Annotated in this window: 50 protein-coding genes (2 of these 50 cut by a window edge); 30 read left to right on the top strand and 20 right to left on the bottom strand. The window is 60.4% G+C overall.

All coding sequences use genetic code 11. The features are described 5' to 3' along the window. From HHJ18_RS18925 to ilvA, 6 genes are all read right to left on the bottom strand, one after another. On the bottom strand, window positions 1–1,037 hold the 5' portion of the coding sequence (locus tag HHJ18_RS18925; protein WP_296917757.1) for an ABC transporter ATP-binding protein/permease. It extends 829 nt beyond the left edge of the window; 1,037 of the gene's 1,866 nt are visible here — the first part of the coding sequence; it begins with the start codon at window positions 1,035–1,037; its stop codon lies beyond the left edge, outside the window. Between the two features lie 25 nt (window positions 1,038–1,062). Continuing rightward, complete coding sequence (locus tag HHJ18_RS18920) at window positions 1,063–2,034, bottom strand: 5'-nucleotidase (RefSeq protein WP_296917755.1); 972 nt, start codon at window positions 2,032–2,034, stop codon at window positions 1,063–1,065. Between the two features lie 26 nt (window positions 2,035–2,060). Then, on the bottom strand, window positions 2,061–2,621 hold the full coding sequence (locus HHJ18_RS18915; protein WP_296917753.1) for a histidine phosphatase family protein: 561 nt from the start codon (window positions 2,619–2,621) through the stop codon (window positions 2,061–2,063). A 10-nt stretch (window positions 2,622–2,631) separates the two neighbouring features. After that, window positions 2,632–3,474 (bottom strand): adenosylcobinamide-GDP ribazoletransferase, encoded by an 843-nt coding sequence (locus HHJ18_RS18910; RefSeq protein ID WP_296917751.1) that lies wholly within the window; start codon window positions 3,472–3,474, stop codon window positions 2,632–2,634. Between the two features lie 87 nt (window positions 3,475–3,561). Continuing rightward, complete coding sequence (gene cobT, locus HHJ18_RS18905) at window positions 3,562–4,611, bottom strand: nicotinate-nucleotide--dimethylbenzimidazole phosphoribosyltransferase (RefSeq protein ID WP_296917856.1); 1,050 nt, start codon at window positions 4,609–4,611, stop codon at window positions 3,562–3,564. A 324-nt stretch (window positions 4,612–4,935) separates the two neighbouring features. Then, window positions 4,936–6,582 carry a threonine ammonia-lyase, biosynthetic gene (gene ilvA, locus HHJ18_RS18900; RefSeq protein ID WP_296917749.1) on the bottom strand — a complete coding sequence of 549 codons (1,647 nt, stop codon included), beginning with the start codon at window positions 6,580–6,582 and terminating at the stop codon, window positions 4,936–4,938. Between the two features lie 268 nt (window positions 6,583–6,850). On the opposite strand from ilvA, the gene HHJ18_RS18895 reads away from it, so the two are divergent. Next, window positions 6,851–7,309: an OsmC family protein gene (locus HHJ18_RS18895; RefSeq protein WP_296917746.1), complete on the top strand. Its 459-nt coding sequence runs from the start codon at window positions 6,851–6,853 to the stop codon at window positions 7,307–7,309. Window positions 7,310–7,432: 123 nt separating this feature from the next. Here HHJ18_RS18895 and coq7 read toward each other — a convergent pair whose 3' ends face one another. Further along, complete coding sequence (gene coq7, locus HHJ18_RS18890; protein ID WP_296917744.1) at window positions 7,433–8,062, bottom strand: 2-polyprenyl-3-methyl-6-methoxy-1,4-benzoquinone monooxygenase; 630 nt, start codon at window positions 8,060–8,062, stop codon at window positions 7,433–7,435. Between the two features lie 244 nt (window positions 8,063–8,306). Then, entirely contained in the window at window positions 8,307–9,548 is a 1,242-nt protein-coding gene (locus tag HHJ18_RS18885; protein WP_296917743.1) for a porin, read from the bottom strand. A 648-nt stretch (window positions 9,549–10,196) separates the two neighbouring features. On the opposite strand from HHJ18_RS18885, the gene HHJ18_RS18880 reads away from it, so the two are divergent. From HHJ18_RS18880 to HHJ18_RS18870, 3 genes are all read left to right on the top strand, one after another. Beyond that, window positions 10,197–11,270 (top strand): porin, encoded by a 1,074-nt coding sequence (locus tag HHJ18_RS18880; RefSeq protein WP_296917741.1) that lies wholly within the window; start codon window positions 10,197–10,199, stop codon window positions 11,268–11,270. A 379-nt stretch (window positions 11,271–11,649) separates the two neighbouring features. After that, window positions 11,650–12,825, top strand: coding sequence for a porin (locus HHJ18_RS18875; protein WP_296917739.1), 1,176 nt, complete (start codon window positions 11,650–11,652; stop codon window positions 12,823–12,825). Between the two features lie 442 nt (window positions 12,826–13,267). Further along, the gene (locus tag HHJ18_RS18870; RefSeq protein ID WP_296917854.1) at window positions 13,268–14,503 is read left to right on the top strand and encodes a M20 aminoacylase family protein; all 1,236 of its coding nucleotides are present in this window, start codon (window positions 13,268–13,270) and stop codon (window positions 14,501–14,503) included. A gap of 149 nt (window positions 14,504–14,652) precedes the next feature. Here HHJ18_RS18870 and HHJ18_RS18865 read toward each other — a convergent pair whose 3' ends face one another. Beyond that, window positions 14,653–15,498: an SIS domain-containing protein gene (locus HHJ18_RS18865; protein WP_296917852.1), complete on the bottom strand. Its 846-nt coding sequence runs from the start codon at window positions 15,496–15,498 to the stop codon at window positions 14,653–14,655. 258 nt (window positions 15,499–15,756) lie between these two features. Beyond that, window positions 15,757–17,232, bottom strand: a complete 1,476-nt coding sequence (zwf, locus tag HHJ18_RS18860; RefSeq protein WP_296917737.1) for a glucose-6-phosphate dehydrogenase — start codon at window positions 17,230–17,232, stop codon at window positions 15,757–15,759. 164 nt (window positions 17,233–17,396) lie between these two features. Between zwf and tal the strand changes: the two genes are divergently transcribed. Then, on the top strand, window positions 17,397–18,344 hold the full coding sequence (tal, locus tag HHJ18_RS18855) for a transaldolase (RefSeq protein WP_296917735.1): 948 nt from the start codon (window positions 17,397–17,399) through the stop codon (window positions 18,342–18,344). A gap of 17 nt (window positions 18,345–18,361) precedes the next feature. Further along, window positions 18,362–19,948 (top strand): glucose-6-phosphate isomerase, encoded by a 1,587-nt coding sequence (pgi, locus tag HHJ18_RS18850; RefSeq protein WP_296917733.1) that lies wholly within the window; start codon window positions 18,362–18,364, stop codon window positions 19,946–19,948. 90 nt (window positions 19,949–20,038) lie between these two features. Here pgi and HHJ18_RS18845 read toward each other — a convergent pair whose 3' ends face one another. The 4 genes from HHJ18_RS18845 to HHJ18_RS18830 all read right to left on the bottom strand — a co-directional run bounded on the left by HHJ18_RS18845 (window position 20,039) and on the right by HHJ18_RS18830 (window position 24,201). Next, window positions 20,039–20,719: an OmpW family outer membrane protein gene (locus HHJ18_RS18845; RefSeq protein ID WP_296917731.1), complete on the bottom strand. Its 681-nt coding sequence runs from the start codon at window positions 20,717–20,719 to the stop codon at window positions 20,039–20,041. A gap of 22 nt (window positions 20,720–20,741) precedes the next feature. Further along, entirely contained in the window at window positions 20,742–21,911 is a 1,170-nt protein-coding gene (locus HHJ18_RS18840; RefSeq protein ID WP_296917729.1) for an SGNH/GDSL hydrolase family protein, read from the bottom strand. A 248-nt stretch (window positions 21,912–22,159) separates the two neighbouring features. Further along, window positions 22,160–23,812, bottom strand: coding sequence for a chaperonin GroEL (gene groL / locus HHJ18_RS18835; protein ID WP_296917727.1), 1,653 nt, complete (start codon window positions 23,810–23,812; stop codon window positions 22,160–22,162). A gap of 98 nt (window positions 23,813–23,910) precedes the next feature. Next, window positions 23,911–24,201, bottom strand: coding sequence for a co-chaperone GroES (locus tag HHJ18_RS18830; protein WP_296917725.1), 291 nt, complete (start codon window positions 24,199–24,201; stop codon window positions 23,911–23,913). Between the two features lie 300 nt (window positions 24,202–24,501). Here HHJ18_RS18830 and HHJ18_RS18825 point away from each other — a divergent pair, with 300 nt between their 5' ends. From HHJ18_RS18825 to HHJ18_RS18790, 8 genes are all read left to right on the top strand, one after another. Then, complete coding sequence (locus tag HHJ18_RS18825) at window positions 24,502–24,939, top strand: universal stress protein (protein ID WP_296917723.1); 438 nt, start codon at window positions 24,502–24,504, stop codon at window positions 24,937–24,939. A gap of 380 nt (window positions 24,940–25,319) precedes the next feature. After that, window positions 25,320–25,499: a hypothetical protein gene (locus tag HHJ18_RS18820; protein ID WP_296917722.1), complete on the top strand. Its 180-nt coding sequence runs from the start codon at window positions 25,320–25,322 to the stop codon at window positions 25,497–25,499. A 247-nt stretch (window positions 25,500–25,746) separates the two neighbouring features. Next, window positions 25,747–25,884: a hypothetical protein gene (locus HHJ18_RS18815; protein ID WP_296917720.1), complete on the top strand. Its 138-nt coding sequence runs from the start codon at window positions 25,747–25,749 to the stop codon at window positions 25,882–25,884. A 36-nt stretch (window positions 25,885–25,920) separates the two neighbouring features. After that, the gene (locus tag HHJ18_RS18810) at window positions 25,921–26,628 is read left to right on the top strand and encodes a biliverdin-producing heme oxygenase (RefSeq protein WP_296917719.1); all 708 of its coding nucleotides are present in this window, start codon (window positions 25,921–25,923) and stop codon (window positions 26,626–26,628) included. Further along, window positions 26,625–28,982, top strand: coding sequence for an ATP-binding protein (locus HHJ18_RS18805; RefSeq protein ID WP_296917718.1), 2,358 nt, complete (start codon window positions 26,625–26,627; stop codon window positions 28,980–28,982). The genes HHJ18_RS18810 and HHJ18_RS18805 overlap by 4 nt, the downstream gene beginning before the upstream one ends. Further along, complete coding sequence (locus tag HHJ18_RS18800) at window positions 28,979–29,425, top strand: hypothetical protein (RefSeq protein ID WP_296917716.1); 447 nt, start codon at window positions 28,979–28,981, stop codon at window positions 29,423–29,425. Before HHJ18_RS18805 ends, HHJ18_RS18800 begins: the two co-directional genes overlap by 4 nt. Beyond that, complete coding sequence (locus HHJ18_RS18795; protein ID WP_296917714.1) at window positions 29,422–32,280, top strand: response regulator; 2,859 nt, start codon at window positions 29,422–29,424, stop codon at window positions 32,278–32,280. Before HHJ18_RS18800 ends, HHJ18_RS18795 begins: the two co-directional genes overlap by 4 nt. Before the next feature lie 135 nt (window positions 32,281–32,415). Further along, window positions 32,416–33,141: a hypothetical protein gene (locus tag HHJ18_RS18790; RefSeq protein WP_296917712.1), complete on the top strand. Its 726-nt coding sequence runs from the start codon at window positions 32,416–32,418 to the stop codon at window positions 33,139–33,141. Between the two features lie 71 nt (window positions 33,142–33,212). Here HHJ18_RS18790 and metK read toward each other — a convergent pair whose 3' ends face one another. Further along, the gene (gene metK, locus HHJ18_RS18785; protein WP_296917711.1) at window positions 33,213–34,394 is read right to left on the bottom strand and encodes a methionine adenosyltransferase; all 1,182 of its coding nucleotides are present in this window, start codon (window positions 34,392–34,394) and stop codon (window positions 33,213–33,215) included. Between the two features lie 168 nt (window positions 34,395–34,562). Here metK and HHJ18_RS18780 point away from each other — a divergent pair, with 168 nt between their 5' ends. After that, window positions 34,563–35,426 (top strand): lysophospholipid acyltransferase family protein, encoded by an 864-nt coding sequence (locus tag HHJ18_RS18780; RefSeq protein WP_296917709.1) that lies wholly within the window; start codon window positions 34,563–34,565, stop codon window positions 35,424–35,426. Next, window positions 35,423–36,319, top strand: a complete 897-nt coding sequence (locus tag HHJ18_RS18775; protein WP_296917707.1) for a lipid A biosynthesis acyltransferase — start codon at window positions 35,423–35,425, stop codon at window positions 36,317–36,319. The genes HHJ18_RS18780 and HHJ18_RS18775 overlap by 4 nt, the downstream gene beginning before the upstream one ends. 124 nt (window positions 36,320–36,443) lie before the next feature. On the opposite strand, the gene HHJ18_RS18770 is transcribed toward HHJ18_RS18775, so the two are convergent. Beyond that, window positions 36,444–37,457, bottom strand: coding sequence for an alpha/beta fold hydrolase (locus tag HHJ18_RS18770; RefSeq protein WP_296917705.1), 1,014 nt, complete (start codon window positions 37,455–37,457; stop codon window positions 36,444–36,446). A gap of 95 nt (window positions 37,458–37,552) precedes the next feature. Continuing rightward, window positions 37,553–38,257 carry a ribosome biogenesis GTP-binding protein YihA/YsxC gene (gene yihA, locus HHJ18_RS18765; protein ID WP_296917850.1) on the bottom strand — a complete coding sequence of 235 codons (705 nt, stop codon included), beginning with the start codon at window positions 38,255–38,257 and terminating at the stop codon, window positions 37,553–37,555. 330 nt (window positions 38,258–38,587) lie between these two features. Between yihA and HHJ18_RS18760 the strand changes: the two genes are divergently transcribed. From HHJ18_RS18760 to HHJ18_RS18740, 5 genes are all read left to right on the top strand, one after another. Continuing rightward, on the top strand, window positions 38,588–39,268 hold the full coding sequence (locus tag HHJ18_RS18760; RefSeq protein WP_296917703.1) for a c-type cytochrome: 681 nt from the start codon (window positions 38,588–38,590) through the stop codon (window positions 39,266–39,268). Window positions 39,269–39,432: 164 nt separating this feature from the next. Then, a complete protein-coding gene (locus HHJ18_RS18755; RefSeq protein ID WP_296917701.1) occupies window positions 39,433–41,679 on the top strand; it encodes a cytochrome c biogenesis protein ResB in 2,247 nt (748 codons plus the stop codon). Further along, complete coding sequence (ccsB, locus tag HHJ18_RS18750; RefSeq protein WP_296917699.1) at window positions 41,676–43,079, top strand: c-type cytochrome biogenesis protein CcsB; 1,404 nt, start codon at window positions 41,676–41,678, stop codon at window positions 43,077–43,079. Before HHJ18_RS18755 ends, ccsB begins: the two co-directional genes overlap by 4 nt. 137 nt (window positions 43,080–43,216) lie before the next feature. Then, complete coding sequence (gene msrP / locus HHJ18_RS18745; protein ID WP_296917697.1) at window positions 43,217–44,215, top strand: protein-methionine-sulfoxide reductase catalytic subunit MsrP; 999 nt, start codon at window positions 43,217–43,219, stop codon at window positions 44,213–44,215. A gap of 11 nt (window positions 44,216–44,226) precedes the next feature. Beyond that, window positions 44,227–44,874 carry a protein-methionine-sulfoxide reductase heme-binding subunit MsrQ gene (locus HHJ18_RS18740; protein WP_296917696.1) on the top strand — a complete coding sequence of 216 codons (648 nt, stop codon included), beginning with the start codon at window positions 44,227–44,229 and terminating at the stop codon, window positions 44,872–44,874. Here HHJ18_RS18740 and lysA read toward each other — a convergent pair. Together lysA and HHJ18_RS18730 are read right to left on the bottom strand one after the other, a co-directional pair. Continuing rightward, window positions 44,866–46,254: a diaminopimelate decarboxylase gene (lysA, locus tag HHJ18_RS18735; RefSeq protein ID WP_296917695.1), complete on the bottom strand. Its 1,389-nt coding sequence runs from the start codon at window positions 46,252–46,254 to the stop codon at window positions 44,866–44,868. The genes HHJ18_RS18740 and lysA overlap by 9 nt on opposite strands. Then, window positions 46,251–46,475 carry a lipoprotein gene (locus HHJ18_RS18730; protein WP_296917693.1) on the bottom strand — a complete coding sequence of 75 codons (225 nt, stop codon included), beginning with the start codon at window positions 46,473–46,475 and terminating at the stop codon, window positions 46,251–46,253. Before HHJ18_RS18730 ends, lysA begins: the two co-directional genes overlap by 4 nt. A 12-nt stretch (window positions 46,476–46,487) precedes the next feature. Here HHJ18_RS18730 and cyaY point away from each other — a divergent pair, with 12 nt between their 5' ends. After that, the gene (gene cyaY, locus HHJ18_RS18725; protein WP_296917691.1) at window positions 46,488–46,823 is read left to right on the top strand and encodes an iron donor protein CyaY; all 336 of its coding nucleotides are present in this window, start codon (window positions 46,488–46,490) and stop codon (window positions 46,821–46,823) included. Between the two features lie 73 nt (window positions 46,824–46,896). Here cyaY and HHJ18_RS18720 read toward each other — a convergent pair whose 3' ends face one another. After that, on the bottom strand, window positions 46,897–49,311 hold the full coding sequence (locus HHJ18_RS18720; RefSeq protein ID WP_296917688.1) for a penicillin-binding protein 1A: 2,415 nt from the start codon (window positions 49,309–49,311) through the stop codon (window positions 46,897–46,899). Window positions 49,312–49,599: 288 nt separating this feature from the next. Here HHJ18_RS18720 and HHJ18_RS18715 point away from each other — a divergent pair, with 288 nt between their 5' ends. From HHJ18_RS18715 to aroB, 8 genes are all read left to right on the top strand, one after another. Further along, window positions 49,600–50,679 (top strand): pilus assembly protein PilM, encoded by a 1,080-nt coding sequence (locus HHJ18_RS18715; protein ID WP_296917687.1) that lies wholly within the window; start codon window positions 49,600–49,602, stop codon window positions 50,677–50,679. Beyond that, entirely contained in the window at window positions 50,676–51,368 is a 693-nt protein-coding gene (locus HHJ18_RS18710; protein WP_296917685.1) for a PilN domain-containing protein, read from the top strand. The genes HHJ18_RS18715 and HHJ18_RS18710 overlap by 4 nt, the downstream gene beginning before the upstream one ends. Window positions 51,369–51,390: 22 nt before the next feature. Beyond that, a complete protein-coding gene (locus HHJ18_RS18705) occupies window positions 51,391–52,065 on the top strand; it encodes a type 4a pilus biogenesis protein PilO (protein ID WP_296917683.1) in 675 nt (224 codons plus the stop codon). After that, entirely contained in the window at window positions 52,062–52,613 is a 552-nt protein-coding gene (locus tag HHJ18_RS18700) for a pilus assembly protein PilP (protein WP_296917681.1), read from the top strand. Before HHJ18_RS18705 ends, HHJ18_RS18700 begins: the two co-directional genes overlap by 4 nt. After that, window positions 52,610–54,781, top strand: a complete 2,172-nt coding sequence (locus tag HHJ18_RS18695) for a type IV pilus secretin PilQ (protein ID WP_296917680.1) — start codon at window positions 52,610–52,612, stop codon at window positions 54,779–54,781. The genes HHJ18_RS18700 and HHJ18_RS18695 overlap by 4 nt, the downstream gene beginning before the upstream one ends. A 46-nt stretch (window positions 54,782–54,827) precedes the next feature. Beyond that, entirely contained in the window at window positions 54,828–56,459 is a 1,632-nt protein-coding gene (locus HHJ18_RS18690) for an Ig-like domain-containing protein (protein WP_296917678.1), read from the top strand. 15 nt (window positions 56,460–56,474) lie between these two features. Next, window positions 56,475–57,059 (top strand): shikimate kinase, encoded by a 585-nt coding sequence (locus HHJ18_RS18685; protein ID WP_296917676.1) that lies wholly within the window; start codon window positions 56,475–56,477, stop codon window positions 57,057–57,059. Window positions 57,060–57,152: 93 nt separating this feature from the next. Next, window positions 57,153–57,671 carry the start of a 3-dehydroquinate synthase gene (gene aroB, locus HHJ18_RS18680; protein WP_296917674.1) on the top strand. The gene runs 591 nt beyond the window's last position, so the window shows 519 of its 1,110 coding nt (coding positions 1–519); its start codon is at window positions 57,153–57,155; its stop codon lies off the right edge, out of view.

Genomic DNA, 57,671 nt, shown 5'->3' with positions numbered 1-57,671 from the left:
ACCAGCCAGCTCAGCGAGTCCTGCACGCGGCCAAAGGCGGAAGAAATCTGCATCAGCTCGCCGAGCTGGATGGCGCCGCTGAAAAAGCGCGGCGCCGCGACGATAAAGGGAAACACCACGGCGGCCTGGCCAAAAAAGTTGGTAAACCAGACCAGGTTCTTCTGCGCCTTGATCAGCTTGAGGTAGTTGGCCAGCACGGCGGAAAAGCGTGTGTCCAGGTGGGCGCGCTCGACCGCTTCGCCTTTGTCCAACGCAATCGATTCGCTGTATTCGCGCACCCGCACCATGTGGTGGCGAAAGTCAGCTTCCACCTGCTGCTGCTGGAAATTGAGCCTGATTTGCGGGCGGCCGATGTAGTGGGTGATGACGCTGCCGACCACGCAATAAAGCACCGCCATCCAGACCATGAAGCCCGGAATGCTGTAGCTGGCGCCGCCCAGCGTGAAGGCGAAAGCGCCCGACAGCGACCACAGGATGCCGACAAAACTCACCAGCGTGACGACGGCGTTCAAGAGGCCCATGCTGAGCGAAATGCTGTAGCTGGTAAATAGGTTGATGTCTTCCTGAATGCGCTGGTCCGGGTTGTCGGGCGTCTGGGCTTGTGTTTTTTGGGCTTCTTTTCCATCACCGGTAAAGCGCGCCAGCTCCAGCTGGTAGAAGGCGTGGTCGGCCAGCCAGCGCTGCAGGTAATGCGTCGTCATCCAGGCGCGCCAGCGCACTTCCAGCAGTTGCGTCAGGTAAAAGCGGTAGACCGCGATGATGATGAAGCCGAAGGCCAGGTAGGTGAAGCGCCCCAGCTGCGTCCAGAACACCGCCGCATCCTTGTTTTGCAGCGCGTCGTAAAACACCCGGTTCCAGTCGTTGATCAGCACCAGCATGTAGACCGCGCCCAGGTTTAGCGCCACGATGGCCAGCAGCAGGCCGCGCGCCTTCCATTTGTCTTCTGACCGGAAGTAGGGCGCCGACAGGGCCCAGACACGGGCGCTGAACTGCCTGAAGGCTGCGAATTTGTGGGCGGTGCGTAAAGCGAGGGTCATTCAGGGCTCTTTTGGAAAATTCAGATCAGCGGATCAGCGGGTTGGACACGCCGCTGGCGACATGGCCAGAGGGGACATGGCGGGCCGCCGAATCGACATGACCGGTCTGGTCGTCGAAGAAAAAATCGGGCTCGAATTCACGCAAAAACTCGCCCTTGGCCAGGCCGCCCAAAAACATCGCCTCATCGACCTCGATGTTCCAGTCCATCAGCGTGCGGATGGCGCGCTCGTGCGCCGGCGCGCTGCGCGCGGTAACCAGCGCGGTGCGAATGCGCATGCGCGAGGTGCCGGCTTGCTGCAGCCGCTGCAGGGCTTCGAGCAGCGGCTTGAACGGGCCGGCCAGCAGCGGCTGCGCTGCCTTGTCGCTTTCGTGCTGCTGAAAGGCGCTCAGGCCCTGCAACTGGAAGACGCGCTCGGCCTCGTCTGAAAACAGCACGGCATCGCCGTCAAACGCAATGCGCACTTCGTGCGGGTGCGCGTCGCTGGCGCGCATCGAATGCGGGTAAACCTGCGCGGCCGGAACGCCGGCGGCCAGGGCCTCGCGCACGTCGCTCAGGTGCGTCGATAAAAACAGGTTAGCGTGCAGCGGTTTCAGGTAGCGCCAAGGCGCCTCGCCGCGGTTGAAGGTGCCACGCTCTATCTTTAGGCCGTAGTGCTTGGCTGAGCGAAAAACCCGCATGCCCGAGACCGGGTCGTTGCGCGACAGGATCACCACTTCGACGCGCTGACTGGGCGCGGCCGGGCTGGTGCTCTGGTCCAGCGCTTCGGGCGCGTCATTGAAGGCCAGCAATTTCTTGATCAATGAAAACGCCACGCCAGGCTTGGCCGGCACGTCCAGCCGGTCGAGCTGCAGCTTCATGTAAGCCGCATCCTTTTTGGCGCCAGGCACGGGGGCTTGCGCCAGCCCGGCCTCGAACACCAGGTTCTCTTCCTCAAAATCAAACAGGGCGCGCGAGGAGATCGCCACCACCAGTTGACCATCGAGATTTGCTGCCATGCGTTGCCCTTTTGCGGTGTCTGGATTCAGGGATTCAAGTTCAGTGACAGCCATTGTCCATATTTCGGCGCGTTGAGCGGCCACTGATCCGCACGCTCAATCTGCCGCACGCCTTGCGCCAGCAGATGCACCGCCCGTATCACCCCGGCATGGGTGATCCACAGCGTGTCGCCAGGATCCTGTTGATCCTGCAGCGCATCGAAAGCCGAGCCGACGCGCGCCATGAACGCCCGCACGCTCTCGCCGTGCCGGCCCACGACGTAGTGGGCAAAGTCGCTGGTCCAGGCTTGCAGCTCGGCCTGGCTAATCGCCTGCCAGGCGCGGCCTTCCCACTCGCCAAAATCCATTTCTGCCAGCCGAGCGTCGGTTGTACAGGTTAAATCAGGCCGCAGCCCAAGCAGGACGTGCGCCAGCTGCTCACATCTTTGTAGCGGCGAGGTGATGACGCGGGTGCCGGCTGGAAGTTGCGCGGCGAGCTTTTGGGCGCATTCGGCGGTGGCACCGGCGTCGGCCGCGACATCGAGTTGGCCGTAGCAGATGCCGCTTTCAATCAGCGGCTGCGCATGGCGGACCAGCCAGAGTTTCATGAGGTGGCTGTCAAATGTTTACCGTCACGGCCAGGCCCAGGTAGAAAGCGATTTCGCAGACCTGCTGCGTAGCGCCCAGGCAGTCGCCCGTGAAGCCCTGTAAACGGCGCTTGAAAAGCCGCGCCATCCACAGCAGTGCGAGCCCGGCAAAGCTGCACGCCACTAGTAAATTAATAGCATCTAGCGCAAGTGCGGCAAGAGCTAGTGCCGCAAAACACCATACAAAAGCGATCAGCAGGCTGCCGCGGCTGATCCGGTCGGCCAGCGGTTTGGATTTGGACGATGCGGTGTCGCCCACATGCGGCAGCAGGCGAATCACAATTAGCGGCAGGAAGCGCGACACGACATGGGCGCTCCAGATCGCGGCGCAGACAAAGCTGCTGCGAAAAAGCACTTCTTCGCCGTCGGCAGGGACGTTTTCGACAGAGCCGAGCAACGCTAGCAGCGCCACTTTGCCCAATAGCGCCAGCACCAGCGCCATTGCGCCAAACGCGCCTACGCGCGAGTCCTTCATGATCTCCAGCGCACGCTCGCGCTCATAGCTGCCGCCCAGGCCATCGGCCACATCGGCCAGGCCGTCCTCATGAAAGCCGCCCGTCAGCAACACCGTGGCCACGGTGGAGAGCACGGCCGCCAGCAGCGGCGCAAAGGCCGAGTCAGGCAGCACTGCCAGCAATAACGCGAACAGCGCCGCCGCCAGCGCGCCCACCAGCACGCCAATGCCCGGAAAGTGCGCGGCGCTGGCACGCAGCAGTTCGGGGCTGTAGCCGACCCAATCGGCCAGCCGACCGGTGATCGGAATGCGCGTGAAAAACTGCACGGCGAGCAGGTATTCGCGGATCAGTTGAATCATCGGTTTTAGAGGCCGTTTAGGGCTGTAGCCCAGGTGTGGTGTGCGTTAGCAGCTATTAAAAAAGAAGCAATTATCGGGCACGCCTCATTATTTTTCACTCACGCCCGCCGACTCAAAACTCGCCATCTCGTTGAGGAAGTTGGCGGCCGACTGCAGCAGCGGCCAGGCCAGCAGCGCGCCGGTGCCTTCGCCGAGTCGCAGCTCAAGCGCCAACAGCGGCCTGGCCTGCAGGTGCGCCAGCAGCACGCGGTGGCCGATTTCGGCAGAGCGGTGGCAAAACACCATGTAATCCTGTACCGCCGGCACCAGCGCCTGCGCCAGCAGCGCGGCGACGCCGGCAATAAAGCCGTCGACCAGGACGACGCGGCGCTCGCTCGCCGCCTGCAGCATGGCCCCCGCCATCATGGCAATTTCAAAACCGCCCAGGGCAGCGAGTTCGCCCACGACATCGAGCGGCTCGGTGGCCGGGTGGCGCGTCAGCGCGCGCGTCAGAACGCCCCGCTTGTGCAGCAATTGCGCGTCATCGAGGCCAGTGCCTCGTCCGGTCGTCTCCTCTATGCTGGCGCCCGTCAGCCGGGCCAGCAGCAGCGCTGCGGCCGAGGTGTTGGCAATGCCCATCTCGCCAAAGGCCACCACATTGCCGGGCAAGCCTTGCACCACCTGCATGCCGGCCGTGAGCGCCGCCTGCGCCTCAAGCCGCGACATGGCGGGCTCGCGGCACAGGTTTTTCGTTCCCGGCGCGATCTTGCGCTGCAGCAGTTGCGGGTGCGCGGGCAGCTCAGCGGCCACTCCAGCGTCGACCACCTGCAGCGCAAAGCCGTGCTGGCGCGCGAACACATTGATGGCCGCGCCGCCGGCCAGCATATTGCCGACCATCTGCACGGTCACGGCTTGCGGGTAGGCTGAAACGCCCTCGGCGGCAATGCCGTGGTCGGCGGCAAACACCACCATCTGCGGATCGCACAGCGAGACGCTCTCCTGGCGCTGGATCAGCCCCAGCTGCAGTGCCAAGGCTTCGAGCAGGCCGAGCGCGCCCAGCGGCTTGGTCTTGTGGTCTATCTTGTGGCGCAGCCGGGTTTGCAGCCAGGCGTCGGCGGTGGGTTCAATCGGGGGCAGGTTAAGGGTTTGGCTTTGCAGAGCGGAGTCGTTCATCGGTAATTTCCTTGAGGCAGGAGGGACAAAAACACGAGGCCGCGCTGTTGTCGGGTTGAAGCGGGGGAGGCTGGGAAGAGGAGGTGGCAGGGACCGGCATCACCTGAGGCAACTGCACGCACCAGCATTCGGCATCCCCGGCAGATGTGCCAGCCCCCATGCTTGTCGCTTCGCGTACTGCGCTGCCCGCCGAGGGGACTGTGCTTGCTTGGGGTGGCCCGGCGCGGCGCACCATGGCACAACGCAGCCCGGCACCGCAGCGCGGGCAGACAGATGTGTTGGGCGATTTGGGGCCTGATGCAGTCATGTTCAACGCTGCAAAAACAGCCGATAAACCGGGTTGTCGGTCTCTTCGACGTGGGGGTAGCCCAGCGTGTCCAGAAAGGCTTTGAAAACCTTGTTGTCGGCCTTGGGCACCTGCAGTCCGACCAGAATGCGGCCGTAGTCGGCGCCCTGGTTGCGGTAGTGGAACAGCGAAATGTTCCAGCCCGGGCGCATCAGGCTGAGAAACTTCATCAGTGCGCCGGGACGCTCGGGAAAGACGAAGCGCAGCAGGCGCTCGCCGCCGGACAGCGCGCTGTGTCCGCCCACCATGTGCCGGATGTGCTCCTTGGCCAGCTCGTCGTGCGTCAGGTCCAGCGCCTGAAAACCGTGGCGCGTGAATTGGGCGGCAATCTTGCTGCTCTCGCCTTTGGCCGATGTCGTCAGGCCGACGAACACATGCGCCATGGCGTCGTCGTTGATGCGGTAGTTGAACTCGGTGACGCTGCGCGGGGCGCCGGGCAGGGCGCCTATCAGCTCGCAAAAACGCTTGAAGCTGCCGCGCTCTTCGGGAATGGTCACGGCAAACAGCGCCTCGCGCTCCTCACCAACTTCGGCCCGCTCGGCCACAAAGCGCAGGCGGTCGAAGTTCATGTTGGCGCCGCACAAAATGGCGGCATAGGTTTCGCCCTTGGTCTTGTGCGTGGCGACATATTGCTTGATGGCGGCAACTGCCAGCGCCCCTGCCGGCTCGACAATGCTGCGCGTGTCTACAAACACATCCTTGATGGCGGCGCAGACCGCGTCGGTATCGACGGTGATGTAGTCATCGACCAGTTCCCGGCTGATGCGAAAGGTTTCCTCGCCCACCAGCTTGACCGCCGTGCCGTCCGAAAACAGGCCCACGTCGCTCAGGGTCACGCGCTTTTTCGCGTGCACCGACTGCATCATCGCGTCGGAGTCGTTCATCTGCACGCCGATGACCTTGATCTCGGGGCGCACTGCCTTGATGTAGTTGGCTACGCCGGCAATCAGCCCACCGCCGCCTATAGCGACAAACACCGCGTCGAGCTTCTGCGAACCCAGGGTTTGCAGCTGCCGCAGGATTTCCATGGCAATCGTGCCTTGGCCGGCAATCACGTCCGGGTCGTCAAACGGATGGACAAAAGTCAGGCCTTGCTTTTTCTGCAGCGCGATGGCGTGCGCATGGGCATCCGAGTAGCTGTCGCCGTGCAGCACCACCTCGCCGCCCCAGCCTTTGACCGCGTCAATCTTGAGTTGCGGCGTGGTGGTCGGCATGACGATGACGGCGCGGCTGCCGAGCTTTTGCGCGCTCAGTGCAACGCCTTGCGCATGGTTGCCGGCCGAAGCGCAAATAACGCCTTTTTTAAGCTGCGCCGGACTCAGGTGCGCCATCTTGTTGTAGGCGCCGCGCAGCTTGAAGCTGAATACTGGCTGCTGGTCTTCGCGCTTGAGCAGCACGGTGTTGTTCAGGCGCTGGCTCAGGTTTTTGGCCGGCTCCAGGGCGGATTCCACCGCCACGTCATAGACCCGCGCCGTAAGGATTTTTTTCAGGTAGTCGGCGGGCTTGAGCACCTTGGCCGAAGACTTTCCAGGCGATTTTGCGGAAGATTTGACTACAGATTTGGGGCTGGAGAGCGCGGGGCGGGCAATGGGTTTGGTATGGGCTGGCATGTTTTTCTCTTAGCCTTCCATCATAGTGGGCAGGAAATCGGCAAGAAAAAAAAGGCCCAGACCTTGCGGTCTGGGCCTGTTAAATCCACCCTTTGAGGAGGTGGAGGAGACAACCAGTGCAAAAATACGAAAAGTCCCCTGGAACAGAATCGTATTAATGCGATGATTTCAGTATACCGAGTGATGTTGCGCTGCACAATATTTTGTGGTGCGGAATTCACGGTTTTCCGGTTTTAGTTATGAATGTTTGGCATAAGGAATGGCGTTTATGGAATGCACAGTAAGTTGGACAGGTAGCACCGAGGCCAGCGGGTCGCGCTCCGGCATGACGTTTCTGGCAGAAACCGGCAGCGGCCACACCCTGGTGATGGACGGCGCGCCGGATGCTGACAAGCCAGAAAACGGCGGCGCCAATCTGGCGCCGCGTCCCATGGAGACCGTGCTGGCCGGCACCGGCGGCTGCACTGCTTACGACGTGGTACTTATCCTCAAACGCGGCCGCCACGACGTGCGGGGCTGCTCGGTCAAGCTCAGCGCTGAAAGGGCGCAGACAGATCCCAAGGTGTTCACCAGCATCCACATGCATTTTGTCGTGACGGGGTGCGGCCTGGCCGCCAGCGCGGTGGAACGCGCGATTGCCATGAGCCACGACAAGTATTGCTCGGCCACCATCATGCTGGGCAAAACGGCAGAGATTACGACCAGTTTTGAACTACGCGAAGGCTGAACGCTGGGAATGCGTCAGTTGCCTAGAAGCTTGCCGAGTCTCCGTTTATTTTTCGACATTTGAACAAATAATGGCTGCAGCCAAATATCCACGGGCGCAATCTGCTATGAAAGTAATAGCATGTTAAACCCGATGCGCCACTGTCGTCATGACCTTGGCCGCCGAGCGCATAAGCAGTCTGACCGGTAGCGGCAACTGCTGCGCGCCGGCATCTTCGGCATGTCGTGCATGCTGCCCTTCGTCGTCCTTCATTTGCGCCACGATGGCGCGCGACTCGTGATCGCCCTCGGGCAGGCGCTCCAGATGGCTCGCCAGATGGGCCTCCACTTGGCGTTCTGTCTCCAGTACAAAGCCCAGGCTCAGGGGGTCGCCGAGCCGGCTTGCCAGCAGACCCAGGCCAAAGGCGCCCGCATACCACAGCGGGTTGAGCAGTGAGGGGCGGGCGCCCAGCTCGTTCAGGCGGTCTTGCGTCCAGGCCAGGTGGTCGCCTTCTTCGCGGCTGGCTTTCAGGAACTGCTCGCGCAGCACCGGGTCGCGCGTGCCTAGCGCCTGCGCGGCGTACAACGCCTGCGCGCAGACCTCGCCCACATGGTTAACGCGCATCAGCGCGCCCGATTTGGCCTTGTCCTCCGCGCTCAACTCGCTGCTCCGGTCGGCCACCGTAGGGCAAAGGCGGGAAGCACGGGGTTTGGCAAACAGGGTGCGCAATGCACCATCTGCGGCGTTCAGTGCGGAGTCAATGGAAGGTGTCATTGGAGGCTCTTTCAAGTGATGGTGTTTGGACGGAGTGAAATCAATATCGTCAGTAGTGCGCGCCCGGGAAAAAGTGATGTTTTTATATTTTCTCTCTTAGGCAATTTATGCACCCAATGTCCCGGAAAAAAACTTGTCGCCATGGTAACGCCAGCTCGGAGAAGAAAAAAAAGGCAAAAAAAAGCCCCCAAAAAAGGGGGCATTGAAATGCGGCGATAGCTTGCCGCAAGACCGCAAACTGCAATTAAAAGGCGTGGCGAATACCGAAAGCCACGTTGGTGGAATCCGTGCCTGCAGTAGACGTCACGCCGCCCAAAAAGCCGTTGCCGCCCGGAGCAATCTGACCTGCGCCTTTGTTGTTGAAGCGCGTCAGCACGGCGTTCAGGTTGGTGCGTTTGGACAAAGCGTAGGTGTAAGTCACGCCGTAAGAGTCGGTGTCGGCGTTGACGGCCCGCTTGTCATCAAGCCGGTTGAAGGCGGTGACGATGGTGTGAACACCGCTGGTGAGCCGGTAACCGATGTGCATCAGCTTGGCGTCTTGCCTGAAGGCTATGTTGTAAGCATTTTGAAATACCGGACCGGCTGTGACAAAAAACGGCGACAGGCCGGACGGGTTTTCATCTTTAATCGTAGCGTACATGCCGTACAACGCGCCTGGGCCGACGTTCACGCTTGCACCTAAAACGTTGTTTGTCAAAGATTTTTGGCCGAACTCATTTTTCTTCTCGTTGTGACCAAAACCGACGGAGAAGCCATCGGCTTTGTATATCGCCATGGCACCGAGGAAGCGGCTTGCGGAACTGCCGGCGATTTCGCCCGCGCCATACATCAAGGTAGCGGTGACACCGCCGGTCTGAATACCGTATTGCAGGGTGTTGCTCAGACGAATGTCAAACGCAGCAGGCAGGCTGGCAACCTGCCCGGCGGCCAGGCTGGATTGGGTTTGCGAGGCGTCGAACGCAGCCGAAACCAGATAGCCGGGCGTATATTGGCGGCCCAATGTGAATGCGCCGATCGGTGTCACCAATCCGGCATATGCCTGGCGGTCAAAAAGATTGCCCGCCAGATTGACGCCAAAAGCATTGGTGCCGATCGCGTTGTTGATGGCTGCAATGGTCCCGAGTGCAACCGGCGTCCCCGACAAGCCAACGGGCAAGTTGGCATTGACGGTGCTTGCAACGCGGTCAGGCAATTGGTTTCCCGAATTCGGGCGATTCGTCACCGAGCCGGTATCCAGTTCTAGCCGGTTTTCAAGCGTAAAGATGGCCTTGAAGCCGTTGCCAATGTCTTCAGAGCCGCGCATGCCGAAGCGCGAACCTTCCATGATGCCGCTGGCGATGCCGTTGAAAGAGCCATTTTTTAAGCCGCTGACGTGGTTGTAACCACCATCAAGAATGCCGTACAGCGTTACGGTGCTTTGTGCCATTGCGGCCGAAGTAGACAGAAGCGCCGTGATCGCAGTTGCAACAAGAGTCAGTTTTTTCATGGAATCTCCAAAGTGAATTAAAAATGTCGCAGCAGCCTTGATAAAAACAGGGCTTTTCGATTGCTGGAGGTTAATGATCATGCAACCAACCGTAAAGATAGGGATACCCGTGGTGTATCGCTTGCGCGACAAGAAGAAAGCCGATATCGGCGAAAACCAAGCTTTTAGGACGCATATTTCGAATGTGTTGCGTCATTTACCCTGATGTGCGCTCGTAAGTTTGTATCGCTTACCAATCCAGGCCCGCTCTCCATTCTGAAAATATGTTGTGTTAACGCGACAAATACCTGATGGGATGGCCCGCGCCGTGCGGGAAACACGAATTTATGGCGCCCCGCTGCGTTCGGCCTGAGTTTTAACTTCACTGAATGCCTGCGATGCAACACATCGCGGGGCTATCACCAAAAAGATGCATGGACCTGGTTTTGCACCCTTTTGGGTCGGTCGCAAGGTCTGATGTACCGCGGCGAAATGACGCGCTTCAAGGGGTGTTGTCGGCAGCCAACACAAGTGGCACATAAATTGCGCAATAGCCAAAAGGCGTTGCTTGGAATGTGGCTGTATTGTTAAATTCCATTAGGGGTTACCCGAAAGACCTCAAGCAATAGTTCTGACCTGTCTTTGTTTTTCACCTTTTGGAGATTTTTAATGAAAAAAAGTTTGATCGCTTTGGCTGTGCTCGCCGCTTCCGGCGTTGCATCAGCGCAGTCCACCGTGACCCTGTATGGTTTGCTTGACGGCTACCTTGGCAGCGTCAAGGACAAGACCACGGTTAACGGTGTTTCCACGTCCTTGCGTCAGACTGTGATTAACAGCGGTGGTTTTAACACCAGCCGTTTCGGCCTGAAGGGTTCCGAGGATCTGGGCGGCGGCTTGAAAGCCAATTTCCTGCTGGAATCCGGCTTTGACATCTCCACTGGTGCTGCCAACAATTACGTGAATCCCTACACCGGCGCAAGCTCAACGGCCGTATTTGGTCGCCAATCGTGGGCGGGTGTTTCAGGTGGTTTTGGTGAGATCAAGCTCGGCAAAATGTGGACGCCTTTTGACGATGTCAAAGGTTCGGGCGCCGCAGCATTTGACGCGAATATCTTTGCACCAGCCAACAACGTTTGGCTCAGCAACAACTACCAGGATCGTCCAGGCAATGCGATTTATTACGCGACCCCAGACTTCAGCGGTTTCAGCGCCGCCGCCATGTACAGCCTCGGCGAAAACAAGACGGCGGCCGCAAGCGCCGGCAAGATCGCCAGCGTGAATGTTAAATATGCAGCTGGCCCAGCCTTTGTCGCCCTGTCGCATCAAGAAGAAAAAGCAACTGGCACCGGGTCTGCCACCAAATTTACCCAGTTGAACGGCTCGTGGGATTTCGGCGTTGCGAAATTGCTCGGTGCCTACGGACAGGTTAAGAACGGCTCAACGACGCTTTTTGCAACCGCTCCCGCAACCTTCCTGGCAGTTGACAAGTCCAAAGAGTATCAGCTTGGCGTAGACGTGCCAGTCGGCGCGGCCTTAACTCTGTCTGGCGGAGTTGCACGTTCCAAAATTACGTTGGCAGCCGCTGGTGGTGAAATTAAAGCCACTGGTTTTGGTCTGGCCGCGAAATACGACGTGTCCAAGCGCACCTTTCTGTACACCGGCCTGCAGTTGTCCAAGAACAAGTTTGCCAGTAGCGAAGTCAAGACCGACACCTACGCAGTGGGCGTCCAGCACAAGTTCTGATTCGGATCTGGTTTGAAGCCAGAGACAGGATAGTCAGACAAAGCCGCTTTCAGGGAAACCTGAGGCGGCATTTTTGTGTTCAGGACTCGCTACTCTCGGAAAAATGTGACAAAAGGCTTGACCTACGACGGCTCTGCGCCAAGCCTCCCCCGAACTTGTTTCTTTAGCACCCGACGGCTCATCTGTGGCTTGCTTGCAACGTAAGAGCGCCTTTTTAGGGGCTTTGGGGTACATTTCTTTGCGAATCGGAGCCCAGTCTGGTGCAATAGATACAACTTCCCGAAAGGGGGTTGGCCCGGGTCTCTGGGGGAGCTGCAAGGTGAAAGCCTGAAACAGTCCCCGTTCCGGAGCCCTATGTTTAACCTTGGAGAAATTTTCAATGAAAAAGACCCTTATCGCTCTGGCCGCACTCGGTGCAATGGCTGGTGCTCACGCCCAATCCACCGTCACCCTGTACGGTTTGCTCGACGGTAATATCCAGAGCTTCAAAACCAACATTCTGGTTCCTGCCTCGGCTACTGTTCCAGGTAGCGTCGCCACTATCCAATCCGCACGCCAGACCAGAATTGAGTCCGGTGGCCTGAATGGTTCCCGTTGGGGCCTGCGCGTCAGCGAAGATATCGGTGGCGGTATGGCTATCGTTGGTAACCTCGAAAGCGGTTTGAACCTTGACACCGGTGCTTCCGGCCAAGGCGGTCTGTTGTTTGGCCGTCGCGCTAACGCCGGTATTTCCAGCAGCAGCTTCGGTACCCTGGTAATTGGTCGCAATTCCAGCTCTTATGACGACGTGTCGGCTGACCACGCCATGATGGGTGCTACGATTTTCGATCCGTCGAACACCAACAACGGCAACAGCACAACTAACGCGGCTGCTATCAGCGCAGCTGGTGGCCTGACGACCTCTCCTGCTGGCGCAGTTGCTTTTCTGAATCGCAACACGGCTTGGGTCGGCTTCAACACCCGCTTCAACAACAGCGTCAAGTACACCACCCCTAACTTCAGCGGTTTCAGCGCTTCGGGCATGTACGCTTTCGGCGAAGACAAGGTTCCTGGTGTCAAGGCCAGCGAGTCCGTGTCGGCTAACCTGAAGTACGCCAACGGCCCTATCCTGGTGTCCGGCGGTTACCAGTCCGAAGCTCTCGCTCGCACCGCTACGACCAAGCCTGCCCTTGAAAACGTTCTGCTGAACGCTGCCTATGATTTCGGAGTGGCCAAAGTCGGCGCCGGTTTCAACCGTGCCAAGTACAAAGACGTGGTGGCTCCAGCTTCCCTGGGCGGCGGCAACATCGCTTCACAAAACGAAATCAGCTTGAGCGTTGCAGTGCCTTTGGGCGCTACCACCCTGAGCGCTGGCGTTGCTCGCTCCAAAGGCGACACGCTCGGCAAGAGCACCGGCTTCGGTGTCCAGGCTCTGTACTCTTTGAGCAAGCGTTCGACCCTGTACGCAGGCGCACAGACCACCAAAGGCTACGACAAGCTGATCGCTTCTCTGCCTGCAGGCAGCAACGTCGACAAGATCACCACCTACGGTGTTGGCCTTCGCCACACGTTCTGATCTGAAGCTGGCTTGACGCCAGTTTGAGACAAGAATCGAAAGCCGTTTCGGGGTAACCCGGAGCGGCTTTTTTTTATGACAAAAGCTAAAGGTTCAGGAACAGGCCAAGATGGCTTACGCCCCCCCCGCAGGCGAACACCGTCAAACTACTTTAATGCCATGACGCACAGACTTCCTTCGAGTTCGCCGAGCCTGCTACGAAATTTGTTGGCTTTGGGTCTGCTAAGCGCCTGTGTCAGCGTTGCACCGCTGTTGCGCAAACCCTGATGCTTACTGCGACAAGCATTCAAGAATAGTATTTACGTCGCGTTCTCAACGTTTGCTAAATCAGGATCTAACCGACATGCGCGCTCCGGCTACTTTAGACACCACAGCGTTGACTGATCCATTAAACGTTGCGTCTGATGCCGCAGCGGCGACGTCCACCGCGCGCGGAGGACAGCTGCGCGCCAGTGGCCGCGCCTTTGCACAGATTGCGCAATTCCATCCGGAACTGACGGCGTTCCGCCGCGATCTGCACGCGCATCCCGAACTGGGTTTTGAAGAGGTTTACACCTCCAGCCGGGTCGCGCACGCGCTCAAGCTCTGCGGTGTGGATGAAGTGCATACCGGCATCGGCAAAACCGGCGTGGTCGCCGTTATCAGGGGCCAGCCGACAGCTGCCGCAGTTCGTCCCATGGTGGGCCTGCGCGCCGACATGGATGCGCTGCCCATGACCGAGCACAATGAGTTTGGCTGGAAGTCGGGCAAGCCCGGGCTGATGCACGGTTGCGGCCATGATGGCCACACCACCATGCTGGTAGGCGCTGCCCGCTACCTGGCCGAGACGCGCCGCTTTGCCGGCGATGTGGTGCTGGTGTTCCAGCCGGCAGAAGAGGGGCGTGGCGGCGCGCACGCCATGATCCAGGACGGGCTGTTCGAACGCTTCCCGGTGCAGTCGATTTACGCCATGCACAACTGGCCCGCCATGCGGCCCGGCACCATAGGCATCAATCCCGGGCCGATGATGGCGGCCGCTGACCGAATCACGATAGAGATCACCGGCAAGGGTGGCCACGGCGCGCATGCTTACCTGGCGGTCGATCCGGTGCTGGTGGCCGCGCACCTCATCACGGCGCTGCAAAGCATCGTTTCGCGCAACGTCAGGGCCATGGACAACGCCGTGATCAGCGTCTGCGCGATGCAGGCGGGCGACCTGGGCGCCATGAGCGTGATTCCCGGCTCGGCGACGCTGGTCGGCACCGTGCGAACCTTCAAGCCCGAGGTGCAAAGCCTGGTGGAGCGTCGCTTGACGGAGCTGTGCAGCGCGGTGGCGCAAGGCTTTGGCGCGAGCGCCACGGTGAAATACGAGCGCATTTACCCGGCCACCATCAATTCACCGGCCGAGTACACGCTGGCAACGGCAGTCGCCGATCAGCTGGTGGGCGCGGAAAACGTGGTGCGCAACCTGCAACCCAGCATGGGCTCGGAAGATTTTTCGTTCATGCTGCAGCTCAAGCCAGGCGCTTACCTGCGCCTGGGCCAGGGTGAACAGTTGCCCGACGGCCAAGGCGGCACGGTGGGCGGCGTGGGCAGTTATTTTCTGCACCACAGCTGCTACGACTTCAACGACAGCGTGCTGCCACTGGGCGCCGCGCTGCTGTCCGGGATTGCGGAACGCGCGCTGCCGCAGGTCTGAGACAAACCATGTTGCTATTAATTTAATAGCTGCTTGCGCCCGTTCATATTGGGCTAGAGGCATTATTTATTGTTAAACGACGGGCCGGAACGCAGGTTCTCCGGGCTTGGCCACGCGGCATCCGACAGCGGCGATCAAGTCGCTGCCGCTTAGGTGTAGCGCTTGTTGCGCAGGTTGTTTTTCATTTCCTGCAGCAGCGGCTGCAGCTTGGCGCCGATGCGCAGCGCCAGGCAGGTGGCCAGAATATCTATGACCATCAGGTGCAGCAGGCGCGACACCATGGGGCTGTAGCGGTCATAGCCCTCGGGGTGGTCAGCCGCCAGGTGGATGTGCCCGGCGGTGGCCAGCGGTGAGCCGGTGGCCGTGATGACGATGATGGTGGCGCCGTTTTTGCGGGCGATGCCGGCGGCGTCCATCAGGTCGCGCGTGCGGCCCGAGTTGGAAATCACCACCAGGCAGTCGCCCGGCCCGAGCAGCGAGGCGCTCATGACCTGCATGTGGCCGTCGCTGTAGGCAATGCTGGTGATGCCCAGCCTGAAGAATTTGTGCTGCGCGTCTTGCGCCACGATGCCGGAATTGCCGACGCCGAAAAACTCGATGCGCTTGCCGCTGTGGTAGGTCGCCAGCAGCGCCTGCGTGGCTTTCTCGAAGGCCAGCGCGCTGGCGTCATTGCGGTACTTCAAAAACGCTGCCACGGTGTTGTCGATGACCTTGACCAGCACGTCGCTGGTCTTGTCATCGGCATCCACGCTGCGATGAATAAAGGGCACGCCCTCGCGCACGCTGCCCACCAGCTTGAGCTTGAAGTCCGACAGGCCGTCGTAGCCGACGCTGCGGCAAAACCGCACCACAGTCGGCTTGCTGACCTGCGCGCGGCTGGCCAGCTCGGTGATCGGCAGGCTGGCAAAGGCGCGCGGGTCGGCCAGCACCAGGCGGGCCACGCGTTGCTCTGCCGGGGCCAGTGAAGGCAGGGAGGCTTTTATACGGTCAAGCACTGGAATCGCCCCCACGGTGAAGTAAATTGCCCCCACGGTCGTTCGCTTCGCGTAACTCCCTGCCCCCCGAGGGGGCCACTGCGCCTGCGGTCTGGCAAAGCCAGTCCCGCGGCCCCAACTTGGAAAGACGACAACTGCTTGACGACCGGAACAGGGATTCATTCAAACCGGGGCCGTGGAACCGGCTCTGTCGGGCAAGGCCTCGCGCATTGCGCGTTGTGACAAGCGTGGGGGTCAAATGTTTGGTCAAGCTTTTGGTCAAGACTCTTCGCTCCAGCAGTAGCCGTCCCGCGCAATCATCGCGCTGGCAGCACTCGGCCCCCAGGTGCCTGCGTTGTAGGGACGCGGCCCTTTGGCTTGGTGGTTGTCATTGCTCCAGCCATCGAGAATCGGCTCGACCCAGCGCCAGGCTTCTTCCTGCTCGTCGCTGCGCACAAACAGGTTAAGCCGCCCGGCAATCACATCAAGCAGCAGCCGCTCGTAGGCACCGACGCGCTCGAAGCCAAAGCGCTTGTCAAAATCAAGGTCCAGCTGCACCGGTGCCAGGGTGGGCGTGCCTCTGTCCTGACGTTGGTCAGCGCCCTGTGCCAGCAGGTGCAGTTCCAGGCCGTCACGCGGCTGCAGATCGATTACCAGCCGATTGCCGGCGTTGCAGTCTTGCGGCGATTTGAAAATGGCGTGCGGCGTCGGGCGAAAGTTCACCTCAATGTGCGCGTCACTTTGCGCCAGCCGCTTGCCGGTGCGCAGGTAAAACGGCACGCCGGCCCAGCGCCAGTTGGCAATTTCGGTGCGCAGGGCCACAAAGGTTTCGGTGCGGCTGTCCGGATTCACCCCCGGCTCCTGGCGGTAGCCGGGCACCGCCTCGCCGTCAATCGTGCCGGCCGCGTACTGGCCGCGAATGACGTGCTGGCTCAGGGTTTCAGGCGTCCAGGGCTTGAGCGAGCGCAAGACCTTGAGCTTTTCGTCCCGGATGGCGTCGGCGTGCGCATTGATGGGCGGCTCCATGCCGACGGCGCACAACAGCTGCAGCGCATGGTTTTGTACCATGTCGCGCAGCGCACCGGTGCTGTCGTAAAATTTTCCGCGCTTTTCCACGCCCAGCTCTTCAGCCATGGTGATCTGGATGTTGGCGATGTGCTCGCGCCGCCACAACGGTTCAAACAGCGAATTGCCAAAGCGCAGAGCAAACAGGTTTTGCACCGAGGGCTTGCCCAAGTAGTGGTCGATGCGGAAGATTTGCTGTTCGGTCAGCACGCTGCGCACGGCGGTATTGATGGCTCGGTTCGACGCCAGGTCGTGGCCCAGCGGTTTTTCAAGCACCACGCGGGTTTGCGGGCCATTCAGTCCGGCAACGGCAATTTGTTCGCACACCGTGGTGAAGAGGCCGGGCGCGGTCGCCAGATACATCACCACCACCTCGGCGGGGCGCTGCTGCAAGCGCACTGCCAGCTGCGCATAGTCGGCCGGATTGGACAAGTCCATGCGCAAATAGCCGAGCAGTGCGGCAAAGCGCGAAAACTCTTCTTCGCTGGGGCGCTTGGCCAGTTCGACCTGGTCAAAGCGCGCTTTGATGAGGGCGCGGTACTGGTCGTCAGACAAATCGTCGCGCGCCACGCCGATGATGCGGCCACCCGCCGGCAGCGAGCCATGGCGAAAGGCCTGAAACAGCGCGGGCATGATTTTGCGCCACGCCAGATCGCCGGTGCCGCCAAACAAGATGAGGTCAAAGCTCATGGTGTGCCGTTGTCTTGGTAATAAAGTTTCATATTCTATGGGCATAATGGTAACTAACCTTGGCCCCTGGGATGGCGTGGTTCGTCCACCTGCGGCGCCAACCGTTAAGTTTCCTGCGGGCCATCTTTCGACAAGTCGCGCACTTTTAGCTGAATATTGATGTCATGAACCAACTCGACGCCCTGAAACATTTCACCACCGTCGTCGCCGATAGCGGCGACTTCAGGCAGCTGGCGCAGTTCAAGCCGCAAGACGCCACGACCAACCCTTCGCTGATTTTGAAGGCGGTGCAAAAGGCCGACTACCAGCCGCTGCTCAAGGACACGGTGAGCCGCTTCAAAGGCCTTGCGCTCGACGAGATCATGGACCGGCTGCTGGTGCGTTTTGGCTGTGAGATTTTGTCCATCATTCCGGGCCGGGTCTCGACTGAAGTGGACGCGCGTCTGAGCTTTGATACGGCCGCCACGGTGGCGCGCGGCGAACGCCTGATTGCGCTGTACCAAGCCGAGGGCATTCACCTGGACCGGGTGCTGATCAAGGTGGCCGCGACCTGGGAAGGGATTCAGGCCGCCGCGAAACTGGAGCGGCGCGGCATTCATACCAACCTCACGCTGCTATTCTCGTTTTGCCAGGCGGTGGCCTGCGGTCACGCCAGGGTGCAGCTGATTTCGCCGTTTGTCGGGCGCATTTACGACTGGCACAAGAAGTCGGCCGGCGCGGCGTGGGATGAGGCTGCCCGGGCTGGCGCCCACGACCCCGGCGTGCAGTCGGTGCGCGAGATTTACAGCCACTACAAGCATTTCGGCATTGCCACCGAAATCATGGGCGCGAGCTTTCGCAACGTCGGCCAGATCACCGCGCTGGCGGGCTGTGACCTGCTGACCATTAGCCCCGAGTTGCTGGCCCAGCTGGCGGCGTCGAAGGAGCCACTGGAGCGCGCGTTAGACCCGCGCGCCGCCGCCAAACTGGATTTGCCTGCGGTGAAGTACGACGAAGCCGGTTTCCGCTATGCCTTGAATGAGGACGCCATGGCGACCGAGAAGCTGGCTGAAGGCCTGCGCGCCTTTGCGCTGGACGCGGCCAAGCTTGAGCAACTGGTGCTGGCTGCGTAAATGGGTAAAGTCAGCCCATGAACAGAACGCGTTGCGACCGGACACTGGCTTGGCCCCTGCTGCAAGCCAGCTTCGAATCACTAGGCAAAAATTTCGATCTGCGTGAGGCTTTTGCAGCCGACCCGCAGCGCTTCAGCCGCTTCAGCCAGGACGCACCGCACGTCTTTGCCGACCTCTCGAAGAACCTGATCGACGCCGACACCGAGGCGCTGCTGCTGGAGCTGGCGCGCCAATGCGGGCTGGAACAGCAGCGCGACGCGATGTTCGCGGGGGAGCTGATCAATCGCACCGAGCAGCGTGCCGTGATGCACTTTTTACTACGAAATCCGCCTCTAGCCAAGGAGGGACGGGCGCAAGCAGCTATTAAAAACATAGCAAACGCTTTACCCGAAGTGAATGCCGAAGTGCAGGCCGTACTGGCCGCCATGCTGGCTTACGCCGAGCGGTTGCGCCTTGACGACGGCATCACCGACATAGTCAACATCGGCATTGGCGGCTCAGACCTGGGGCCGCAAATGGCGGTGCTGGCATTGAGCGAATTTGCCACTACGACCAAGCGTTTTCACTTTGTCTCGAATATTGACGGGCAGGAACTGGCCGGCGTGCTGGCCCAACTGAAGCCGCAGAGCACGCTGTTTCTGGTGGCCTCCAAGACCTTCACCACCGCCGAGACCATGACCAATGCACACTCGGCCAAGCGCTGGTTCGAAGCGCAGGGCGGGCAGGACATTGCCAGGCATTTCGCCGCGCTGACGAGCAACGTCGCAGCTGCGAACGACTTTGGCATCACCACCACCTTCGGCTTTTGGGACTGGGTGGGCGGGCGCTACTCGCTGTGGTCGGCCATCGGGCTGCCGATTGCCATCGCCATAGGCGCCAGCGGTTTTCGCACCTTGCTGGCCGGCGCGCACGCCATGGATGAGCACTTTCGCACGACGCCGTTGGCGCACAACCTGCCGGTGCGACTGGGTCTGTTCGATGTTTGGTATCGCAATTTCCACGGCTTTAGCAGCCGCAGCATCGCGCCTTACAGCAGCGCCCTGCGGCGCCTGCCGGCCTATTTGCAGCAGCTGGAAATGGAGAGCAATGGCAAGCGCGTGGACATGGACGGCCAGGCTTTGCCGTATGCCACCGCGCCGGTGCTGTGGGGCGAGCCGGGCACCAACGGCCAGCATGCGTACTTCCAGATGCTGCACCAGGGCACATCAGTTGTTCCGGTCGAGTTTGTCGCGGTCAAAAAGGCTGCGTCTTATCCGCATGATCTGCCGGGGCATCAAGGCAAATTGTTGGCTAACGTGCTGGCGCAGGCGCAAGCGCTGATGAACGGTAAGCCAGATGCGGGCGGTCATCAACACTTTCCGGGCAACCGGCCCAGCACCTTTTTATTGTTGGAGCAACTCACGCCCGCCAGCCTGGGAGCGCTGCTGGCCCTGCAGGAACACCGCGTGTTTGTCAGCGGCGCAATCTGGGGCATCAACAGCTTTGACCAGTGGGGCGTCGAGCTTGGCAAGGTGTTAGCCAAGGATATCGAGTCGCGCCTGGCCAGTGGTGATGAGGCAGGTCTGGATGGATCGACGGCGGGCTTGCTGCAGCGGCTGCGCTGAGAAATACGCTGTATAGACGCCGGAGAACGAAAAAAAGGCCGCAATGAGCGGCATTTTTGTGCTGAATTCAGCGATCAGACGATCAGACGATCAGAACTTGTAGCCGACCTGCAGGGTGTAGCTGTTGGGGTTGAGTCTGACATCAATGGTCTGGCCGGTGGTGAGTGTGGCCCGGGTCTTGAGCAAGGTCTTGGCGTAGCTGGCGTCCAGGAACCATTTTTCGCTGAGGTTGAATACCGCACCGAGCTGGAAGGTAGGCGCGAGTTTCGACTCAAAGGACACGCCTGTCGCAGCGCCGCCCGGATTGGTCAGCGCCGTCAGCAGGGCCGTGCCCTTTTCCTTGTAGAACTTCACGTAAGAAAGACCAGCGCCTAAATAGGGGCGAAACACGGCATTGGCCTCCATGAAGCGGTACTGGGCAATCAGCGTGATCGGCAAGGCCTTGGCATCGATCAGCTTGCCGACGCCCGCAATCGCGCCGGCACCGCTGATTTCGTGCTTGAAGCCCGTTCCCAGGGGCAGGTGCAGGGCAAGGTGGTCGGTGACCATGTAGTTCACGGCACCGGTCAGCTGCGTATTGCTGTTGACGTCAACCTGAGTGTTGGGCAGGGTTCCGTGCAGGGGGATGGACGTGAGGTTGCCGCTGTCGACCAAGGGGGCCATGTGTGTGACGCCGACCGAGGCCGACCAGCTGCCAGCGCTTTGTGCGAAAGCGTTGGCGCCCAGGCTCAGCAAGGCAGCTGCGAGCAGAAGGTTTGTTTGATTTTTCATGGATTGCTTTGTTGCGATGAAGTTACAGCCAGCCCGCCGTGGCCAGGTTTTTGGTCACCAGAATTGCCAAGAGTTGGTAACCGTACATCGTGGGGTGAAAGCCATCAGAAAACGCATAGGTTTTCCACCAGTCGGCGCTGCCGTTGGAGCCCGCCGGGGGCGTTTGTGCAGACAAGGCCGTGGAGGTGCAGGCAGTTTCGCTGTATTTCGGCAGGCCATCGGTGCCCAGGCCGGTGGTGGGGCAGGCGGGCGATTTCACGTTGGTCAGTCCGTACTGTGCCGGATTGGCAATCTGGTCGTTGAAGTTGCTGTAGAAATCGACCAGGACGACATTCGCATTGCCGGCGAATTTGGTCGCCAGCTGTTTGTTGAAGGCCACTATCCAGGCGTTGATGACGGCCTCGGTTTGTGCGCGTGCGGTGGCGCCTGCCGTCCCGCCGCCGTTGCCCAGCGCCACCAGATCAAGCGTGGCCTGAAAGCGCGGCGTGTTGGTAATGCCCGGCATGTTGAGGACCACCACTTTTTTGGCGCCTTTGTCCAAGGCGCTGGTCTTCACGGCATCGAACATCTTGTCGGCCAGTGCCGTCATGTAGAGCGCGCCTGCATTGGCGGCGCCGGCGGCACCTCCGGCCAGTTGTGTCCCGACAACCGTGGGCGTCAACAGTGTGCCCAGCAAGCCGCTGTAGGCAGCGGCGCCGTCAGCGGGCACTTTAAGAAACGCGCCCACCAGGTCGGCCGCATCATTGCCGCCACCTTCGACGAGCAGCAAGTCGCCGGCGCCGTAGGCTTTTTCTGCCGCCAGGTCTTTGAGCTGTTGAGGAATGGAAAAGCCCGAGGTGGGGGCGGTCGGAATGTTGATGCGACCGCCGCCCACGCCATAGCTGGTGCAACCGGGCGCTGACGGGTTCAGCGCCACGGTGCTGGCGCTGGTCGCGACATAGCGAGGGCACAGGGCCGGCGCGCCGTACTGAGCGGCTATGCGCTCGGTCCAGATCTGCATCGGCTCGGCCGCGCTGCCCTGCATGGCAAATTTAAAGCCAAACACGCCGCTGTCGGTCAGGCTGTCGCCGACCACCTTGATGGTCGTGATGCCAGCGCCGCTGCTGGTGGCGGTGCCGTCGCCGCCTCCGCCGCAAGCTGCCACCAAAAGCGCTGCGCCAAAAGCGCTGAGCGCGTGCTTCCATGTGTTCATCAAATTTCTCCTGCTGTTAAAACTGAAAGGCGATCGCAAAAACGAACGAACGTACATTTTTAACGTTTGATCGTAGATGCAAAACATTACAACTTTCAGCGGGTTACCACCCGGCGCGGCCGGTTAGGGGCTTTTAATCTGCGTCCGTGACATGGACGCAACGCCTTCACTTGGGAACCAGCAAAGAAAAAAGGCCACAGTGCTTTCGCACCGTGGCCCTTGGAGGTTGAGCTGAGCTCAGCCGGACATTACATGTCCATGCCGCCCATTCCACCCATGCCGCCCATACCGCCGCCCATACCGCCGCCGGCAGGTGCTTCGTCTTTGACAGACTCGCACACCATGGCTTCGGTGGTCAGCATCAGCGATGCGACGGAAGCTGCGTTTTGCAGGGCCGTACGCGTCACTTTGGTAGGGTCCAGAATGCCCATTTCGATCATGTCACCGTAGGTGTCGTTGGCTGCGTTGAAGCCGTAGTTGCCTTTGCCGCCCAGCACGGCGTTCACCACCACAGAGGCTTCGCCGCCTGCGTTGTAAACGATCTCGCGCAGTGGCGCTTCGATGGCTTTCATCACCAGCTTGATGCCGGCGTCCTGGTCAGCGTTGTCGCCCTTGAGGTTGCCAACAGCCTGCTTGGCGCGCAAGAATGCCACGCCGCCGCCAGCCACGATGCCTTCTTCCACTGCAGCGCGGGTGGCGTGCAGGGCGTCTTCAACGCGGGCCTTTTTCTCTTTCATTTCGACTTCGGTGGCGGCACCTACCTTGATCACGGCAACACCGCCGGCCAGCTTGGCCACGCGCTCTTGCAGTTTCTCGCGGTCGTAGTCGCTGGTCGCTTCTTCGATCTGGACACGCACCTGCTTGACGCGAGCTTCGATGTCCGCGCTGGCACCCATGCCGTCGATGATGATGGTGTTTTCTTTGCCCACTTCGATGCGCTTGGCCTGGCCGAGGTCAGCCAGCGTCACTTTTTCGAGCGACATGCCGACTTCTTCGGCAATCACTTTGCCGCCGGTCAGCACGGCGATGTCTTCCAGCATGGCTTTGCGACGATCGCCGAAACCTGGTGCCTTGACAGCGACCACTTTCAAAATGCCGCGCAGGGTGTTCACCACCAGAGTAGCCAAGGCTTCGCCTTCAACTTCTTCAGCAATGATCAAGAGTGGACGGCCAGCCTTGGCGACTTGCTCCAGGGTAGGCAGCAGGTCACGGATGTTGCTGATTTTCTTGTCGTAAAGCAGAACAAACGGGTTGTCCAGCAACGCGGACTGCTTTTCCGGGTTGTTGATGAAGTAAGGCGAGAGGTAGCCACGGTCAAACTGCATGCCTTCAACGACGTCGAGCTCGGAATCAAGCGATTTGCCGTCTTCCACGGTGATCACGCCTTCTTTGCCGACTTTGTCCATGGCATCGGCAATGATCTTGCCAATGGTTTCGTCAGAGTTGGCCGAAATAGAGCCGACTTGCGCGATTTCTTTGGAAGTCGTGGTGGCTTTGGACGCTTTTTTCAGCTCTTCGACCAGCGCCGTCACAGCTTTGTCGATGCCGCGCTTCAGGTCCATCGGGTTCATGCCGGCGGCCACGTATTTCATGCCTTCGTGCACGATGGCTTGAGCCAGCACGGTAGCGGTGGTGGTGCCGTCGCCAGCGATGTCAGAAGTCTTGGAAGCGACTTCCTTGACCATCTGCGCGCCCATGTTTTGCAGCTTGTCTTTAAGTTCGATTTCTTTAGCGACGGATACACCGTCTTTGGTCACGGTGGGAGCGCCAAAAGAGCGCTCGAGCACCACATTGCGGCCTTTAGGGCCCAAGGTTACCTTGACGGCGTTGGCCAGGATGTTGACACCCTCAACCATGCGTGCGCGGGCTTCGCCGCCGAAAATTACGTCTTTTGCTGCCATGATAGCGATTCCTTAAGGATTAGAGATGAAATAGGCTGTTAGCCCAATAGGTACGGGCGTGAGCAGCTATTAAATAAATAGCATTTCAGTTTCGAAAATTACTTCTCGACCACCGCAAACAGGTCTTCTTCTTTCATGACCAACAGCTCGTCGCCATCGACCTTGACGGTCTGGCCGCTGTATTTGCCGAACAACACGCGGTCGCCAACCTTCACGCCCACGGGGCTCAGGTCGCCCTTGTCATTTCTCTTGCCTGGACCGACAGCCAGCACTTCGCCCTGATCTGGCTTTTCAGCGGCGCTATCTGGAATGACGATGCCAGAAGCGGTTTTGGTTTCGTTTTCCACGCGTTTAACTATGACGCGGTCGTGCAAAGGACGAAGTTTCATGGGAGTTCCTTATTTGAAAACAGTGGTTTTGAGAATTAAGAAGCACCCCGCCTGAATGTTGGGGGCTCGATAATGGGTCGATGAAATGGCTTTGTTAGCACTCCATGCCATCGAGTGCTAATCATACGGGGGTTTTATGGCGGTATCAAGTCAAACGCCGTAACGGCACGAAACGCCCAGCAAAAGGCGCCGGGTTTTGCTGGAATGCCCGCCTACGTGCAAAGCCAGTTGCATCCTGCGCACGCCAGGTTTATGCTGAACGTTAGTGTCGGGGCGTCTTTATCTATCCGGGGGTGCATCATGTACAAACGCATTTTGCTGGCTTACAACGGCTCCGAGGCCGGGCAGAAAGCCTTGCTGGACTGCCGCGACATCGCGCAGTGGGGCCAGGCAACCCTGTCGCTGGTAGCGGTCATGCCTTTGCCGACCAGCCTGCTTGGAATGGAAAGCGGCGTCTACAGCGGCGATCTGGTCGAGCAGGAAAAAGAAACCTACCAAGCCACCCTGAATGAAGGGTTGCAGCGGCTGTCGGACGCTGGCTACCAGGCGAAAGGCGAAGTTCTGGTCGGTGAAACCGTCGACGAAATCTGCGAATACGCCCGCAAGATGGAAGCCGACCTGATCGTGGTGGGGCACACGCATCTGGACAGCTGGGCGGCGCGCTGGTGGCGCGGTTCCATTTCCGGCAGCCTGATCGAACACGCGCCCTGCAACGTGCTGGTCGTCATCACCTCCTGAACGTCCGGTCGGCGGCGCAGGCCTGGTGTTCACGGACCCATCAGAAAGAGCGCCGATCTGTGTTCTTGTCCTACAAGACTTTGCTCGTTGGCGCACAGCGGCCGCTGCGCTCACCGCCTAAAGTAAGGTCGAATATGAATGCAAAGCGTTCAAATGAGGAACAACGATGCTTCGACACAATGCTGACCACGACTCCCCCAAGACTTTTTCTTCGGGCGCTTCTCGACTTCCCGGCCGCCCGCCCCCAAGTGGTGAGCTCAAGCTGGCTGCGCGTTGCTGGCCTTTTCCGGCTGCCGCGCAGTTCACGGTAGGAGCGCCCGGCAACGCGCGGCAAAGCGGTGCGTGCCAACCGGCAAGCAGTTTTATTTCTTGAAAGCGCTATGTCCAAGAAAAATTCGACCCCCGCCGTCATACCTCACCGTAAGTCCGATAAAACCTCTGAAGAGTTTGGCAAGGAAGGCACCAATAAAACCCTGTCGGAGCCCAAAGACAATAACGCTTTGTCAGAAGAGCTGGGCAACACCCCTCATATCGAAAAAAGCCCTTATACAAGGGGATAGTGAGCGCGTTAAGCCTTAGGCGTTGGGGCTTTGACAGCCGGGGGCGGTTTCGCCGTTTGGCTCGTTTGCGTGCTAGCGCACAGACTGGCTTTATCTGCCTGGAGAGGATGAGACTGTTAGTTATTACTACGTTTCCGCAGCAGTGCCTCTGATTTCATTTCCAATTTAATCCGTTAAGCGTTTTTTCCGCCTTGCCGTGCCACAGCACGTCCTGCGTCGAATCATCTATTTTCGAATTGAGTTATAAATGAAACGATTACTGCAAACGGCCTTAGTTGACCGCTTGCATGAAGCTCCTCTGATGGCGCATCTATCCTCCTCGATCACCCAGTTTGCCAAGTCTTGGCGCATGCTCCTAAAAAATAATGGTCTTTTTGCCAAGTAGTTTTTGCGGCGATGGCTTTCGCGCCGAGACGTCGATTTGTCACGCTGCCGATCACATCGCAAACCGCCGGACGCACGTCAGGCCGACAAGCTGGCGCCCTTACATAGGGTGTCGAATATGCCTGCGAAAGATGTTGTGACACCGTTTGTTGCAGACGCAGTACCATCCATTCTTCAAAGGCTTCGCTCTGAGACCCGCGATGCCCATTCAGCCATTGAGAAAACCCTTGCGCTGACAGATAAAACATTGACACCCGGCGCTTACCGACAAGTGCTTGAAAGTTTTTATGGGTTTTACAAGCCGGTTGAGGACGTTATTGGCGCAGCGGCCGATACCATGCCGGTTTGGCTGGATGTTGCCGCGCGCCGGAAAACCTTTCTCCTCGAAGTCGATCTGCAGCGCCTTTGTCCGCAGGGCGGCCACGCGCTGCCTCTGTGCAAAGCCTTGCCGCCGCTCCGCAACGTCGCACAGCGCCTGGGCTGCCTGTACGTGCTGGAAGGCGCAACCTTGGGTGGCGTGCTCATCAGCCGCCACATCCGGGAAAACCTCGGCGTTTTTCCCGAAACAGGCGGAAGTTTTTTTCATGGCTATGGACCCTCCACCGGCGCCATGTGGAATGATTTTCGGGCCGGGCTGCTCTCTTTTGCTTCAGTTGCCCCGCATGAAGAGGCGTTGGTCATTGAAACGGCGCGCGCGACATTTGAGACTCTGCGCCACTGGTGCGAGAGGGGAAAAGATCGATGAGCAGCGATAGCGTTCCGATCTCCGCCCAGCCTCCCTGGGACGGTCAACCGTACAGCATCAAGCGGCATGGCGTCTCCATCAGCAATTGCGATAGCGAGCCGGTGCAGACTCCTGGCTGCATTCAGGACCATGGCGCGTTACTGGTATTGCGCCCGGCTGACATGACCATCCTCCAGGCCAGCGAAAACGCCCTGACTTTGTTGGGGACGCCGGCGCAGACGCTGCTGGGCCAGGCGGCCTCCGTGGTGTTGGGGGAAGAGCTTCAGGCGCGCTTGCAGGCCTACCTGCGTGATGAGCCAACTGACCGCAATCCCCTGTATGTATTCACGCTGGCTGGCCGCGCTCAGTTTGCGCCACTCGATGTGACCGTGCACACCATCGCCGGGGTGGCCATAGTCGAATTCGAGGTCAGCAGCAGGACCAGTGATGCCGAACCAGACTACTACGCGCTGGTCAAGAAATCCATGGTGTGTCTGCAGGAAGCCGTTAGCCTTCAGCAGTTTTGCAACCTAGTGACGCAAGAAATCCGTTCGCTAAGCGGTCTGGACCGGGTGATGGTGTACAAGTTTCACGCCGACGACCACGGCGAAGTGTTTGCCGAAAGCCGGCGCGCTGACCTGTCGCCGTGGCTCGGACTTCATTACCCTGCCGAAGACATTCCCAAGCCAGCGCGCGACATCTTTTCGAAAACCTGGGTGCGCCCCATGCCGGACGTGTCGGGTGGGCTTGCCGAGCTGCTACCTCTTGTCAATCCGGACACCGGCCTGCCGCTGGACATGACCTACTGCGCCTTGCGCGGTGCATCGATTATGTACACCGAGTACCTGGCCAACATGAAGGTCACGGCTGGCCTGACTTTACCGATACGCCGGGGCGAAAAACTGTGGGGCCTGATTGCCTGCCACCACTACACCGGGCCCAAACAGCTGCCGACCCAATTGCGGGCCGCCTGCGAATTCGTCGCTCAGGTCGTTTCGCTGCAGCACCAGTCGGCCGAGGACCGGGAATTCCTGAGCTACCGGCTCCAGATCGACGACGTGCACCAGCGCGTGGTTGCCGCTGCGGCGCGGGAGGGCGGGCTTTGCGCCCTGACCGAAGGGCCGAACACGTTGTCGGGCGGGATTGACGCAGGCGGGGTGGCCAGCTACCACAACGGGCGCTGGTGGCGTATTGGCGATACGCCTTCGGAGGCCGAGCTTGACGGCCTGGCGGGCTGGCTGAACCACCTTCCCGCGATGGCATCGGGAACGCAACTGGTTTATGACACCGACCGGCTGGCCTGGCAATACCCAGCCGCAGCGGCGTTTTCCAACGTGGCCAGCGGCTTGCTTGCGACGTCTCTTTCGCGTGAAGGCAATCACCTGATTTTGTGGTTCCGGCCGGAGACGCCGCAGACCGTCAATTGGGGCGGCAACCCGCATGAAAAGCCAACGGTGACCGGGCCGCACGGTCCGCGTCTGACACCCCGGCGCAGCTTCGAGCTGTTTGTTGAATCGGTCCATCAGCGCGCTCTGCCGTGGCGGGCGGTCGAGCTGGAGGCTGCGGCCCGGCTACGGGTTCAGCTGGCCGAACTGGTGGTCAGCCAGGCCGAGCGGCTGGCCAGCCTGAACGCCGAGCTGTCACGCAGCAACGAAGAGCTGGACGCCTTTGCCTACGTAGCCAGCCATGATCTGAAGGAACCCTTGCGCGGCATTCGTAAATACGCCCACCAGCTCATGAATGAGACCGCCCTGATCAACAACGACGAGAATCGCCGCAAGCTTGAAGGCCTGATGCGTTTGACCGTCCGCATGGATGGTCTGCTGGACTCGCTGCTGCATTTTTCTCGCGTTGGCCGAGCCGATTTGCAATTGCAAAAGATTGATTTCAATGTGCTATTGGCCGAGGCCTTTGAAATGGTCGGCTCACGAACCGCGGAGGGCGCGCCCGAATTTGTGGTGCCGCGCAAGCTGCCTGTCGTGACCGGTGACTGGGTGCGCTGCCGCGAAGTGCTGGTGAATCTGCTGTCCAACGCGTTGAAGTATTCCAACCAGTCGCAACGTCGTATTGAAGTGGGTTACATAGCGCGTCAGGAAAACGCGCCTCGACCCCGTTGTCCCGCAGGCGCTGCGCTGCACACCATTTTTTACGTCAAGGACAACGGCATCGGCATTGCCCCTGCGCATTTCGAGCAGGTGTTCAAGATGTTCAGGCGACTGCATGGCCGGGACGACTACGGTGGGGGGGCCGGCGCCGGCCTGACCATCGTGCGCAAGCTGGTCGAGCGGCACCATGGCCAGGTTTGGCTTGATTCAATATTGGGTGAAGGCACGACGTTTTATTTCACTTTTCCGGATGGGGATGCCAGCCCATGACAGCTGTCACGATCCCCAGCGTTTTGGTGGTTGAAGACTCCGATGAAGATTTCGACACCGTGCAGATGGCGCTCAAGGCTTCCGGCTTGCGCTGTGCAATCCGGCGCGCCGTCAACGGCAATGGCTGCCTGGCTCTGTCACGCGGTGGTGGCCGGATGCTGCCCGGCCCGGTTGTTGTTTTGCAAGACTCGAACCCTCCCGGAATGGACGGCCGGGACGCGCTCGGCCTCATCAAGGGCGATCCCGATTTGCGGGATTTACCGGTGGTGGTGCTCACCACATCGTCCCTTCCCAGGGACCAGGGCTTTTGCTGCCACGCGGGTGTCAATGTCTTTCACGGCAAGCTGCTGTGCCATGACGAACATCTGAACTTCCTGCGCCGCGTGTTGGCCCATTGGCTGGGCTTTGCGGTATTGCCCGGTCTGCATGGGGCTACGGCATGACCACCGGCGGCACCCGCGAGGCGGGTCTGCCATGGCGCGTGATTCTGATTGAAGACAGTCCGGAGGACCGCGTCGAACTCCGGCGCCTTCTGCTTACCGGGTCGGACCGGCGCTTCCTGCTGGAAGAAGCCGTTACCGGCGCAGGTGGTGTAGCGGCCATATTTGCCGGGCCAAGCTTGCCCGATTGCGTGCTGCTGGACTACAACCTGCCCGACATGGACGCCCTGCAGGTGCTGCAAGCGCTGTCGGCGCCCAACGGGTTGCCGGTGTGTCCGGTGGTGGTGATTACCGGCGGTGTCATGGCGGATGTGGGTCGGGCCCTGCTGCGCGCTGGCGCGCAGGATTTCGTCGGGAAAGACTGGGTGACTGGGCCCGGATTGGCGCGCGCCATCGAAAATGCGGCAGAGCGCTGGGCCATGGGCCGGGAACTGCACGACCGTGCCGCAGCGCTGCGCCGCGCGGCCGCACGCGACGCCCTGCGGCTGGCGCTTTCGGAGGCGACTCATGAGTCTGACCCGGTCGCCATCAAAAACCAGGCGGCACACCTGCTTGGCGAGCACTTGGGCGCCAGTCGGGTGGTTTATGCCGAAGTCTTAATCGACGGGCAACTCAGTGTGGAGGCGGGCTATGTCAACGGCGTGGACGAATTTCCCCGTCAGCTCCACCTGGACCGTTACGGGACGTTTCTACATGAGGAATTCAGCGCCGGGCGTAATCTTGTCGTGGCCGATGTGACGGCGGAGCCAGTTTTCACAGAAGCGGAAAAGGCACGCCATAAAGCGGCGCAGGTCGTGTCCATCCTGGCCGTGCCGCTGCTTAAAGGCGGCAAGCTGGTGGCGATTCTTGGCGTGCATCAGATTAGTCGGCGTGTCTGGGCCGCTGATGAAGTCGCGCTGGTGGAAGAGACCGCCGGGCGCATCTGGCTGATGGTCGAGCGGGTGCGGGCGGAGGCGCGCCTGCGCGAAAGCGAACAGCGCCTGTCGCAGCTGATCACGCTGATGCCGTCCTTTACCGCGGTATTGCAAGGCCCGCGGCATGTCTTCGAGAGGGCCAACAATCCTTATTACGCTTTGGTAGGCCGCGGCCCGGAAATTCTGGGCAAGCCGGTGCTGGAGGCCCTGCCGGAGCTCGCCGGCCAGCTTTTCCCCGCTTTGCTGGATCGGGCTTATCGCACGGCTGAGCCGTTTGAAGCCAGGGGTATGAAACTGTTGATGGCGCGTGGCCCTGACGGGGCATTTGACGAACTCTTTGTGGACTTCGTCTACCAGCCTCTGATGTCGGTTGAAGGCGCGGTCTTCGGTATTCTGGTGCATGGGGTGGACCGGACCGAGCAGGTGCGCGGCGAGCAGGCGCTGCTCCGAAGCCAGCGGGAACTGCAGGCGCTGGCAGACAACACCCCTGACATCTTGAGCCGGTTTGACCGTGGGTTGCACCACGTGTTTGTCAATGCCGCTGTCGAGAAGGCGACGCGGCGGCCCAAAGAAGATTTTCTGGGAAAAACCAACCGCGAAATTGGTTTTCCTGAAGACCTCTGCCAGTTATGGGAAAGCGCATCGCGCGCGGTCTTCAACTTCGGGGTCGATCAAATGATTGACTTCGCATTTAACGGGCCGGCCGGAATCCGTCATTATTCCACGCGGCTGGTGCCCGAGCTGGGCGCGGACGGGAGCGTCGAATTTGTTTTGGGCGTGACCAGTGACGTGACGGAGCGCAAGCATTTCGAGCGAACGCTGTTGGAGCAAGACCAGCGCAAGGATGAGTTTTTGGCCACGCTGGCCCATGAGTTGCGAAATCCGCTGGCGCCGTTGCGCACGGGGCTGCAGTTGCTGCGCCTGTCGCAAAATGCAGAAACTGCAGCGCGTACGCTGCAAATGATGGAACGTCAACTCGGGCAGATGACGCGATTGATAGACGACCTGCTCAACGTGTCGCGCATTAACAGCGGCAAGATCATCCTGCGCCTTGAGCGAATCTCGCTGAACGCTGTGCTGGAGATGGCCGTCGAGGCCGCGCGCCCGCTGATTGACGATGCCGGGCACGCGCTGACCATAGAGCTGCCCGACGAGCCGCTTTGGCTACATGCAGACCCGACCCGAATGGCCCAGATGCTGGCCAACCTGCTGATCAACTCCGCCAAATACACCAAGCATGGCGGTAGCATTGTGCTGTCGGCGCGCCGGCAAGACGAGGCGGTTGTCATCAGCGTCACGGACAACGGGCTGGGTATCCCGCTTGACATGGTGACCCGCGTATTCGACATGTTCACGCAGATCAACCAGACCCTGGAGCGGGCCCAGGGCGGCTTGGGCATAGGTCTGGCGCTGGTCAAGCGGCTGGCGGAAATGCATGGCGGATCAATTGAAGCGCACAGTGATGGAGTCGATATGGGAAGTACTTTTACGATGCGGTTTCCTCTGGCTGAAGGCGACGCGCCTGAGCCTGAGCCGACGACGCTGGCAAGCAGCGCCGTACCCACTCCAGGACGCCGTATTTTGGTGGTTGACGACAATGTGGATGGCGCGGAAACGCTGGCCATGCTGCTCAGTCTGTCGGGTTACGAGACCCGCACGGCCTTCGACGGGCCCAGTGCCCTCAGCGCCGCTGCGGAGTTCAAGCCCCATGTGGTGTTTCTCGATATCGGGCTCCCTGGTATGAATGGTTACGAGGTGGCTCGAAGAATTTGCGCCGATCCCGGACTGGAGGCGGCCCGCCTGATTGCCCTGACCGGTTGGGGTACCGAAGATGACCAGCGCAAATCAAGGGATGCGGGTTTCGACGCGCATTTGACCAAGCCGGTAGAACCAGCCGCCGTCGATGAGGTGCTGGCGCGATTTCTGGGTGTTGGCCTGGAATAGCGAAGCGCTTAGGTGACTTGGAAAATTAACGGTTTTTTGAATTTTCTGCAAAACAACGCTAAGAAATTCGAGGTAATTTATTTTGCTGCCTTACACGAACCTTGACACATCGGTGTTGTTGCCGTGGGTGCCAGCATGAGCAGCGAGGCTGGCGTGGACGCACCGCTTGGTTCGGGCACTGGCAGGCAGCCGCACCTTTTTCCTTCGTCGCCAGACCGCATGGAGGAGTCTGCGCGCTATGCCGTGCTGAGCCGGCTGGCACCCATGCTGCGGCATGACGTCGCTGGCGCTTTGCAGCCCTTGGGCATGATTGCAGCGCTGCTCCAAAAGCGTCTGCAGGCGGCTGCGCCTGAAATGGTGGCAGTTGTTAAAAGCGCCGATACCCTGCAGATCCTGAGCAAAGAAGCCGCCGCCACTTGCCTGGGCGTGATGGGCTGGCTGGTCCCGAAGGGGGAAGAAAACGTCAGCGCACAGGCGGGCGCGCAGGAACTGCTGACGCTGATGGAGACAGAGCTTTTTCTGCACGGTCTGGTCGGCGTAAACGACATTCCTGTTGCTGAAGCTAAATTTGCGCGGCTGTATTTTCGCGGCGTTTTTGCAGCTGCGCTGTTGGCTTTGTGCGACTGCAGCGCTGGCGCAGGTAGCGTGCATGTCGGATTGCGGGAACTGTGCGGCGCGCCAGGCGTTTGCCTGCGCGTTGCCCCTGCTGCGCTGACGCCGCTGGCGGAGCCAGTGCAGCGCGAGCGCCGGATCGGCTGGGATGACGTGCAGGCGCTGGCTGCCGCGGCCGGTGTGGCGTGTGCGCAGGGCGAAAATTGGGTAACGCTGCAGTTACCCCTCGACAGCCCCGCCGGCGCTTGAGTCATCCCTTTGCTTTCAAACAAAAAAACCACCGCACGGTGGTTTTTTTGCGAGCCTGGAAACCCTAGCGCTTACAGGCCGGCGGCTGCGCGCAGCGCCGCCGCCTTATCGGTACGCTCCCACGTGAATTCCGGCTCATCGCGGCCAAAGTGGCCGTAGGCGGCGGTTTTTTCGTAGATCGGACGCAGCAGGTCCAGCATCTGGATGATGCCTTTGGGGCGCAGGTCAAAGTGCTCATTGACCAGCGCCGAAAGCTTCTCGTCCGACATCACGCCGGTGCCTTCGGTGTATACCGTCACGTTCATGGGCTTGGCGACGCCGATGGCGTAAGCGACCTGAATCTGGCATTGCCGTGCCAGGCCGGCAGCCACAATGTTTTTGGCGACGTAGCGGGCTGCATAAGCGGCCGAGCGGTCGACCTTGCTGGGGTCCTTGCCGCTGAAGGCGCCGCCGCCGTGCGGGCAGGCGCCACCGTAGGTGTCGACAATGATCTTGCGCCCGGTCAGGCCGCAGTCGCCCTGCGGGCCGCCAATGACGAATCGGCCGGTCGGGTTGATCAGGTAGCGCGTGTCCTTCAGCCATTCTTTGGGCAGCACCGGCTTGATGATCTCTTCGATGATGGCTTCGACGAACGAGGCCTTCATCTTGTGCGCGGTTTCGCTCTGGTCGGGGCTGTGCTGGGTTGACAGCACCACGGTGTCTATGCTGTGCGGCTTGCCATCGAGGTAGCGCATGGTGACCTGGCTTTTCGCGTCGGGGCGCAAAAACGGCAGGCGGCCGTCCTTGCGCAACTGGGCCTGGCGCTCGACCAGGCGGTGCGCGTAATAAATCGGCGCGGGCATCAACTCGGGCGTCTCGTCGCAGGCGTAGCCAAACATCAGGCCCTGGTCGCCCGCGCCGGTGTTCAGGTGGTCGTCGCTAGCGTGGTCCACCCCCTGGGCAATGTCGTTGCTCTGCTTGTCGTAGCAGACCATGACGGCGCAACCCTTGTAGTCGATGCCGTACTCGGTGTTGTCGTAACCGATGCGCTTGATGGTGTCGCGCGCCACCTGGATGTAGTCGACATGCGCGTTGGTGGTGATTTCACCGGCCAGCACGACCAGGCCGGTGTTGGTCAGGGTTTCGGCGGCAACGCGCGAGCGCGGGTCCTGCTTGAAGATGGCATCCAGGATGGCATCGGAAATCTGGTCGGCCACCTTGTCGGGATGGCCCTCAGAGACGGATTCGGAAGTAAAGAGAAAATCGTTGGCCATTGCGTACACTCCTATGGGTTAGTCGGCGCGTTGCCAGCTAGGAATGCCTCGGCGAACGCTTTAGCAGTTTGGTTTAATGTCGCCCTGCAAGTTGTTCAGTAACTCAGCGACAGCCTCAAGTATAAGACCCTGGGCTTCTAACCGGATTTTCCCCCAAACACCCCTCTCATGCTCTGGTTATTTCGTTTCTTTTCCGTCTGGCCGCTGGCCGCTTTGCACGCCCTTGGCGGCGCCTTGGGCTGGCTGGTCTGGGCCTTGAGCCCGCGTTACCGCGCCCAATTTCGCGCCCATGTGGCGCAGGCTGGCCTGCCGTTTCAGCTGGCCCGGCCGGCGATCGCCGAAGCCGGGCGTTTTGTCGCCGAGCTGCCCAAGCTGTGGCTGCGCCCGCAAAACCAGTCGTGCCTGGGCAATGTGCAAATAGAAGGCCAAGCGCATGCCGAACAGGCTTTTAGTCACGGCAAGGGCGTGATTTTTTTTGGAGCGCATTGCGGCAGTTTTGAGCTGGGACCGCAGGCGCTGGCCGAACTCTACGGCCCCATCACCGCGATTTACCGGCCGGCCCGCCAGGCCTGGCTGGCCAGTCTGGAACAGATGGCGCGCAATCGGCCGCAGCTCAACGTGCTGCCGGCCAGCCTGAGCAGCATCCGCCTCATGCACAAAACCCTGAAGGCAAACCAGGCGGTGGCCTTGCTGCCCGACCAGGTGCCGCCCGAGGGGCTGGGCGTCTGGGCACCGTTTTTTGGCAAACCGGCCTACACCATGACGCTGGCGGCGCGACTCGCCTTGCAAAGCGGTGCGGCCTTGTTGCCGGTCACCTGCGAGCGAAGGCCGAGCGGTCAAGGGTATTTTCTGAAAATCTGGCCGGCGCTGGCTGATTTGCAGGCCGATGGCGCAGCCGACCAGCCGCGCGCCGAACTGCTGCACGCCGTGACGCGCATCAACCAGGCCCTGGAAGCCCTGGTGCTGAGCCAGCCCGGTCAGTATCTGTGGGGCTATGCGCGCTACAAGACCCCGCGTAAGGACACCGTTTGAAGACGCCGCGCCAATGGCTCGGTAATGGCGTGACCCGGCTCAGCATCGGCTTGATGCAGGCGCTGGCCTTCTTGCCGCTGTCCTGGATACGCGCGCTCGGCACGGTGCTGGGCTGGCTCCTGTATGGCCTGGTGGGCGCGCGGCGGCGCGTGGTGCAGGTCAATTTGCGCTCGTGTTTTCCGCAGCGCTCGGAGGCCGAGCGACGCCAGCTGGCGCAGCAGGTGTTCGTCCATTTCGCGCAAGCCTGGCTGGACCGCGCCTGGCTTTGGCATGCTCCGCCAAGCTGGGTGCAGCGGCGGGTGCGGCTGAGCGGCGCCGTGCATGAGCTGGCGAGCACGCAGCCGACGGTGATTTTCTTGCCGCATTTCGTCGGCATGGATGCGGCCTGGGCCGGCGTGGCCATGCAGCAGCCGCGGCAGTCGACCACCATTTACACCAATCAATCGAACCAGCTGGTCGACCAGTGGATACTGCGCGGCCGCCAGCGCTTTGGTCATTTGCGCCTGTTTGGTCGGGTGGATGGCGTCAAGCCCATCGTCGCCGCGCTGCGCCAGGGCCAGCCGCTGTATTTGCTGCCGGACATGGATTTCGGGCCCGACGGTTCGGTGTTTGTGCCGTTTTATGGCATTTCGACGGCCACCGTGCCCTCGCTGTCGCGCTTTGCCAGGCTGGGTCGCGCCCGCGTGTTGCCGCTGCTGCCGCGCCTGACCTCCAGCGGCTACGAGGTGCAGGTGCTGCCGGCCTGGGAGGATTTTCCCAGCGACGACGCGCTGCGTGACACCGCCTTCATGAACGCCCGGCTGCAGGACTACATCGACAGCATGCCGGCACAGTACTACTGGGTGCACAAGCGCTTCAAGACCCGGCCGGAGGGCGAGGCTTCGCTGTATTGACCGGTTTTAGCGGTTTTAGTGGTGTTGTCCGTGTTTTAGGCCTGCAGCCCAATAACGACGGGCGCAAGAAGCTATCTTATTAATAGCACTATAGGCAGGTGGCAAGCGCTGCCTGAGCCTCTGCTCAGGCCAGGAATTGCTGAAGATGGCGCGTCACCAGCCCGGGCTGTTCGTGCACGATCCAGTGCGTGGCATCTTCCACGCGGCGCAAAGTCAGCTGCGGTACAAAATTTTCCAGACCGTCCAGCAGGGTTGGCGGCAAGGCGGTGTCGCCGCTGCCCCAGATCACCAGTGTGGGCACGTGCACTTCCAGCATGGCGCGCGGTATGGTCACAGCCGCTGCAGCCGGGTCGCCAAGGCGCGGCGGGCGCAGCGGCGAGGCCCGGTAGTAGTTAAGCGGGCCGCTCAAACCATGGGCCCAGACCGCGCGGTACTGCGCCTTGACGGCCTCGGTCAGCCAGGGATGCGCGCTGTCGGCAGCACCCAGCTGGTCAAAAAACGCCCAGAGCCGGCGGTAGTCGTCCTCGGCCAGCAGCGCCTCTGCATCGGGGCGAATCAAAAAATTCATGTAGGCGCTGGCAGACTGCTGCGAAGGGGAGTGCTGCAGCGCGTGCAAAAAAGTGCCGGGGTGCGGTGAGTTGATGATGGCCAGCTTTTTCATGCAGGCCGGTTGCGCCGCCGCCAGGTTCCAGGCCAACGCGCCGCCCCAGTCGTGGGCAACCAGACAAGCAAGTTGACCCCCACGCTCCCCACCGCGTGTGGTTCGCTGCCCCCCGAGGGGGCCGCCCCGCCTGCGGCCTGGCAAAGCCAGTTCCGCGGCCGGTACTTGGTTGAACGGGGCGGTGGTGCTCCCGCATTCCAATTCAATCAGCGCCGCAATATCCTGCACGAGGTGTTTGGGCCGGTAGGCGGCGACGTCCGTAGGCGCGCTTGACTGCTCAAAACCGCGCAGATTGGGCGCGACGCAGCGAAAGCCGCCGTTTTCGGGTTGAGAGAAATGGCTCATCATTCCATCCCAGACAAACGCCGCTTCCGGGAAACCATGCAAAAACATCAGCACCGGCCGACCCTTGGCGCCAGCGCTGCGGCATGACAAGGTGATGCCGTGCGGCAGGGTTTGCAGGCTGGTCTCAATCATGGTGCTATATATTTTATAGCTGCCAACGCCCGTAGGTACTGGGCTAGAGCAGTTTTTTATGCTTGATTCGGGGCCGTGGCAGCTTTGCGGCCGGTTCAGGGTTGCACTGGCGTTGGTTTGTCAATGTCGGTGTCGGTATCAGCATCGGTATCGCTATCTGCAGCGCGCTCGGCTTTGGGTTTCTTGACCGGCTTTTCTGCGGGATGCGCCCAGTCCCACAGGTGCTGGGCGACTTCTTCGACGCCTTGCCGCTTCAGCGCGGAAAACAGTTTGACGTCGCCGCCGCCGGCCTGCAGCTTGACGATGGACAGCGCCTTGGCGGCCTCGGTCTTGTTGAGTTTGTCCGATTTGGTCAGCAACACCAAAAACTTCATCCCCTCGACAACGCGCGGCCGGATCACGTCGAGCAGGATTTCGTCGAGTTCCGTCAGGCCCAGGCGCGGGTCGCACAGCAGCACCACGGCTTGCAGGTTGTCACGCGTCTGCAGGTAGTTGCCCATCACCTGCTGCCAGCGGTATTTGGCCTCCTTGGGCACGGCCGCATAGCCGTAGCCGGGCAAGTCGGCCAGCATGGCGTCGGTCACGCCCTGTTTGCCCAGGCTGAACAGGTTGATGCTTTGCGTGCGCCCCGGTGTTTTAGAGGCATAGGCCAGCCGGTGCTGCTGCGTCAAGGTGTTGATACAGGTGGATTTGCCGGCGTTGGAACGTCCGACGAACGCGATTTCGGGCACCTCCAGCCGGGGCAGGTGCTTCAGTTCGGGCGCCGTGGTCAAAAATTTGGCGGTGTGCAACCAGCCCATGGCGATCTTGGGATTCGGCCGGGCCGATGCGGCAGGGGTGGGGGTGCTGGAAGCGGAGGCTGGCGTGGAGGCAGAAGCGGTCATATTGGGCGGTCCCTGGAGGTCGGTTGCAGGCGAATGGCTTGCGGCAGCGTGCGGTGAATGGGGCCAAAAAGCCCAAAAAACTCAAAAGGGCCAGAGGACTTCAGCCAGCACTTGGCAGCAGTGGTGGGCTGGCATGGCGAGCGCCGCATAAGCGGAATTGGGAGCCGCGGAACTGTGAACCACCTTGAAGCCATTGTAAAATCAGAAAGTTCGAAGTATTGAGTACCAACCAATAAAACCCCAGATATGAAGCTGATCGCTATTTCCCTCCTGGCCGCCATACTGGCCGCGCCTGTCGTGTCATTTGCTGCCGGCGAGGCGGGCCCCGCGCACGATCCCGCTGGTGCACCCGCCGTTCCTGCTCCACCTGCTTTGCCCGCCAAAGCCGTCAAGCCTGATCTGGCCAAGGGCGAGGCCAGTTTTGCCATGTGTGCCGCCTGCCACGGCGCCGATGGCAATTCCGGCACGCCGGCCAACCCCAAGCTGTCGCAGCAACACCCTGAATACCTGGTCAAGCAGTTGCAGGAATTCAAGAGCGGCAAGCGCAAGAACGCCATCATGCAAGGCATGGCAGCAGCGCTGTCCGAAGCCGACATGAAAAACATCGCCTACTGGTTGACTGCTAAAAAGGCCAAGCCCGGTTTCGCCAAGGACCCGGAACTGGTCGCCCTGGGTGAGCGCATTTACCGCGGCGGCGTGGCCGATCGCCAGATCTCCGCTTGCGCCGGCTGCCACAGCCCGACCGGTGCCGGCATTCCGGCCCAGTACCCGCGTCTGAGCGGCCAGCACGCCGACTACACCGCCGCGCAGCTGACCGCCTTCCGTGATGGCGTGCGTGGCAACAGCCAGCAGATGACGCAAGTTGCAGCCAAGCTCAATGACCGCGAGATCCGCGCGCTGGCCGATTACGTGGCCGGCTTGCGCTGATCCTGGCTTGCAGCGGCGGGCGATCCCGTTCTTGCTGAAAATACGCGCAGACAGCCTGCGCTGTTGAACCTAAAGCCGTTAAATCAATCACACCAAGGCGGGCCTTTCTGAAGAAGGCCCGCCTTTTTTATGTTTCGCCAAGCTCAATCGGTCCGAGATCACGCATGACAGTTTCCACCCAAGGCATGAAGCTCAACTGGGGCTCGCGCACGCTGCGGGCGGGCGTCGAGCTGTTGTCGTCCATGCGATTTTCCATTTCGCTGCTGACCGTCATCTGCATCGCCTCGGTGATTGGCACCGTGCTCAAGCAGCAGGAGCCGCTGGGCAATTATGTCAACCAGTTTGGGCCGTTCTGGGCGCAGCTGTTCAGCCTGGTGAGCCTCAATACCATCTACAGCGCCTGGTGGTTTTTGCTGATTCTGGCCTTCCTGGTCATCAGCACCAGCCTATGCATAGCGCGCAACGCGCCCAAGATATTGCTGGACCTGAACCAGCTCAAGGAAAACGTCCGCGAACAAAGCCTCAAGGCTTTTGGCCACCGCGCTGAACGGGCCTTGGCAGAGGCCCCTGAAGTGGCGGCGCGGCGCATCGGCCAAACCCTGGTGCAGAGCGGCTGGAAGGTCAAGCTGCAGCAACGCCAGACGACAGCCGGCAGCGGCTGGATGGTCGCTGCCAAGAAGGGCTCGGCCAACAAGCTGGGCTATATAGCGGCGCACAGCGCCATCGTGCTGGTGTGCGTGGGCGGCCTGCTCGACGGCGACATGATGGTGCGTGCGCAGATGTGGCTGGGCGGCAAGTCCGTCTACAGCGGCGGCGGGCTGATTGCCGATGTGCCGGCCGAGCACCGCCTGAGCGAGCGCAACCCGACTTTTCGCGCCAATCTGCTGGTCGCGGAAGGCGCGCGGTCCGGCACCGCCGTGCTGAACCAGCCGGGCGGCGTGTTGCTGCAAGATCTGCCGTTTTCGATCGAGTTGAAGAAATTCATCGTCGAGTATTACGCCACCGGCATGCCCAAGCTGTTTGCCAGCGACATCATCATTCATGACAAGGCCAGCGGCGAGCAGGTGCCGGCGCGGGTCGAGGTCAATCACCCGGCCAACTACAAGGGTGTGGAGATTTACCAGTCGAGCTTTGACGACGGCGGCTCCAGCGTCACGCTGCAGGCCATACCCATGACTGCTGCGATCAAGCCGTTTGAAATCCAGGGCACGATTGGCGGCTCCAGCAGCCTGACCAATGGCCAGGCGGGGGCCGAGGGCGGGGAACAACTGACGCTTGAATACACCGCGTTGCGTGTCATCAACGTGGAAAACTTTGCGTCATCCGGCAAGAGTGAAGGTTCGGGCGTGGATGTGCGCAAGGTCGATCTGCGCCAGGCGATTGACACCCGCCTGGGCGCCGCCAACAAGACCGCGACCCAGAAAGAGCTGCGCAATGTCGGCCCCAGCGTGAGCTACAAGCTGCGCGATGCGGCCGGCCAGGCGCGCGAGTTTCACAACTACATGCTGCCGGTGAAGATGGACGCCGTTGCGGACAGCCCGGCGGTGTTTTTGCTGGGGATGCGCGAGACGCCGGCCGACGCCTTTCAGTACCTGCGCATTCCCGCTGACGCCGAAGGCGGCCTGCAAACGTTTTTGCGCGTGCGCGCCGCGCTGTCCAATCCGCAGCAGCGCGCGCTGGCCGTCAAGCGCTACGCCGGCAAGGCGCTGGGCGACGTCAAGCCGGAAGTGACCCAACAGCTCGTCGCCTCGGCCGCGCGCGCGCTGGCCCTATTTGCCGGCGCAGACCCCACAACCGACAAGGATCGCGAGGCCGGCAAGGAAAAACCGGTCGCCGGGCTGCAGGCGATTTCCGACTTCATGGAGGGCAACGTGCCCGAGGCCGAGCGCAATCGCGCCGGCGACGTGCTGATCCGTATTCTCAGCGGCGTGCTGTTTGACCTGACGCAGCTGACGCGTGAACAGGCCGGCCTCCAGCCGCTGCCGCAGGGCGAAAAAACCCAGGCTTTCATGTCGCAGCTGGTGCTCAGCCTGTCGGACGCGCACCACTATCCGGCGCCCATGGCCTTTGAACTGAAAGAATTCAAACAAGTTCAGGCCAGTGTGTTCCAGGTGGCGCGCGCACCCGGCAAGACGGTTGTTTATCTGGGCTGCGCCCTGCTGATACTCGGGGTGTTTGCCATGCTGTATGTGCGCGAGCGCCGCATCTGGGTCTGGCTGGCGCCGCGTGAGGTTGCTGTCGAAGGCGCTGTCGATGGGCATTACGCGACAGGCAGCGAGCCGGGGCATTCAGTGCCAGAATCTGCCGCTGGCAGCCACGCCACCATGGCTTTATCCACCAACCGTAAAACCATGGACGGTGACAAGGAGTTTGAGATGTTGAAAACAAAACTGCTGCAGGTGCCTGCATGAACACCACCGGCAACAGCACCACCATCACCACCACGCTGAAGGCGGTGCGCGGCGCGGCTCCCGGCGCCGCGCTGGGCCTCAACGAAGGCTACTTTGCCAGGCGCAATGCGCTGGACTGGGTCTTTGCCGCGCTGGTCGTGGGCGGCTTTCTGTTTGCCTTTTCCCGTTACAGCGCGTACGTGGATGTGTACGAAAAAGGCATCTTGCTGGCCGCCATTCCGGCGGCGGTAGCGATGGGCTGGTTCTGGCGGCCGCTGCGGCTTTTGATGCTGCTGGTTGCCGGCTTTGCGCTACTGGGCATCGTGTCTTACCAGGGCGATCTGGCGCGCGCAGAGCAGGTGTTTTGGCTCAAGTATTTTCTGTCTAGCCAGTCGGCCATTTTGTGGATGAGTGTGCTGTTTTTCATGAGCACGATTTTTTACTGGATCGGCATGTTCGCGCAGCAGGGCGCGTCCGGGCCGGGTTCGGGCCACAGCGCCACGCTGGAATTGCTGGGGTCACGAATCGCCTGGGTGGCGGTCGGCATGGCGCTGGTCGGCACGCTGGTGCGCTGGTATGAAAGCTATTTGCTAGGCGCCGATGTCGGGCATATCCCGGTCAGCAACCTGTACGAGGTGTTCGTGCTGTTTTGCTGGATGACGGCGGCGTTTTACCTGTATTTTGAAGCGCAGTACCAGACGCGCGCCCTGGGCGCCTTTGTGATGCTGGTGGTCAGCGCCGCCGTCGGCTTTTTGCTCTGGTACACCGTGGTGCGCGAAGCCCATGAGATCCAGCCGCTGGTGCCGGCCCTTAAAAGCTGGTGGATGAAGCTGCATGTGCCGGCCAATTTCATCGGCTACGGCATGTTCGCGCTGGCGGCCATGGTGTCGCTGGCCTACCTGATCAAGCAGCAGGCCAGCGAGACCCGCTGGTACAAGCTCACGCCCTTGTGGCTGCTGGGCGTGGTGCTGTGTTTTGTGCCGATTGTGTTTCGCAAATCGCCGTTGGAGGCGGGCGGCAGCCAATATTGGGTCGGCTATTTGTTGGTGGCAGGGCTGATTACCGGCGGCATTTTGCTGGGCCGCAAGCGTATCGCCGCGCGCCTGCCCAGCTTTGAGGTGCTGGACGACGTGATGTACAAAGCGATTGCCGTCGGCTTTGCCTTTTTTACAATTGCCACGGTGCTCGGTGCGCTGTGGGCGGCCGAGGCCTGGGGCGGCTACTGGAGCTGGGACCCCAAGGAGACCTGGGCGCTGATTGTCTGGCTCAACTATGCCGCCTGGCTGCATATGCGGCTGATGAAAGGCCTGCGCGGCACGGTAGCGGCCTGGTGGGCCCTGACCGGGCTGGCCGTGACTTCGTTTGCCTTTTTGGGCGTCAACATGTTTCTGTCGGGCCTGCACAGTTACGGAACCTTGTAGCCAGCGGGCGTCTCTATCTGGTTTGTCGCACACGCGCGCCAAGTCACGCAGAGGCTGTCAGGGTTGAATCCTTGCAAGAAGTTGCTGCGTATCCAGACCAATATTCATTGAAACCACTGAATTCCAAGGACCTCACCATGCTCATCAAGACCCACGCCTGCGGCTTTGACCACCCACTCTCCAGCGAAATCACGCCGCAAAGCAGTTATCAGGGTCGCCGCGAGTTGATCAAATTGATGGCCACGGGTGCGGCTGGCGCGGCGCTGGCCGGCTGGGCGGGTCGCCAGGCGTTGGCGCAAGGGGTGGCCAAGCCGGGCAAGCTGGCCGCGCTGGCGGGTGGCAAATCGGCGGTGGCGGGTGCCACCACCGTGGAAAAAGTGACCGAGTACAAAGACGCGACCAACTACAACAACTTTTACGAGTTTGGCACCGACAAGGCCGACCCCGCCAAGAATGCCCATACGTTGAAGACCACGCCGTGGACGGTGGAGGTGGAAGGCCTGGTGAAGAAACCCGCCAAATACACGCTGGAAGACCTGATCAAGCTCAGCCCCCTGGAAGAGCGCATTTACCGTCTGCGCTGCGTCGAAGGCTGGTCGATGGTGATTCCGTGGGTCGGCTATTCGCTGGCCGAACTCATCAAGAAAGTCGAGCCGCTGGGCAGCGCCAAGTACGTCGAGTTCGTGACGCTGGCCGACCCGAAAACCATGCCTTATGTCGGTTCGCGCGTGCTGGAATGGCCTTATGTCGAGGCGCTGCGGCTGGACGAGGCGATGCATCCGCTGGCGCTGCTGGCGTTTGGCATGTACGGCGAGGTGCTGCCAAATCAGAACGGTGCGCCGGTGCGGCTCGTCACGCCTTGGAAATACGGCTTCAAAAGTGCCAAGAGCCTGGTCAAGATCCGCTTCACCGACAAGGAGCCGCGCACCGCGTGGAACAAGGCCGCTGCAAGCGAATACGGTTTTTATTCCAACGTGAACCCGAACGTGGACCACCCGCGCTGGAGCCAGGCCACCGAACGCCGGATTGGTGAAGACGGGCTGTTCGCCAAAAAGCGCAAAACCCTGCTGTTCAACGGCTACGAGGCGCAAGTCGCCCAGCTGTATGCGGGCATGGACCTGAAGAAATTCTTCTGAGGGCTCGCGTCATGATGTCCCGTCAGAAGCTGCTGCTGCACCCTGCGGCAAAGCCCCTGGTTTTCATGCTTTGCCTGTTGCCCTTTGCCTGGCTGTTTTACAGCGCGCTGACTAACCAGCTCGGGGCCAATCCCGCGGAGGCGCTGATCCGGTCCATGGGCGACTGGACGCTACGCTTTGTCTGCATCGTGCTGGCGGTCACGCCGCTGCGCGTCATCAGCAGCACCCCGGCGCTGGCGCGTTTTCGCCGCATGCTGGGGCTGTTTGCCTATTTTTATGCGTTTTCTCACCTGCTGAGCTACAGCTGGTTTGACATGGGTTTTGATGTGCCCGAGATCGCCAAGGACATCGCCAAGCGTCCCTTCATTCTGGTGGGGTTTTCCGGCTTCCTGCTGCTCACGCCGCTGGCGGCCACCTCGTTCAATGCCGCCATCAAGGCCATGGGCGCCAAGCGCTGGCAATGGCTGCACAAGCTGGTTTATCTGGTTGCGGGGCTGGGATTGCTGCATTTCTTCTGGATGCGCGCGGCCAAGAACAATTTCGCCGAGGTGTTTGTTTATGCCGCGATCATTGCCGCGCTGCTGGGCTGGCGCGTGTACCAATTTTGGAAGAAAAACAGGCTGCAGCCCATATACAACGGGCGTGTCAAGCTATCGTAATGATAGCGGTTCGGCTTTAGATTGCGGCACCGGGCGGGCGGCCCCGGCGGCTTCAGGCGTGACCAGCCGTTCCTGTCGCATTTGGTCCTGCACAGTCTCCCGTTGACGGATCAGGTGGACCCGGCTGCCGTCCACCAGCAGTTCGGCGGCGCGGCCCCGGCTGTTGTAGTTGCTGGCCATGCTCATGCAATAAGCCCCGGCTGACAATACCGCCAGCAGGTCGCCGGCTGCCACGCGCAGCATGCGGTCGTGGCCGATCCAGTCACCGCTTTCACACACCGGGCCGACGACGTCATAGCGCGCTTCCGGAACCGCTGCTGCGCTTTCACCCGCAGCGGTCAGCGGCACGATGGCGTGAAAAGCCTGGTACAGGGCCGGGCGCGGCAAGTCGTTCATGGCGGCGTCGATGATGCAGAAATTCTTCTGCTCGCCGAGCTTCACGTAAAGCACCTCGGTCACGCAGACACCGGCATTACCGACCAGCGAGCGGCCCGGCTCAATCATCAGTTTTTTGCCGCCATAGCCGCGCGCGTCCAGTTTGGCCAGCAGCTGCCGCCACAGCGCGTCCGCCGCGGGCGGGGTGTCGTCGGGCTGGTAATCAATGCCCAGTCCGCCGCCGAAATCGATGTGCTCCAGCGCCATGCCAGCCGCTTCAATCGCGGCGACCAGATCCAGCACCCGGTCCATGGCGTCGAGGTAGGGCATGGCTTCAGTGATCTGCGAACCGATGTGACAGTCAATACCGACGATCCGCAGCCCTTTTAGCGACGCCGCGTGCCGGTAGATGCGCAGGGTATCCTCGTGGGCGATGCCAAACTTGTTGCCTTTCAGGCCGGTGGAAATGTAGGGGTGCGTCTTCGGGTCGACATTGGGATTGACGCGGATGCTCACCGGTGCGCGCAAATTCATCGTCAGCGCGACATCAGACAGCACGTCCAGCTCGGCTTCGCTTTCGACGTTGAAGCAGCCAATGCCGGCGGCCAGCGCCTGGCGCATTTCTGCGCGGGTTTTACCGACGCCTGAGAAGATTATTTTTGCCGCCTCGGCACCGGCGGCCAGTGCCCGCACCAACTCGCCCCCCGAGACAATGTCAAAGCCGCAACCGGCCTGGGCAAACACTTGCAGCACACCCAGCGAGGAGTTGGCCTTCATGGCGTAGCAGATCTGCGCCACACGCCCGGCAAAGCCGCGTTGGTAAGCCGCCAGCGCGTCCAGCATGGCGGCTTTAGAGTAGACAAAAAGCGGCGTGCCGTGTTCGCGCGCCAGCGCTGAAAGGCTGAGGTTTTCGACCTGAAGCGAGCCGTCGCGGTAGCCTACAAAAGGGTGTCCAGGCAGGGTTGCCGCAGCGGCCGGCGTGAGGCCTATCGGGAAATGATTCATTTGGCAGCTGAAGCGGGTGGGACGGGGGAAGAGGGCGCGGGAATGGGAGCGGAAATGGGCGCCGTGGTGGTGGGGGCGGGAAGGACAGGCGGCACCGGTAAGAAAAGCGGGCCTTTCTGGCCGCAACCGGCCAGTGCCGCAGCGCTCATGACGGCAGCCACAAGGCCTTGCCTGAGGGAAGCAGCGTGAACGCGGCCTAAAATTCGATGTGAAGAAACCATCATGGGATTGTAATGACCGACCTTGAATACCAGGACCAGGCTGAGCGCGTGCTGGCGGCGATTGAAACAGCCTGCGACCGGATCAATGACGATACCGAGGCCGACATCGACAACCAGCGCACCGGCGGCATGATCACGCTGACATTTTTAAACCACAGCCAGATCATCATCAACCAGCAAAAGCCCCTGCAGGAAATCTGGATGGCCGCCAAAGCCGGCGGGTTTCACTATAAATTAGATAGCAAGCAGTGGCTGGATACCAAAGACTCCAGCGAGTTCTTCGCCAACCTGTCGCGTTGCGCGAGCGCCCAGGCGGGCCAACCGCTGCTGTTCAAGGCGCCGACCTGAGGTTAGGGCCGACCTGAAGGGCGAGGAAAAATCGGTCCAGCGCAGCGACTCCCGGACGCGCCGCTGGCTGAGGTCAGTTTTTAAACAGATCAAGTATTCGTTTCTTTTCATCGGAGGGTGGCAATACCCCAATGGCACCGCCGGGTGCTGCCGGGCCGGACTGCTCACCGCTGGCAGCCGCTGGATCCTGCTGCACGCCCACGCTGCTGACGCCGGCGCCTCTGGCGTACTCGTTGTAATACCACTCGCCGCCCATATTCACAACGCCCTCGGGCGCCGGGTATTCGGTCACCGGCACGCCTTTAAGTGCGTACTCCATGAAATTGATCCAGATCGGCAGGCTCAGGCCGCCGCCAGTCTCCCTGTCGCCGAGCTTTTTGGGGGTGTCATAACCCATCCAGACCGCCGCCGTGAGCGTCGGCTGGAAACCCACGAACCAGGTGTCTATCGAGTCGTTGGTAGTGCCGGTTTTGCCAAATAGATCAGGCCGCTTGAGTGTTGCCTGGGCTTTGGCTGCCGTGCCCGAGCGCGCGACCTCCTGCAGCAAGCTGTCCATGATGAAGGCATTGCGCGCATCGATGCTCCTTGCCGATTCGGCCAGCGCGGGTGGTTTGGCATCGAGCAGCACCTTGCCTCGCTGGTCGGTGATTTTGGTGATGAGGTAGGGGTTGACGCGGTAGCCGCCATTGGCAAAAACTGAATACCCCATGGCCATCTGCATGGGCGTAACGGACCCTGCGCCCAGTGCCATGGTGAGGTAAGCCGGGTGCTTTTCCGCATCAAAACCAAAACGGGTCACCCAGTCCTGCGCGTATTTGGCGCCTATCGATTGAAGAATCCGGATCGACACCATGTTTTTTGATTTCTTCAAGCCGGTCCGCAGGCTCATGGGGCCCTCGAAATTGCCGTCGTAGTTTTTCGGCTCCCATGGCTGGCCGCCTGTCACGCCGGCATCGAAAAATAGCGGCGCGTCATTGACCACGGTAGCCGGTGTAAAGCCCTTTTCGAGCGCTGCCGAATAGATAAAAGGCTTGAAGCTGGAGCCCGGTTGGCGCCAGGCCTGCGTCACGTGGTTGAATTTGTTCTTTTCAAAATCAAAACCGCCCACCAGCGCACGAATAGATCCATCACGCGGATCGAGCGCCACGAAGGCGCCCTCTACCTCGGGCAACTGGGTGATTTCCCAGGTGTTTTTCGGGGTTTTGACCACGCGGATCAGTGCGCCGCGACGGATCTTGATGTTGGGGCCCGCCTTGTCGGCCAGACCAGACTGCGCGGGCTTGAGGCCTTCGCCGGTGATTTCAAGCGTTTCGCTGTTCGGGCGCATGGCGCGAATCCGCTTGGGGCTGGCTTCGAGCACCACGGCCGACATCACGTCGCCGTTGTCCGGGTTGTCGGCCAGCGCATCGTCAATCGCATCTTCCGTTTCCTGGGGATTGGCGGGAAGGTCGACGAATTTTTCCGGCCCCCGATAGATCTGTCGGCGCTCGTAGTCCATGATGCCTTTGCGCAAGGCCTTGTAGGCCACGGTCTGGTCGGTGGCGCGCAAGGTGGTGTAAACATTCAAACCACGGGTATAGGTTTCGTCGCCGTACTGGTTGTAGACAAGCTGGCGCACAGTTTCGGCCACATATTCGGCATGGACCCGGCCCGCGTCTGGCCCGTTTCTTACATTGAGTTCTTCCTCTTTGGCCGCCTTGGCCTCATCGCCGGAGATGAAGCCGTTTTCCTGCATGCGCTCAATGATGTAGAGCTGGCGTACTCTGGCCCGCTTGGGGTTGATGATGGGGTTATAGGCCGAAGGTGCTTTCGGCAAGCCGGCCAGCATGGCCGCCTCGGCAATGGAGATGCTCTTGAGCGGCTTGCCAAAGTAAGCCTCAGAGGCAGCGGCAAATCCGTAAGCCCGGTTCCCCAGAAAAATCTGGTTCATATAGATCTCAAGAATCTGGTTTTTGGTCAGCAAATGCTCAAGCTTGAAGGTCAGCAGGATTTCATAGATCTTGCGGGTATAGCTTTTTTCGGCCGACAGATAGACATTGCGCGCCACCTGCATGGTGATGGTGGATGCGCCCTGGCTTTTCGCCCGGCCCAGATTGGCCCAGCCCGCACGGAGCACACCCAGATAGTCGACACCGCCATGGGAGAAGAAGCGCGCGTCCTCAATGGCCAGCACGGCATCCTTCATGACCTGGGGGATCTCATTGATGGGCGTGAGATTGCGGCGCTCCTCACCAAATTCGCCAATCACCACGCCGTCGGCGGAGTAAACCCGAAGCGGCAGTTTGGGCCGGTAATCGGACAAATCCGAAATATCGGGCAGGTTGGGATAGGCCACCGACAGCGCCACGGCAACAAACAAGATGATGCCGACCACGCCAGCGAGCGCCAGCCCCATGACCCAGACAGACAGCCTGACCAGCCAGCGTTGCCAGGAAGAAGGTCTCGCGGAGTTTGCTTTTGGGTCGGGCGTAGGGGACTTGGAGGTCATGTGGGCAATCGTGAAGTCGTGAAGTCGCTTGACTGATAGAGATTCAATTATAAAAAACCGGCAAACCGGTCTGTATCTGTCGTTGTGCAAAACGCCACACTCTTACGTTTGTAGAAAGGGGCTTGCGCGGGCTTACAGTCGAAGTCGTATCAAAACCGTCTGCTTTTGGCAACATTTTGAATGTAAGAAGTGGGAAAAATCGTTACGACACAAGGGGCTTGCTGCTACTATTCAAGCGATTTCTTAAGTATGCAGGGCTACATATTAGCCATCATTTGGGAGCCCGCCTTGATCTCTCTGGGATCGTTATTCAAACGTCAACCGCCCGCTTTGCTGGGCATTGATATCAGTTCGTCCAGCGTCAAGCTGGTGGAGTTGAGCCGTGACAAGGCTGGTAACCTGGTGCTCGATCGCTGCGCAATTGAGCCGCTGGAGCGGGGCTGGATCACTGATGGCAACGTCGAAAAATTCGACGAGGTCGCTGATGCGGTTCGTCGCCTGGTCAAAAAAAGCGGTACGCGCACCAAGAACGTAGCGATGGCGCTGCCGGCGTCTGCCGTCATCAGCAAGAAAATTATCCTGCCCGGCGGCCTGAGCGATGCCGAGCTGGAGCTTCAGGTCGAATCCGAAGCCAACCAGTATATTCCGTTCTCGCTTGACGAAGTCAGCCTGGATTTCTGCGTGGTGGGGCCCAGCGCCACATCCAGTGGCGACGTCGAAGTACTGATTGCCGCTTCGCGCAAGGAAAAAGTGCAGGACAGGCAAGGGCTGGCCGAAGCTGCCGGGCTCAAGCCCATCGTGGTGGATGTCGAGTCCTACGCCTCGCGCCTGGCAACCGCGCGTCTCATTGAGAACCTGCCCAACAAGGGAGCGGGCACTCTGGTGGCCCTTTTTGAAGTTGGCGCCATGACCACCAGCATGCAGGTAATGAGAAACGATGAGGTCTTGTACGAGCGAGATCAGGCCTTTGGTGGCGCGCAACTGACGCAACTGATTGTTCGCCAGTACGGCTTTTCTCCGGAAGAGGCGGAGAGTAAAAAGCGCAGCGGTGACTTGCCGGAAGACTATGCGTCCGGGGTTCTGAAACCCTTTGTTGAAAGCATGGCGCAGGAAATCGGCCGTGCGCTCCAGTTCTTCTTTACCAGTACACCGCATAACAAGGTGGACTATGTGATGCTGGCGGGCGGTTCATCTTCGCTACCCGGTTTGGCCGATTCCGTGACGCAGCAAACCTCGTTTGCTTGCCTGTTGGCCAATCCCTTTGAGGGCATGTCGCTTGGTAACAGCGTGCGGGAAAAGAAAATGCGGCGAGAGGCATCGTCCTATCTGACCTCTTGCGGTCTGGCTTTGCGGAGGTTCGTGCAGTGATTCTTGTCAATCTGCTCCCGCACCGCGAGGCCGCGCGCAAGCGCAGGCGCGAAGTTTTCTTTACAACACTGGGCATCGCTGCGCTGGTCGGCGGTCTGATTTGCGGTGCGGTGTACTCCTGGTACCTGGCGCAAATTGAAAGTCAGCGAGGGAAAAATACCTTTCTGAAGACGGAAATCACCCGCCTCGAAACCCAGATCAAGGACATTGCCAGCTTGCAGTCCGAAATTGCCGCGTTGCGGGCTCGCCAACATGCTGTGGAAGATTTGCAGGGCAATCGCAACCTGCCGGTGTACTTGCTGAACGAGTTGGTCAAGCAATTGCCCGACGGGGTCTACATCAACAGCATGAAGCAAGACGACCAGACTATCCTGATCGCCGGTGTCGCGCAGTCCAATGAGCGGGTTTCCGAGTTACTGCGCAACCTTGCCAATAACAGTCCCTGGCTGACCAAACCAGAACTGGTGGAAATAACCGCCAGCACAGTTGCGCTCAGCCCGCGCGACCAGCGACGGGTGTCCAATTTCTCGATGCGCGTCGGGCTTAAAAGAGCGACTGATCCCAAGCCTGCCAGTTCTGCCGCCTCAGTAAATGCAGCCGCTTTAGCGCCTGCCCTGCCTGCTGTGCCTGCCTTCTCCACGGTCGTTGCCAAGCCTGCTTCCGCCGCATTGCCTGCTTCCAAGACCTGACGCGGTTTGAACGAGACTGACCATGGTAAAAACCTCAAAAAGTTCTGTTGATTTCGCCGATATTCAAAGTCGCATCACGGCCCAGTTCAGCGGCTTAGACGCGAATGACCCGCCGTCCTGGCCAGCGCTGCCGCGTTACCTGCTTTGCTTGGCCGTCACTGTTGTTGTCGTGGTAGCCCTTTGGTTTGTTTGGTTGAGTTCTTCCGATGAGGAACTGACTGCCGAACAAGCCAAAGAGGTTCAACTGAAAGAAGACTACAAGAAAAAGCTGGCACAGGCTGTCAACCTGGAGGTCCTGCAAAAGCAGCGCGAACAAGTCCAGCAATATGTGACCCAGCTTGAAAAGCAATTGCCGAGCAAGGCCGAAATGGATGCATTGCTGTCCGACATTAACCAGGCGGGTTTGGGGCGCAGCCTGCAGTTTGAATTGTTTCGTCCCGGCCAGGTAAGCGTTAAAGAATATTACGCCGAGTTGCCGATTGCTGTGCGGGTCTCGGGTCGTTATCACGACATGGGCGCTTTTGCCGCCGACATCGCCAATCTTTCCCGCATCGTCACCCTGAACAACCTGAGTATCACCCCTGTCAAGGATGGCATGCTCATGATGGATACCACCGCCAAAACCTTCCGCTATCTGGACAGCGAAGAGGTGGCTTTGCAGCGAAAAAGTGCGCCCGCCACAGGAGCCAAAAAATGAGATTCACCCCCTACGCGCTGGCCGGCAGCCTGACGCTGGTGGTAGTGTCCACTGTGGGCTGCGGCGTCTCGGATCAGCAAGAGTTGCAGCACTGGATGGCGGAACAACGAAACGCCACCCGACCCAAAGTAGAGCCTTTGCCCGAACCCACCAAGTTTTCGCCGCAGGCCTATAACCAGGAAGGCGCCATCGAGCCTTTCAGCAACCAGAAGCTGACACAGGCACTGAAGCGCGAGTCCACTCAGGCGACCGCCAACGCGGCCTTGATCACGCCAGAGTTGAGCCGGCGCAAGGAGCCGCTGGAGGCGTCCCCTCTGGACGCCGTCTTCATGGTGGGCAGCCTGATCAAGGTCGGCCAACCCGTGGCGCTGGTTCGGGTGGACAACCTGATTTACCAGGTGCGGGCAGGTAACCACCTAGGCCAGAACTATGGACGTATCACCAAAGTGACCGAAACCAGCCTCGCATTGCGTGAGATCGTGCAGGACGCTGGCGGCGAATGGATAGAGCGGACGGCGACATTACAGCTTTTAGAGGGATCAAAATGAAGAAGCAGACATGGGCAATTGATGCCGACGGTAATGGTGGCGGCCTGCAGCGTTTGTTCGGACTTGTGTTGCGCTACGCTTCATTCAGCGCAGCAGCGTTGGCGATGTCCCTGGCGCTGCCGGCCCAGGCGCTAAACGCCATCCAAGCCGTTTCGGGCTCGATTCAGGGCGGCACGGAAGTGATCCGGATTGATCTGACCCAAGCGCTGACGGCGGTACCGACCGGTTTCACCATCCAGACACCCGCCCGCATTGCCCTTGATTTTCCCGGCGTCAGCAACGCCATGGGACGAACGGCGGTCGAACTCAACCTTGGAAACCTGCGTTCGGCGAATGTGGTGCAAGCTGGCGAGCGGACCCGAGTGGTGCTCAACCTGAAATCACCGACGGCTTACAAGGCCGAAATACAGGGCAAGTCGTTGCTGATTGTTTTGGAGCCAGCCACCGTGGCTGCGCCTTCCGTGGCAGCCGCGCCGGTCTTTGCCGAAAGCCGCAACCGCGACATGCTGCCGCTTACAGATATTGACTTTCGCCGTGGCACCGACAGTTCGGGCCGCATTGTGGTGGGGCTGGCCAACAACCAGGTCGGTGTTGACATTCGCCAGCAAGGCCAGACCCTGGTGGTTGAGTTCCTGAAAACTGCGCTGCCCGAGGGCCTGCGCCGCCGACTGGACGTGGCTGACTTCGGCACACCAGTGCAAACCGTGACGACCTTTCAGACCGGCGACAAAGTCCGTATGGTCATCGAGCCCCGAGGCGCCTGGGAGCACAGCGCCTACCAAAGCGACAACCAGTTTGTGCTAGAAGTGCGCCAGCAAAAGGTGGACCCGGGCAAGTTGGTTCAGGGCCCCGGGTACAGCGGCGAAAAGCTATCGCTGAACTTTCAGAACATTGAAGTGCGTTCGCTGCTTCAGGTCATTGCCGATTTCACCAACTTCAACATCGTAACTTCAGACACTGTCACCGGCGCTGTCACCCTGCGTTTGAAGGATGTCCCCTGGGATCAGGCGCTGGACATTATTTTGCAGGCCAAGGGGCTGGGCATGCGCAAGGCCGGAAACGTGCTTTTGATTGCGCCCAAGGACGAACTGGCAGCCAAGGACAAGCTCGATCTGGAGTCGCGCAACGCTGTCCAGAATCTCGAGCAGGTGCGCACGCAGGACTTCAAGCTGAACTATGCCCGCGCCTCCGATATCGCGGTCGGGCTGATTGGCACGGGGGCGGCAGGGTCCACCAAAATTCTGTCCGCGCGCGGCAGCGTCATTGCCGAGCAACGCACCAACCAGTTGTTTGTCACCGACATCCCGTCCAAGCTGGAGCAGGTGCAAAGTCTGATTGCCAAGCTCGATATTCCGGTGCGCCAGGTGTTGATTGAAGCCCGCATCGTGGAAGCCACGGACACCTTTGGCAAATCGCTCGGTGTGAAACTGGGCGGCGTTGACCTGCGTGCACAGCGCGGCGGCGATGCGGGCTACCAGCTCGGCGGCAGCAACCGCGTCGCCTTCGGCACCAACTACGGCAATGCTGTGGCCACCACCGGTGCAGGTGGCACTGTGGACACGTCCGGCAATTTCGTCAACCTGCCGGCGTCGGGCCTGGGCGTGGCCAATGCCGCCGCCTCCTTCGCGGTTTCCATCTTCAATGCCGCAGCCAACCGTTTCCTGAATCTCGAATTGTCGGCACTTGAAGCCGACGGCAAAGGCAAGATCGTGTCCAGCCCGCGCGTCGTCACGGCCGACCAGACCAAGGCCTTGATCGAACAGGGAACCGAGTTTCCGTACCAGGTGGCCACCTCCAGCGGCGCGACTTCGCTGGCTTTCCGCAAGGCCAACCTCAAGCTCGAAGTCACGCCGCAAATCACGCCCGAGGGCAACATCATTCTTGACCTCGACGTCAATAAAGACAGCCGGGGCGAAACCACGGCGGCCGGTATCGCCATCGACACCAAGCACATCAAGACCCAGGTGCTGGTCGAAAACGGCGGCACGGTCGTGATTGGCGGCATATTTACCCTGGACGAATCAGTCAACGAAACCAAGGTGCCTGTGCTGGGCGACGTACCTTACCTGGGCAACCTTTTCAAGAGCCGCACCCGCACGTCAAGAAAACAGGAAATGCTGGTGTTCATCACGCCGAAAATGATTTCGGACCGGACTGCAGCGCGGTAGTTGAAGTCAGTTGGAATTTAGTATCAGCAAGCGTTGAAAGATTGACATGAAGTTTTTGAAATACTTATCGGTTGGCGTGCTGGCTGTTGCTTTGGCGAGTTGTGGTGGGGGTGGAGGTAGTGCGGGTACGGTTCCTGGAGCAACGACTCCTGCTCCTGGAGCAACCACTCCGCCCGTTACCGGCAACACGGGAACGCTGGCTGTCGCGAGTTTCGTCTATCAGCTGGACAAGAACTCCCTTAACAACTCTGGTACAGACAAGGCGCTTTTGACCGTGACGGCATTGGATGCCAGCAACAACCCGGTGACTGGCGCTACTCTGTCGGTCGCGTTGGACTCCGGGATTTATACGCCGGTGTCTGCGACCACTGACATTGCCGGCCAAGGGTCCGGAAACATCTCCATTGGCGGCAACAAATCCAACCGCAATATTAAAGCCACATTGACGCTGAACGGCAAGACGACGGTCGTGACGATTCCGGTCACAGGAAGCCAGATTACCCTGACCCCGGTGCCTGCCACACCTGCGCCGGGCGGCGCGATGACTCTCACCGTCAAGGTGACCGACGTTAATGGAAATGGTATTTCGAACACGGCTGCCACGTTGGGCGGAACCCTCGGTTTTAGCCAGGTTTTGACGACTGATACCAACGGCAATGCGGTGGCCCAGCTCGGCGCTGCCCCGACTACGCCGAGCACTTATTCGATTGAGGTCACCGCGTCAGGCGTAACCGCACGCCGCGATGTTCAAGTCGTCAACGCGGGCGGCGGCGGTATTCCTGATGCAGTAGGTACCGTCAGTGCGGCAAGTTTGGCCATTGCACCCAACACCATCGCACCTAACAGCGCTGGCTCGACAAGCAACCGTGCAGGGCTCAGGGCGGTTTTTTTGAATGCCACTAATCAGCCGATCCAGAACGTGCGCGTCAGGTTCATCATCGTATCCCCGCAATTGGACCCTGCAGAGAGAATTTCCACTGACACGGCGATGGTCTACAGCGACGTAAGCGGCATAGCAGTGGCCGACTATATTGCGGGAACCCGATCAAGTCCGACCAATGGTGTGATCATTCGGGCATGCTATGGCAATACGGATGCAGATATTGCAGGTGGTGCTTGTGCCAACTCGAGGACCGCAACGATGACGGTTGCCAGCCAGCCGTTGTCAATTACGCTGGGCGACAACAACGAGTTGGCCAAAGGTGCCAACAACTTGACCTACATCAAGAAGTTCGACGTTGCCGTTGCGGATGCTGCGGGAAATGCCGTAACGAATGCACAAATTTCGGCCAGCGTGGACCTCAGGCGATATTTGAAAGGCACCTATGCCGGCTCACGTCTGAGTTGCGCCAACGAAGATACCAATCGCAATGGCACGCTGGATACTGGCGAGGACGCTGATGGGAATGGCGCTATCTCTCCGCGGAAGGCTGATGTGATTCTGTCTTTCGTGGGCGCCAACACGACGGGCACGAACGGTCGCGCAACTATTCAGGTCGAATACCCACAGAACGTCGCGACTTGGCTGGAGTATGCCGTCAAGGTCACTACAAGCGTGGCTGGGTCCGAGGGCACGGTGGAGAAGTTGTACGTGACTAGTTTCGTAATCGGTGATGACACGAACGGCTCATTCCTGACTCCCCCGTACGGTGTGAACGGCTGTGCGGTGCCGAATTGAGGATGATCTGAAGTCGTGAGCGGTATCGCCCTCATCGGCCTTCCCGGCTCCGGTAAATCCACCGTCGGGCGGCAACTCGCCCGGCGGCTACAGTTGCCTTTTCTTGACTCCGATCACGTCATCGAGGAACGCCTGGGTTGCTCCATCCGCGACTACTTTGAGCGAGAAGGGGAGGCCAGCTTCCGCGATGTCGAGGAGGCTGTGATTGATGAGCTGACTTCACTTGCGAATGGCGTGCTCTCAACCGGCGGTGGTTCCGTGCTGCGCCCGGCCAACCGCCAGCATCTGCGCGAACGTGGGCACGTTGTGTACCTGCGCTCTTCCCCCGACGAGCTGTTCCGCCGGCTTCGCCACGATGTCAATCGCCCCCTGCTGCAGGTGCCTGACCCGCTGGGCCGCCTGCGCGATTTGTACACCGTGCGCGACCCGCTATACCGTGAAACGGCGCACTTCGTGATCGAAACCGGCCGCCCCTCGGTGGCAACGCTGGTCAACATGATCGTGATGCAGCTTGAGCTGGCTGGCGTGCTGCCATTGCCGCCGATACCGCCCATACCGCCGGTACCCCAAACCCCGCCGCCACTCTCGCCTGGGTCCTGAGTTACGCGAACTGGCGCAGCAGCCGAGCCTCTTGGTGGGCAGGCACAAAGCGCCAGCCCGCGCCCGCAAGCGCTTCCTCTAAACTAGCGGCCTATGCAAGCATCCACCTCTCCACAGCGCGTCGATATTGATCTGGGCGAGCGCAGTTATCCCATCCTGATCGGCCCTTCGCTGCTGGGCGATGCGGCCACCTTTGCAGGGCTTCCGGCGGCCAGCACGGCGCTGATTGTCAGCAACGTCACCGTGGCGCCGCTGTATGCGAAGCGCCTGCAGGCTGCGCTGCAAGGGCGCTTCAAAACCATTCATGTGCTCACCCTGCCCGACGGCGAGGTCTACAAGGACTGGGCCACGCTGCAGCTGATTTTTGACGCAATGCTGCAACACGGCTGCGACCGAAAAACCGTGCTGTTCGCGCTGGGCGGTGGCGTGGTGGGCGACATGACGGGTTTTGCCGCCGCCAGTTATATGCGCGGCGTGCCTTTTGTGCAGGTGCCGACGACGCTGCTGGCGCAAGTCGATTCATCAGTGGGCGGCAAAACCGGCATCAACCATCCTTTGGGCAAGAACATGATTGGCGCGTTTTACCAGCCGCTGCAGGTCGTCTGCGACCTG

The organism is Polaromonas sp., assembly GCF_012927455.1.
Taxonomy (GTDB): Bacteria; Pseudomonadota; Gammaproteobacteria; order Burkholderiales; family Burkholderiaceae_C; genus Polaromonas.
This window is presented reverse-complemented; position numbering and strand designations above follow the sequence as displayed.

Bases quoted from the DNA above. Each gene is read 5' to 3' on its own strand.
- HHJ18_RS18920 (WP_296917755.1), bottom strand. From the start codon at position 2,034: ATGGCAGCAAATCTCGATGGTCAACTGGTGGTGGCGATCTCCTCGCGC.
- HHJ18_RS18915 (WP_296917753.1), bottom strand. From the start codon at position 2,621: ATGAAACTCTGGCTGGTCCGCCATGCGCAGCCGCTGATTGAAAGCGGC.
- HHJ18_RS18910 (WP_296917751.1), bottom strand. From the start codon at position 3,474: ATGATTCAACTGATCCGCGAATACCTGCTCGCCGTGCAGTTTTTCACG.
- ilvA (WP_296917749.1), bottom strand. From the start codon at position 6,582: ATGCCAGCCCATACCAAACCCATTGCCCGCCCCGCGCTCTCCAGCCCC.
- HHJ18_RS18895 (WP_296917746.1), top strand. From the start codon at position 6,851: ATGGAATGCACAGTAAGTTGGACAGGTAGCACCGAGGCCAGCGGGTCG.
- coq7 (WP_296917744.1), bottom strand. From the start codon at position 8,062: ATGACACCTTCCATTGACTCCGCACTGAACGCCGCAGATGGTGCATTG.
- HHJ18_RS18885 (WP_296917743.1), bottom strand. From the start codon at position 9,548: ATGAAAAAACTGACTCTTGTTGCAACTGCGATCACGGCGCTTCTGTCT.
- HHJ18_RS18880 (WP_296917741.1), top strand. From the start codon at position 10,197: ATGAAAAAAAGTTTGATCGCTTTGGCTGTGCTCGCCGCTTCCGGCGTT.
- HHJ18_RS18875 (WP_296917739.1), top strand. From the start codon at position 11,650: ATGAAAAAGACCCTTATCGCTCTGGCCGCACTCGGTGCAATGGCTGGT.
- zwf (WP_296917737.1), bottom strand. From the start codon at position 17,232: ATGAGCTTTGACCTCATCTTGTTTGGCGGCACCGGCGATCTGGCGTGG.
- tal (WP_296917735.1), top strand. From the start codon at position 17,397: ATGAACCAACTCGACGCCCTGAAACATTTCACCACCGTCGTCGCCGAT.
- pgi (WP_296917733.1), top strand. From the start codon at position 18,362: ATGAACAGAACGCGTTGCGACCGGACACTGGCTTGGCCCCTGCTGCAA.
- HHJ18_RS18845 (WP_296917731.1), bottom strand. From the start codon at position 20,719: ATGAAAAATCAAACAAACCTTCTGCTCGCAGCTGCCTTGCTGAGCCTG.
- HHJ18_RS18840 (WP_296917729.1), bottom strand. From the start codon at position 21,911: ATGAACACATGGAAGCACGCGCTCAGCGCTTTTGGCGCAGCGCTTTTG.
- groL (WP_296917727.1), bottom strand. From the start codon at position 23,812: ATGGCAGCAAAAGACGTAATTTTCGGCGGCGAAGCCCGCGCACGCATG.
- HHJ18_RS18830 (WP_296917725.1), bottom strand. From the start codon at position 24,201: ATGAAACTTCGTCCTTTGCACGACCGCGTCATAGTTAAACGCGTGGAA.
- HHJ18_RS18825 (WP_296917723.1), top strand. From the start codon at position 24,502: ATGTACAAACGCATTTTGCTGGCTTACAACGGCTCCGAGGCCGGGCAG.
- HHJ18_RS18820 (WP_296917722.1), top strand. From the start codon at position 25,320: ATGTCCAAGAAAAATTCGACCCCCGCCGTCATACCTCACCGTAAGTCC.
- HHJ18_RS18815 (WP_296917720.1), top strand. From the start codon at position 25,747: ATGAAACGATTACTGCAAACGGCCTTAGTTGACCGCTTGCATGAAGCT.
- HHJ18_RS18805 (WP_296917718.1), top strand. From the start codon at position 26,625: ATGAGCAGCGATAGCGTTCCGATCTCCGCCCAGCCTCCCTGGGACGGT.
- HHJ18_RS18800 (WP_296917716.1), top strand. From the start codon at position 28,979: ATGACAGCTGTCACGATCCCCAGCGTTTTGGTGGTTGAAGACTCCGAT.
- HHJ18_RS18795 (WP_296917714.1), top strand. From the start codon at position 29,422: ATGACCACCGGCGGCACCCGCGAGGCGGGTCTGCCATGGCGCGTGATT.
- HHJ18_RS18790 (WP_296917712.1), top strand. From the start codon at position 32,416: ATGAGCAGCGAGGCTGGCGTGGACGCACCGCTTGGTTCGGGCACTGGC.
- metK (WP_296917711.1), bottom strand. From the start codon at position 34,394: ATGGCCAACGATTTTCTCTTTACTTCCGAATCCGTCTCTGAGGGCCAT.
- HHJ18_RS18780 (WP_296917709.1), top strand. From the start codon at position 34,563: ATGCTCTGGTTATTTCGTTTCTTTTCCGTCTGGCCGCTGGCCGCTTTG.
- HHJ18_RS18770 (WP_296917705.1), bottom strand. From the start codon at position 37,457: ATGATTGAGACCAGCCTGCAAACCCTGCCGCACGGCATCACCTTGTCA.
- yihA (WP_296917850.1), bottom strand. From the start codon at position 38,257: ATGGGCTGGTTGCACACCGCCAAATTTTTGACCACGGCGCCCGAACTG.
- HHJ18_RS18760 (WP_296917703.1), top strand. From the start codon at position 38,588: ATGAAGCTGATCGCTATTTCCCTCCTGGCCGCCATACTGGCCGCGCCT.
- HHJ18_RS18755 (WP_296917701.1), top strand. From the start codon at position 39,433: ATGACAGTTTCCACCCAAGGCATGAAGCTCAACTGGGGCTCGCGCACG.
- ccsB (WP_296917699.1), top strand. From the start codon at position 41,676: ATGAACACCACCGGCAACAGCACCACCATCACCACCACGCTGAAGGCG.
- msrP (WP_296917697.1), top strand. From the start codon at position 43,217: ATGCTCATCAAGACCCACGCCTGCGGCTTTGACCACCCACTCTCCAGC.
- HHJ18_RS18740 (WP_296917696.1), top strand. From the start codon at position 44,227: ATGATGTCCCGTCAGAAGCTGCTGCTGCACCCTGCGGCAAAGCCCCTG.
- lysA (WP_296917695.1), bottom strand. From the start codon at position 46,254: ATGAATCATTTCCCGATAGGCCTCACGCCGGCCGCTGCGGCAACCCTG.
- HHJ18_RS18730 (WP_296917693.1), bottom strand. From the start codon at position 46,475: ATGGTTTCTTCACATCGAATTTTAGGCCGCGTTCACGCTGCTTCCCTC.
- cyaY (WP_296917691.1), top strand. From the start codon at position 46,488: ATGACCGACCTTGAATACCAGGACCAGGCTGAGCGCGTGCTGGCGGCG.
- HHJ18_RS18720 (WP_296917688.1), bottom strand. From the start codon at position 49,311: ATGACCTCCAAGTCCCCTACGCCCGACCCAAAAGCAAACTCCGCGAGA.
- HHJ18_RS18705 (WP_296917683.1), top strand. From the start codon at position 51,391: ATGGTAAAAACCTCAAAAAGTTCTGTTGATTTCGCCGATATTCAAAGT.
- HHJ18_RS18700 (WP_296917681.1), top strand. From the start codon at position 52,062: ATGAGATTCACCCCCTACGCGCTGGCCGGCAGCCTGACGCTGGTGGTA.
- HHJ18_RS18695 (WP_296917680.1), top strand. From the start codon at position 52,610: ATGAAGAAGCAGACATGGGCAATTGATGCCGACGGTAATGGTGGCGGC.
- HHJ18_RS18690 (WP_296917678.1), top strand. From the start codon at position 54,828: ATGAAGTTTTTGAAATACTTATCGGTTGGCGTGCTGGCTGTTGCTTTG.